This is a genomic window from Psychroserpens luteolus, assembly GCF_021032705.1.
Lineage (GTDB): Bacteria > Bacteroidota > Bacteroidia > Flavobacteriales > Flavobacteriaceae > Psychroserpens > Psychroserpens luteolus.
On record NZ_JAHVXI010000008.1, the window covers coordinates 115,344 to 173,014 of the forward strand.

Annotated in this window: 59 protein-coding genes and 2 tRNA genes (2 of these 61 cut by a window edge); 38 read left to right on the forward strand and 23 right to left on the reverse strand. The window is 32.9% G+C overall.

Annotated elements, in window-relative coordinates; translation table 11 throughout:
• A protein-coding gene (locus KWG70_RS16915; RefSeq protein WP_230937226.1) for a hypothetical protein crosses the window boundary here: on the forward strand, positions 1–336 show its 3' portion. The gene continues 306 nt to the left of window position 1, outside the view; only the last 336 of its 642 coding nucleotides appear in the window; its start codon lies beyond the left edge, outside the window; it ends in the stop codon at positions 334–336.
• Between the two features lie 3 nt (positions 337–339).
• The gene (locus KWG70_RS16920; RefSeq protein WP_230937227.1) at positions 340–549 is read left to right on the forward strand and encodes a hypothetical protein; all 210 of its coding nucleotides are present in this window, start codon (positions 340–342) and stop codon (positions 547–549) included.
• Here the strand turns inward: KWG70_RS16920 and KWG70_RS16925 are convergent, their stop codons facing one another.
• The gene (locus KWG70_RS16925) at positions 550–1,347 is read right to left on the reverse strand and encodes a lysophospholipid acyltransferase family protein (RefSeq protein ID WP_230937228.1); all 798 of its coding nucleotides are present in this window, start codon (positions 1,345–1,347) and stop codon (positions 550–552) included.
• A 48-nt stretch (positions 1,348–1,395) separates the two neighbouring features.
• Positions 1,396–2,034: an NUDIX hydrolase gene (locus tag KWG70_RS16930; protein ID WP_230937229.1), complete on the reverse strand. Its 639-nt coding sequence runs from the start codon at positions 2,032–2,034 to the stop codon at positions 1,396–1,398.
• A 6-nt stretch (positions 2,035–2,040) separates the two neighbouring features.
• On the opposite strand from KWG70_RS16930, the gene KWG70_RS16935 reads away from it, so the two are divergent.
• The 3 genes from KWG70_RS16935 to KWG70_RS16945 all read left to right on the forward strand — a co-directional run bounded on the left by KWG70_RS16935 (position 2,041) and on the right by KWG70_RS16945 (position 5,526).
• A complete protein-coding gene (locus tag KWG70_RS16935) occupies positions 2,041–2,748 on the forward strand; it encodes a peptidylprolyl isomerase (protein WP_230937230.1) in 708 nt (235 codons plus the stop codon).
• A gap of 96 nt (positions 2,749–2,844) precedes the next feature.
• Positions 2,845–4,992, forward strand: coding sequence for a M3 family metallopeptidase (locus tag KWG70_RS16940; RefSeq protein ID WP_230937231.1), 2,148 nt, complete (start codon positions 2,845–2,847; stop codon positions 4,990–4,992).
• 105 nt (positions 4,993–5,097) lie between these two features.
• Entirely contained in the window at positions 5,098–5,526 is a 429-nt protein-coding gene (locus tag KWG70_RS16945) for a hypothetical protein (protein ID WP_230937232.1), read from the forward strand.
• A 6-nt stretch (positions 5,527–5,532) separates the two neighbouring features.
• Here KWG70_RS16945 and KWG70_RS16950 read toward each other — a convergent pair whose 3' ends face one another.
• Entirely contained in the window at positions 5,533–6,147 is a 615-nt protein-coding gene (locus KWG70_RS16950; protein ID WP_230937233.1) for a trimeric intracellular cation channel family protein, read from the reverse strand.
• A complete protein-coding gene (locus KWG70_RS16955; protein ID WP_230937234.1) occupies positions 6,147–6,902 on the reverse strand; it encodes an RDD family protein in 756 nt (251 codons plus the stop codon). The genes KWG70_RS16950 and KWG70_RS16955 overlap by 1 nt, the downstream gene beginning before the upstream one ends.
• A 23-nt stretch (positions 6,903–6,925) precedes the next feature.
• On the opposite strand from KWG70_RS16955, the gene KWG70_RS16960 reads away from it, so the two are divergent.
• The 12 genes from KWG70_RS16960 (at position 6,926) to KWG70_RS17015 (ending at position 18,041) form a co-directional block, all read left to right on the forward strand.
• On the forward strand, positions 6,926–7,903 hold the full coding sequence (locus KWG70_RS16960; RefSeq protein WP_230937235.1) for a stage II sporulation protein M: 978 nt from the start codon (positions 6,926–6,928) through the stop codon (positions 7,901–7,903).
• Positions 7,890–8,828, forward strand: a complete 939-nt coding sequence (locus KWG70_RS16965) for a hypothetical protein (protein WP_230937236.1) — start codon at positions 7,890–7,892, stop codon at positions 8,826–8,828. The genes KWG70_RS16960 and KWG70_RS16965 overlap by 14 nt, the downstream gene beginning before the upstream one ends.
• Positions 8,821–9,579 carry a DUF4129 domain-containing protein gene (locus KWG70_RS16970; RefSeq protein ID WP_230937237.1) on the forward strand — a complete coding sequence of 253 codons (759 nt, stop codon included), beginning with the start codon at positions 8,821–8,823 and terminating at the stop codon, positions 9,577–9,579. The genes KWG70_RS16965 and KWG70_RS16970 overlap by 8 nt, the downstream gene beginning before the upstream one ends.
• Complete coding sequence (locus KWG70_RS16975) at positions 9,576–10,772, forward strand: DUF4350 domain-containing protein (RefSeq protein WP_230937238.1); 1,197 nt, start codon at positions 9,576–9,578, stop codon at positions 10,770–10,772. Before KWG70_RS16970 ends, KWG70_RS16975 begins: the two co-directional genes overlap by 4 nt.
• A gap of 116 nt (positions 10,773–10,888) precedes the next feature.
• Positions 10,889–11,878, forward strand: coding sequence for an AAA family ATPase (locus KWG70_RS16980; protein ID WP_230937286.1), 990 nt, complete (start codon positions 10,889–10,891; stop codon positions 11,876–11,878).
• Between the two features lie 5 nt (positions 11,879–11,883).
• Complete coding sequence (locus KWG70_RS16985; RefSeq protein ID WP_230937239.1) at positions 11,884–12,414, forward strand: hypothetical protein; 531 nt, start codon at positions 11,884–11,886, stop codon at positions 12,412–12,414.
• 17 nt (positions 12,415–12,431) lie between these two features.
• Complete coding sequence (locus KWG70_RS16990; protein ID WP_230937240.1) at positions 12,432–13,763, forward strand: DUF58 domain-containing protein; 1,332 nt, start codon at positions 12,432–12,434, stop codon at positions 13,761–13,763.
• 92 nt (positions 13,764–13,855) lie between these two features.
• Positions 13,856–14,980, forward strand: coding sequence for an aminotransferase class I/II-fold pyridoxal phosphate-dependent enzyme (locus tag KWG70_RS16995; RefSeq protein ID WP_230937241.1), 1,125 nt, complete (start codon positions 13,856–13,858; stop codon positions 14,978–14,980).
• Positions 14,981–14,995: 15 nt separating this feature from the next.
• On the forward strand, positions 14,996–16,015 hold the full coding sequence (locus tag KWG70_RS17000) for a phytanoyl-CoA dioxygenase family protein (protein WP_230937242.1): 1,020 nt from the start codon (positions 14,996–14,998) through the stop codon (positions 16,013–16,015).
• A gap of 67 nt (positions 16,016–16,082) precedes the next feature.
• On the forward strand, positions 16,083–16,643 hold the full coding sequence (locus tag KWG70_RS17005) for a TetR/AcrR family transcriptional regulator (protein ID WP_230937243.1): 561 nt from the start codon (positions 16,083–16,085) through the stop codon (positions 16,641–16,643).
• 65 nt (positions 16,644–16,708) lie between these two features.
• Positions 16,709–17,455, forward strand: coding sequence for an SDR family NAD(P)-dependent oxidoreductase (locus tag KWG70_RS17010; protein WP_230937244.1), 747 nt, complete (start codon positions 16,709–16,711; stop codon positions 17,453–17,455).
• 166 nt (positions 17,456–17,621) lie between these two features.
• Entirely contained in the window at positions 17,622–18,041 is a 420-nt protein-coding gene (locus KWG70_RS17015) for a DUF2141 domain-containing protein (RefSeq protein WP_230937245.1), read from the forward strand.
• 95 nt (positions 18,042–18,136) lie between these two features.
• On the opposite strand, the gene KWG70_RS17020 is transcribed toward KWG70_RS17015, so the two are convergent.
• Genes KWG70_RS17020 through KWG70_RS17030 form a run of 3 tightly spaced genes read right to left on the reverse strand, consistent with a single transcriptional unit; the run spans position 18,137 to position 21,936 of the window.
• Positions 18,137–20,440 carry a TonB-dependent receptor domain-containing protein gene (locus KWG70_RS17020; RefSeq protein WP_230937246.1) on the reverse strand — a complete coding sequence of 768 codons (2,304 nt, stop codon included), beginning with the start codon at positions 20,438–20,440 and terminating at the stop codon, positions 18,137–18,139.
• A complete protein-coding gene (locus tag KWG70_RS17025; RefSeq protein ID WP_230937247.1) occupies positions 20,437–21,363 on the reverse strand; it encodes a FecR family protein in 927 nt (308 codons plus the stop codon). The genes KWG70_RS17020 and KWG70_RS17025 overlap by 4 nt, the downstream gene beginning before the upstream one ends.
• A 60-nt stretch (positions 21,364–21,423) precedes the next feature.
• Positions 21,424–21,936, reverse strand: coding sequence for an RNA polymerase sigma factor (locus KWG70_RS17030; protein ID WP_230937248.1), 513 nt, complete (start codon positions 21,934–21,936; stop codon positions 21,424–21,426).
• A 133-nt stretch (positions 21,937–22,069) separates the two neighbouring features.
• Between KWG70_RS17030 and KWG70_RS17035 the strand changes: the two genes are divergently transcribed.
• Positions 22,070–23,542, forward strand: coding sequence for a hypothetical protein (locus KWG70_RS17035; protein ID WP_230937249.1), 1,473 nt, complete (start codon positions 22,070–22,072; stop codon positions 23,540–23,542).
• Positions 23,543–23,629: 87 nt separating this feature from the next.
• Here the strand turns inward: KWG70_RS17035 and KWG70_RS17040 are convergent, their stop codons facing one another.
• Positions 23,630–24,109 carry a Dps family protein gene (locus tag KWG70_RS17040; protein ID WP_230937250.1) on the reverse strand — a complete coding sequence of 160 codons (480 nt, stop codon included), beginning with the start codon at positions 24,107–24,109 and terminating at the stop codon, positions 23,630–23,632.
• 103 nt (positions 24,110–24,212) lie between these two features.
• On the opposite strand from KWG70_RS17040, the gene KWG70_RS17045 reads away from it, so the two are divergent.
• The gene (locus KWG70_RS17045; protein WP_230937251.1) at positions 24,213–25,151 is read left to right on the forward strand and encodes a LysR substrate-binding domain-containing protein; all 939 of its coding nucleotides are present in this window, start codon (positions 24,213–24,215) and stop codon (positions 25,149–25,151) included.
• A 60-nt stretch (positions 25,152–25,211) separates the two neighbouring features.
• On the opposite strand, the gene KWG70_RS17050 is transcribed toward KWG70_RS17045, so the two are convergent.
• The 3 genes from KWG70_RS17050 to KWG70_RS17060 all read right to left on the reverse strand — a co-directional run bounded on the left by KWG70_RS17050 (position 25,212) and on the right by KWG70_RS17060 (position 26,862).
• Positions 25,212–25,409, reverse strand: a complete 198-nt coding sequence (locus KWG70_RS17050) for a hypothetical protein (protein WP_230937252.1) — start codon at positions 25,407–25,409, stop codon at positions 25,212–25,214.
• A 134-nt stretch (positions 25,410–25,543) separates the two neighbouring features.
• A complete protein-coding gene (locus KWG70_RS17055) occupies positions 25,544–26,341 on the reverse strand; it encodes a TIGR00266 family protein (protein WP_230937253.1) in 798 nt (265 codons plus the stop codon).
• Between the two features lie 65 nt (positions 26,342–26,406).
• Positions 26,407–26,862 (reverse strand): DUF4442 domain-containing protein, encoded by a 456-nt coding sequence (locus KWG70_RS17060; protein WP_230937254.1) that lies wholly within the window; start codon positions 26,860–26,862, stop codon positions 26,407–26,409.
• Positions 26,863–27,006: 144 nt separating this feature from the next.
• On the opposite strand from KWG70_RS17060, the gene KWG70_RS17065 reads away from it, so the two are divergent.
• The 7 genes from KWG70_RS17065 to KWG70_RS17095 all read left to right on the forward strand — a co-directional run bounded on the left by KWG70_RS17065 (position 27,007) and on the right by KWG70_RS17095 (position 33,172).
• Positions 27,007–27,453, forward strand: coding sequence for a DUF4870 domain-containing protein (locus KWG70_RS17065; protein WP_230937255.1), 447 nt, complete (start codon positions 27,007–27,009; stop codon positions 27,451–27,453).
• A gap of 62 nt (positions 27,454–27,515) precedes the next feature.
• Complete coding sequence (locus tag KWG70_RS17070; protein ID WP_230937256.1) at positions 27,516–27,854, forward strand: PadR family transcriptional regulator; 339 nt, start codon at positions 27,516–27,518, stop codon at positions 27,852–27,854.
• A complete protein-coding gene (locus KWG70_RS17075) occupies positions 27,854–29,713 on the forward strand; it encodes a PspC domain-containing protein (protein ID WP_230937257.1) in 1,860 nt (619 codons plus the stop codon). Before KWG70_RS17070 ends, KWG70_RS17075 begins: the two co-directional genes overlap by 1 nt.
• Before the next feature lie 89 nt (positions 29,714–29,802).
• The gene (locus KWG70_RS17080; protein WP_230937258.1) at positions 29,803–30,594 is read left to right on the forward strand and encodes a nuclear transport factor 2 family protein; all 792 of its coding nucleotides are present in this window, start codon (positions 29,803–29,805) and stop codon (positions 30,592–30,594) included.
• A gap of 20 nt (positions 30,595–30,614) precedes the next feature.
• Positions 30,615–31,343: a head GIN domain-containing protein gene (locus KWG70_RS17085; protein WP_230937259.1), complete on the forward strand. Its 729-nt coding sequence runs from the start codon at positions 30,615–30,617 to the stop codon at positions 31,341–31,343.
• 27 nt (positions 31,344–31,370) lie between these two features.
• Complete coding sequence (locus KWG70_RS17090; protein ID WP_230937260.1) at positions 31,371–32,234, forward strand: hypothetical protein; 864 nt, start codon at positions 31,371–31,373, stop codon at positions 32,232–32,234.
• Positions 32,235–32,338: 104 nt separating this feature from the next.
• A complete protein-coding gene (locus tag KWG70_RS17095; protein ID WP_230937261.1) occupies positions 32,339–33,172 on the forward strand; it encodes a GIN domain-containing protein in 834 nt (277 codons plus the stop codon).
• Between the two features lie 61 nt (positions 33,173–33,233).
• Here the strand turns inward: KWG70_RS17095 and KWG70_RS17100 are convergent, their stop codons facing one another.
• Both KWG70_RS17100 and trxB read right to left on the reverse strand, forming a co-directional pair.
• A complete protein-coding gene (locus tag KWG70_RS17100) occupies positions 33,234–33,746 on the reverse strand; it encodes a flavodoxin family protein (protein ID WP_230937262.1) in 513 nt (170 codons plus the stop codon).
• A 63-nt stretch (positions 33,747–33,809) separates the two neighbouring features.
• The gene (gene trxB / locus KWG70_RS17105) at positions 33,810–34,787 is read right to left on the reverse strand and encodes a thioredoxin-disulfide reductase (RefSeq protein WP_230937263.1); all 978 of its coding nucleotides are present in this window, start codon (positions 34,785–34,787) and stop codon (positions 33,810–33,812) included.
• A gap of 212 nt (positions 34,788–34,999) precedes the next feature.
• Here trxB and KWG70_RS17110 point away from each other — a divergent pair, with 212 nt between their 5' ends.
• Entirely contained in the window at positions 35,000–35,479 is a 480-nt protein-coding gene (locus KWG70_RS17110; protein ID WP_230937264.1) for a hypothetical protein, read from the forward strand.
• 44 nt (positions 35,480–35,523) lie between these two features.
• Here KWG70_RS17110 and KWG70_RS17115 read toward each other — a convergent pair whose 3' ends face one another.
• From KWG70_RS17115 to KWG70_RS17130, 4 genes are all read right to left on the reverse strand, one after another.
• Positions 35,524–35,874, reverse strand: a complete 351-nt coding sequence (locus KWG70_RS17115; protein ID WP_230937265.1) for a nuclear transport factor 2 family protein — start codon at positions 35,872–35,874, stop codon at positions 35,524–35,526.
• On the reverse strand, positions 35,871–36,347 hold the full coding sequence (locus KWG70_RS17120; protein ID WP_230937266.1) for an MGMT family protein: 477 nt from the start codon (positions 36,345–36,347) through the stop codon (positions 35,871–35,873). Before KWG70_RS17120 ends, KWG70_RS17115 begins: the two co-directional genes overlap by 4 nt.
• Positions 36,348–36,360: 13 nt before the next feature.
• Complete coding sequence (locus tag KWG70_RS17125) at positions 36,361–36,864, reverse strand: DUF4199 domain-containing protein (RefSeq protein ID WP_230937267.1); 504 nt, start codon at positions 36,862–36,864, stop codon at positions 36,361–36,363.
• A gap of 127 nt (positions 36,865–36,991) precedes the next feature.
• Complete coding sequence (locus KWG70_RS17130) at positions 36,992–37,405, reverse strand: response regulator transcription factor (protein WP_230937268.1); 414 nt, start codon at positions 37,403–37,405, stop codon at positions 36,992–36,994.
• 136 nt (positions 37,406–37,541) lie between these two features.
• Here KWG70_RS17130 and KWG70_RS17135 point away from each other — a divergent pair, with 136 nt between their 5' ends.
• The 7 genes from KWG70_RS17135 to KWG70_RS17165 all read left to right on the forward strand — a co-directional run bounded on the left by KWG70_RS17135 (position 37,542) and on the right by KWG70_RS17165 (position 44,683).
• Positions 37,542–40,325: a response regulator gene (locus KWG70_RS17135; RefSeq protein ID WP_230937269.1), complete on the forward strand. Its 2,784-nt coding sequence runs from the start codon at positions 37,542–37,544 to the stop codon at positions 40,323–40,325.
• Between the two features lie 114 nt (positions 40,326–40,439).
• Positions 40,440–40,592, forward strand: a complete 153-nt coding sequence (locus tag KWG70_RS17140) for a hypothetical protein (RefSeq protein WP_230937270.1) — start codon at positions 40,440–40,442, stop codon at positions 40,590–40,592.
• Positions 40,593–40,601: 9 nt separating this feature from the next.
• Positions 40,602–42,074 carry a tail fiber domain-containing protein gene (locus tag KWG70_RS17145; protein ID WP_230937271.1) on the forward strand — a complete coding sequence of 491 codons (1,473 nt, stop codon included), beginning with the start codon at positions 40,602–40,604 and terminating at the stop codon, positions 42,072–42,074.
• Positions 42,075–42,111: 37 nt separating this feature from the next.
• Positions 42,112–42,582: a hypothetical protein gene (locus KWG70_RS17150; protein ID WP_230937272.1), complete on the forward strand. Its 471-nt coding sequence runs from the start codon at positions 42,112–42,114 to the stop codon at positions 42,580–42,582.
• A gap of 41 nt (positions 42,583–42,623) precedes the next feature.
• Complete coding sequence (locus KWG70_RS17155) at positions 42,624–43,379, forward strand: hypothetical protein (protein ID WP_230937273.1); 756 nt, start codon at positions 42,624–42,626, stop codon at positions 43,377–43,379.
• 23 nt (positions 43,380–43,402) lie between these two features.
• Positions 43,403–44,173: a hypothetical protein gene (locus KWG70_RS17160; protein WP_230937274.1), complete on the forward strand. Its 771-nt coding sequence runs from the start codon at positions 43,403–43,405 to the stop codon at positions 44,171–44,173.
• Positions 44,174–44,176: 3 nt separating this feature from the next.
• Positions 44,177–44,683, forward strand: coding sequence for a T9SS type A sorting domain-containing protein (locus KWG70_RS17165; protein ID WP_230937275.1), 507 nt, complete (start codon positions 44,177–44,179; stop codon positions 44,681–44,683).
• Positions 44,684–45,115: 432 nt separating this feature from the next.
• Here the strand turns inward: KWG70_RS17165 and KWG70_RS17170 are convergent.
• The 3 genes from KWG70_RS17170 to KWG70_RS17180 form a co-directional block, all read right to left on the reverse strand.
• Positions 45,116–45,190: transfer RNA gene (locus tag KWG70_RS17170), tRNA-Pro, on the reverse strand.
• A gap of 39 nt (positions 45,191–45,229) precedes the next feature.
• Positions 45,230–45,318, reverse strand: a tRNA-Ser gene (locus KWG70_RS17175).
• A 93-nt stretch (positions 45,319–45,411) separates the two neighbouring features.
• Positions 45,412–47,457, reverse strand: coding sequence for an HD family phosphohydrolase (locus tag KWG70_RS17180; protein ID WP_230937276.1), 2,046 nt, complete (start codon positions 47,455–47,457; stop codon positions 45,412–45,414).
• A gap of 157 nt (positions 47,458–47,614) precedes the next feature.
• Here KWG70_RS17180 and KWG70_RS17185 point away from each other — a divergent pair, with 157 nt between their 5' ends.
• Positions 47,615–48,793, forward strand: a complete 1,179-nt coding sequence (locus KWG70_RS17185) for an acetyl-CoA C-acyltransferase (RefSeq protein ID WP_230937277.1) — start codon at positions 47,615–47,617, stop codon at positions 48,791–48,793.
• 9 nt (positions 48,794–48,802) lie between these two features.
• On the forward strand, positions 48,803–49,552 hold the full coding sequence (locus KWG70_RS17190; protein WP_230937278.1) for a C40 family peptidase: 750 nt from the start codon (positions 48,803–48,805) through the stop codon (positions 49,550–49,552).
• A gap of 50 nt (positions 49,553–49,602) precedes the next feature.
• On the opposite strand, the gene KWG70_RS17195 is transcribed toward KWG70_RS17190, so the two are convergent.
• Entirely contained in the window at positions 49,603–50,880 is a 1,278-nt protein-coding gene (locus tag KWG70_RS17195) for a tetratricopeptide repeat protein (RefSeq protein WP_230937279.1), read from the reverse strand.
• A gap of 29 nt (positions 50,881–50,909) precedes the next feature.
• Positions 50,910–53,456, reverse strand: coding sequence for a DNA gyrase subunit A (gene gyrA, locus KWG70_RS17200; protein WP_230937280.1), 2,547 nt, complete (start codon positions 53,454–53,456; stop codon positions 50,910–50,912).
• 256 nt (positions 53,457–53,712) lie between these two features.
• Between gyrA and KWG70_RS17205 the strand changes: the two genes are divergently transcribed.
• Both KWG70_RS17205 and KWG70_RS17210 read left to right on the forward strand, forming a co-directional pair.
• A complete protein-coding gene (locus tag KWG70_RS17205) occupies positions 53,713–56,262 on the forward strand; it encodes an ATP-dependent Clp protease ATP-binding subunit (RefSeq protein ID WP_230937287.1) in 2,550 nt (849 codons plus the stop codon).
• A gap of 84 nt (positions 56,263–56,346) precedes the next feature.
• Positions 56,347–56,712, forward strand: a complete 366-nt coding sequence (locus KWG70_RS17210) for a hypothetical protein (RefSeq protein ID WP_230937281.1) — start codon at positions 56,347–56,349, stop codon at positions 56,710–56,712.
• A gap of 195 nt (positions 56,713–56,907) precedes the next feature.
• Here KWG70_RS17210 and KWG70_RS17215 read toward each other — a convergent pair.
• Positions 56,908–57,671, reverse strand: part of the annotated coding region (locus KWG70_RS17215; RefSeq protein WP_230937282.1) for a T9SS type A sorting domain-containing protein (this coding region is incomplete at its 5' end). The annotated region continues 3,765 nt past the right edge of the window; 764 of its 4,529 annotated nt are in view.

Consider the following 57,671-nt stretch of genomic DNA (forward strand, 5'->3'; position numbering starts at 1 on the left):
AATACTACTGATAATGCCAAAACACTCATGGAAAATATTTTAAAGACCAGACGCACTGTAAAACAATATGTTGGTTTTAATTTAGCTGTATTGGTTATAGGTGTAGCGTATATGATGCCCTATGCATTAAATCATGATGAATCTACACGTGCACTTATTGAAACTGCCCAAGCTAATGGTGATATTTTTAAATATTACCTTGGTGTGGCTCTTGTAACACTAATAGCATTAGTTATTGCGATTGGAATACTACTATTATTCTATTGGCTTATTTATGGGCTTCTACTGCGCAGTCTCAATAGAAATTATAGGGAACTCAAAAAACTAGAGGTCTAATTTATGAAAGATAAGAAGCTTAAAGATTCAAAAACTGATGATTCTAATTCGATGTTTGTTATGGGCATCATGTTCATAGTCTTTTCACTCTGCTTTGGCTGGTCTAAATTTTTCTTGTTTATGGGACTGATTTTTCTGTTTAATGCTGTAAGTAAAAGACAAGCAATAATCGACACTTGTAATCAAGAAAAGGATTTCGAAATAAAAGACTAATTACCAGTCTCTAAGTTTATTTAAACGCTCTTGCTCTTCCAACTCTTCTTGTGGAATAACCTTTAAAAATGAAGGATGCTGTTCAATAGCATACTCAATTTTTTCAACAATCTCTGCTATAGACTCATTCTCGTAATCGATTTGCAAAGGCTCTTTAACTTCAAAAGATTGATAGACGTTCTTCTTTTTAACACGCAATCCTTTTTTATCAAATGAGCGTCTAAAACCATCTATTACAATTGGCACAACTACAGGCTTATACTGTTTAATAATATGTGCAGTTCCTTTTCTAATAGGTTTAAAAGGTGTCGTTGTTCCTTGCGGAAATGTAACAACCCAACCATCATCTAGTGCTTTTTTGATACTCGTGATATCACTCATTTTTACTTGACGATTGACATTTTGACCTTTAGAGCGCCATGTACGCTCTATACTTATAGAACCTGTATAAGCGAATATTTTCGGAATTAAACCAGACTTCATCGTTTCCTTTGCGGCTACGTAATACATGTTTAATTTAGGGTTCCAGAGATAACCTACATTTTTTATGTTATCTAATCGACCACTTAGACTAGCATTAAACACATGAAACATAGCAATAACATCTGCAAAATAAGTTTGATGATTAGAGATAAACAGTACGTTTGTGTCTGGCAGACTTTTTATAATATCAGAACCTTCTATTTGCAGTTCGTTAAAACCTCTAAATCGTCGATGTGTGAGAAGACCTAAGATTCTTATCAGCCACTTTTTTATAAAAAGTATATGCCCAAAGGGGTTTCTTTTAAATAATCCCATTAATTGTTAGTTATTAAGCGGAAAGACAAACTTACAAAAATCTAATACTTACAACACCATTTTTAACAAGTCTTTTAATTCACTTAACATCATGGCTGTAGCTCCCCAAACCACATGTCCGTTTAATATAAAAGCAGGAACTTCTAACTCACGTTCATATGAAGTCATGACACTAACATCTTTTGTATGATTATCATTTAAAAAATCGGTAAGTTTCACTTCTATAAGATCCTCAACCTCTTCATCTTGCTTCACAAAATTTGGTGTTACACTTGTTACTCCAAAAAAAGGAGCTACTGTAAAATTACTTGGCGGAATATATAAAGGGGTCATCGCTTTTAAAACATCTACAGTATTTATATCTACACCAACTTCTTCTTGAGTTTCTCTAAGCGCTGTAAATTCTAAGTTAGGATCATCATCTTCATATTTACCTCCTGGAAAGCCAACTTGAGCAGAATGCACACCTCTATAGGTTTTTCTTAAAATGAGTATTAAATATGTCGCTTCACGTCTAGGATAAAACAGAGCCATAACACCTGCTTTTTTGGCATATTTCATTTTCTCCCTGTTTTCCTCAACTAGATGTTCACGAAATGGTGGTGACATTTTAAACTGTGAGGTTTCTCCCGGAAGATTTAGATTTTTTATTTTTGATACCGATTTTATAAACGTTTCAAAATTCATTCCCTTATGAGGTTTTTTCTAATAATCGTATGTTGCTTACTAATTTTCAATTGTGAAGATAAACAATCTGAAAAGAAATCTCCTACACAAATTATAGATTCTACTCAAGTTAAAAAAGAAACTGATATAGAAAAAATCGATACCATTTCCGAAGAAAAAAAAGAAGACTTCCTATTGACCAAAGATAATGCCATGGAGTTTTTTCTTCAATATGAAAAGGAAAATAAAGAAAATAGAGTACGTATTGTTACCGACTTTGGAAACATAGATATCTTGCTGTTTAATGAAACCAAATTCCATCGCGCTAACTTTATCTATCTTACCAAAAAGGGATATTTTGATAATACACAGTTCTATCGTGTAATCGAAAATTATATCATTCAAGGTGGAAGTACAGATGAAAAGGATGTGATGCGTAAAAGACGTTTTATTGGTAAGTACTTATTACCAACAGATACCAAAAGAGGGTTTCGCCATGACAGAGGTGTCATCTCTATGCCAAGCAGTGATATTGACAATCCATATAAATTGGCCTCACCATATGAGTTCTTTATCACGCTGAGAGATGTGTATCAATTAGATGGTGATTATACAATCTTTGGAAGAGTAATAGCTGGACTAGATGTCGCAGACAAAATTGCTAATGTTGATACCGACGATGCCGATTGGCCTCTCAAAAACGTATATATCAAAAGAGTAGAATTATTAAATTAGTATTCGTGTTAATCTTCACTTTTAACAAATTCACAACAATCTAGTTGCTTAATTTTAAGTACCTTCAAGGGCATAAAAACCAATATTAATTTCTAAATGATTTATAAATCCCTAAAAGCTGCAGTTCTATGCAGTGTTATTCTCTTTGCGAGCTGTAAAGATGACACCAAAACAGAAGACAAAATAGCTATGAGTGATAATGTATTACTACAAGAATGGACTGGTGCCTATCAAGGCGTTCCTGCTTTTGACAAAATGAATGTCGATGATATCAAAGAAGCTGTACTAAAAGGTATGGAACTTGGTCTGGAAGACATAGAAGCTATTGCAAATAACACAGAAGACCCAACCTTTGAGAATACAATTGTAGCGCTTGAAGCATCGGCAGACGAGCTTAATCATGTATTTACCTATTATGGTATTTTAAGCAGTAATATGTCATCACCAGAGTTTAGAGATATACAGACCGAATTAGCGCCTCAGCTTTCCGAATATAGTTCTAAGATCTCGCAAAACGAAAAACTATTTCAGCGTATAAAGGCGGTTTATGATGCTTCACAAAATACGCCATTAGCTGCAGATCAACAACGTGTGGTTGATTTAATCTATAAAGGTTTTGAAATGAATGGTGCTAATCTCGATGCTGAAAAGAAAAAACGTTATGCCGAGATCAACAAAGAACTCTCGTCGTTATACACTAAGTTTTCGAATAATGTTCTGCATGATGAAGAAAACTATGTGACCTATCTAAACAAAAATCAGCTGGGAGGACTCTCCGAGTTCTTTATTAATTCTGCAGCAAAAATAGCAACAGATAAAGGTCAAGACGGTAAATATGCCATTACCAATACGCGATCATCTATGGATCCCTTCCTCACCTATTCTACCGAACGTGATTTACGAAAAATTGTATGGACCAATTATTATGCACGTGGTGACAATGGTGATGATTATGATAATAACCAGATTATTGCAGAAATTCTAAAACTGCGTAAAGAACGTGTTGGATTATTAGGTTATGATAACTATGCCGAATGGCGCTTACAAGATCGAATGGCAAAAAACCCGCAAAATGCCATGAATCTTATGGAAGCCGTTTGGCCTGCAGCAATTGCTCGTGTTGGTGAAGAAGTTGCCGACATGCAAGCTGTAGCTGATGCTAATGGCGATAACATTAAAATTGAGCCATGGGATTACCGCTATTATGCTGAAAAAGTACGTCAGAAAAAGTATGATTTAGATAGTGATGAAGTGAAACAATATCTTCAATTAGATAAATTGACTGATGCTTTATTTTATACTGCTGGACGTTTGTTTAACTATAAGTTCACTCCTGTTGAAGAAGGTAAGGTCCCTGTGTTTCATGAAGATGTAAACGTATGGGAAGTGACCGATAAAGATTCTGGAAAGCACATAGGGCTATGGTATTTAGATCCTTTTGCTAGACAAGGGAAGCGTTCTGGTGCTTGGGCAACAACCTATAGAAGCTATACATCATACCAAGGCGAAACAAATGTATTAGCGTCTAACAATTCTAACTTTGTGAAAGCTGCTCCAGGTGAAGCTGTATTAGTATCTTGGGATGATGCCGAAACTTTTTTCCATGAATTTGGGCATGCATTACACTTCTTTTCAAGTAATGTGAGATATCCTACACTTAATGGAGGAGTTAGAGACTATACCGAATTTCAGTCACAGCTATTAGAACGTTGGTTGTCTACAGATGAAGTCATTAATCAGTTTTTAGTACATCACAAAACTGGCGAACCCATTCCTGCAACTCTGGTAGAAAAAATTAAAAAAGCATCCACGTTTAATCAAGGATTTGGAACAACCGAATATCTGGCTTCTGCACTTATGGATATGAAATTACACTTAGCCGATCCTACAAATATTGATATTGATGCCTTTGAGCGTGAGACTTTAAAAGAACTAAACATGCCTGAAGAGCTCCCTATGCGTCATCGTACACCTCATTTTGGACATGTATTTTCTGGTGAAGGTTATGCCACTGCGTACTATGGATATATGTGGGCAGATGTATTAACAAGTGATGCTTCTGAAGCATTTAGAGATGCTCCAGGAGGTTTCTATGACGAAGAAGTTTCTGCTAAATTGGTAAAGTATTTATTTGCACCTAGAAACTCCATAGATCCAGCTGAGGCTTATCGCCTATTTAGAGGACGTGACGCTAAGATAGAAGCCTTGATGCGAGATCGCGGATTTCCAGTAACTACTGAATAAATTAGAAAATTAAAATTGTTTTTGTATTCCTATTATCTTTCCTATGGGTGAGATAATAGGAATTTTTCTTATCTTTAAAAAGACAACTCTTTACCTGTATTTATAATGAAATCAATACAAATATTCATAGCTGTATTGTTTCTTTTAGGATGTAAAAACCCAGAAGAAAAGGCTAACACAATTGTTTCGAAAGACGATTGTGTCAAGGCTGTTTTCGAAAAGGATAGTATTTTAGGTAGCATTAGAAATCACTCGTCAGAAAAAATATCGCTAAGCGAAACAATAACGAACTACTCTAATGATCTAAAAAAATTAGATTTCAGTAATTGTCCAGATGCTTTTAAACTAGCTTTTCATGAACATATAGATGCTTGGATTAAAATGAAAGACATTACCAATAAATATCCGTCACTTAGAGGCGAGCTACATGCTATTTTTGATCAGATAGAACAAAGCAAAGACTCGACAGAATTTAAATTACACTTGAAAGGCATATGGGATACTTGGACACAAATTGAAGAGAGCTATAAATAATTGTCTTTATAATTCTTCTTTTTTATACAAACTTGGTAAACTAATTTTAAGCCTTACTGCAAGTAACCTTATAACAATAACAATAAGTCCTGCAATAACAAATATAAAGTTGGTATCTGCAACAAAATTACGCAGTAAGAAATAAGTGAGTCCACCTAAAATACAAGGTGTTGCGTAAATTTCCTTTCTAAAAATTACTGGAATCTCATTACATAAAATATCTCTTAACACACCTCCAAAACAGGCTGTTACAGTTCCTAAAGCTATGCAAATAATTGGATGTAAACCTGCTACAAGTCCGGCTTCTATTCCAACCACAGTATATAAACCAATGCCTATAGTATCAAATAAAAATAGAGAACGCCTTAGATATCCTATTTGCTTCCGAAGTACAACAGCAAATATTGCTGAGGCAACAATAACATATACATACGTCATATTGGTCATCCATGACACTGGTTGTACTCCAATCATGACATCTCTTAATGTACCACCTCCAACCGAAGTTACAAAAGCAATAATAAGAACACCAAAAGCATCCATGCGTTTATCGAGAGCTACCAAAACTCCAGAAATAGCAAAGGCAATAGTTCCTAAGATATCGATAACTTGAAAAAACATTACATTCCTTGGGTATAGTAATTATAATCTTTTAGTATAGTATCGATAAATTCGATATCACTACTATTGAAGTCTTTTATTTCAACAACTTCCACAATTTTTTTTCTTAACTTAATAAGCGTTTCATAATCTCTAGAGGCTTTTGCCTTTACATAAGTTTCTTTAATAATACGAGCATCATTATCAGAAAGCTTAATAACATTTGGATATGTGGGTTTATAGGTATCATCTAACTCTTCCAATATCGTATGGCTTATATTAACCTTATTCTTTAATGTAATTACAGAAGTTCCAGCGGTCATATCACCTAATCGCTGACTCATTTTACTTGAAACTATTGCAATTAAAGCAACGACTGGTCCAAAAAGTGGTCCTAATAAATTTAAATCTACAATTCTAAAAAACCAACGCACTACATGATCTCCTATTCCAGCTTGATAGCCATCAATCTTAACTACTTTTATTTTCATGATACGCTTCCCAATAGTTTGACCATCAAGTAAGGATTCAAACACTAAAGAATACAATATTACAGGCAATAACAAAAGGATATAAATAGCTGTTTGTGACCATCCATCCATCTTATCGATAGCTTGATCCCATTCCATTACATTAAATACAATTTGAAAAGCAACAACGATATAAGCAACTTTTATAATCAAATCTATAACGTAAGCTAATATGCGCTCACCAACACTTGCTGCGATGAAAGTTATATTAACGTTTTGTGTCGTATTTATTTGTAACTCTACCATTAATTGCTTTAATTTGAATGCGTATGAGAGAAGTTGCATTTATCAAACAAAATAAAGAAAAGTGGCTTAATTTTGAAAAGGCCATTTTTGGAAAAAAACTCAAAAATCCTGATGAATTAGCATCACTTTATATTCAGTTAGTAAATGATCTGTCGTATGCACAAACTTACTATCCCAAAAGTAAAACAATTCTTTATTTAAACAACTTAGCGGCCAAAGCTTTTCAAAAAATTTATAAAACCAAACGAGAAGACACTAATCGTTTTGTGCATTTTTGGAAAGTAGAAGTCCCACTTATTGTTTATGAACACAGACGTTATGTCCTCTATGCTTTTATACTCTTTTTAACCTTTGTTGCTATTGGTGTCCTGTCTGCAGTATATGATGATTCGTTCGTGCGGTTAATTTTAGGAGATGGTTATGTTAATGATACCTTAGAAAACATTGAAGCTGGAGATCCTGTTGCTGTCTATAAAAGCGGTAGTGATTGGGGAAGTTCTATTGGTATCACCTTCAATAACCTTCGTGTAGGTATTACATCCTTCGTTTTGGGAATTTTTGGTGGAATAGGTACAGCCTATATTATGCTTGAAAATGGTATAATGGTTGGCGCTTTTCAATATTTCTTTTACCAAGAAGATGTGCTTTGGGAAAGTGTGAGAGGGATTTGGATTCATGGATCTATGGAAATATTTGCCATAGTCATTGAAGGTGCTGCAGGTTTAATGCTTGGAGCTAGCATTTTGTTCCCTAAAACTTATTCTCGAATGATCTCCTTAAAAATAGGCGTTAAAAATGGTCTCAAAATCTTAATAAGCACCTTTCCGTTTACAATAGCTGCTGGCTTTTTAGAAGGATATGTCACAAGATACTCTAACACAATGCCTAATTGGCTATCTGTTGGTATTATACTATTTACACTAAGTCTCATCACCTTTTACTATTTGGTTTACCCGTTTATAGTCAACAGAAAAATAAAAAAAGCCTATGCAACTCTATAAATCTAGAGGTTTCGGAGAATACTTTCAAGATACCTTTGCGTTTTTAAAACAAAACGGAGGCCATCTATTTAAAAACTTTTTTATTATCAATGGAATTTTCTTGTTGATTCTGATGGTAATGACTTATTTCTTTGGTGAATTCTATACAGATATGCTCTTTAGTGGTATAAATGGAACAACTAATCCCATAGATAACTACTTGAATGATAATGCTGGACTTTTCTTTTTATTCGCATTTGTGTTTATTGTCGTTGCATTGGTCGCAGCAATGATATCCTATTCATTTCTACCTATATATTTAAAACTTTTTGTCAAAGCCAACGGAAAGCATTTTAACGCTACCGACATTTTAAACGTGTACAAAGCTAATATTGGTAAAATTTTCATCTTTTTGCTTTGCGCGGTACTTATTGCCATTCCGCTAGCTATATTTATAGGTTTGCTCTCATTTGTTTTAGCCATTACTTTTGTTGGTTTGTTAGCTTTACCCTTAGTTATTGGTGGTGTAAGTTTATATTATCAAGGTGCGCTAATGGAATACTTTGAAAATAAAAAAGGAATTTGGGAAAGTTTTGGGTATTCATGGAAATTAATGAGTTCTAAATTTTGGGCAGCTATAGGCTGCGCTGGACTTTTCTATCTCATGAGCTATATTATACAAAACGTAGTATCGTTAGTACCCTATATTTTTGGAATGATAAATATGTACACAGATTTTCAACCTGGTGTCAATCCTGATCCAGAGGAAGTAGGTAAAACAGTGACATTTTTAATGATTATGGTTTTCTTGATTACATTTTTTGTGAGTAGTTTACTTAATATTATTGTACAGCTTAATCAAGGCATCATTTTTTATAGTCTAAAAGAAGACAACGAAAATATTGGTGCTAAAAGTGATATTGATTTAATTGGATCTGGTGAGTAGATATTTGTGCTTACATATAATCCTCTTATTCTTCGGAATATCTCTAAACTCCAATGCAACCAGTTTCGATGAATCATATTATGCTCAAAGCATGCAAGATTCGGTATATATTGATGTAGAGCCTATAAACAAACGAGAATACAACGACCTTAGAGAAAAATATGATGGCAGCGAGTTCATTTATGAACGTACACTAGAAAACTCTGGATGGTGGACGCGTTTCAAACAATGGCTTTCCGACTTATTTAAAGATCTCTTTAATATTAATTCTGATGCTAAAGCTGCCGATATTACAGATATTGCACTAAAGATTTTTTATGTTGTTATCTTTCTTCTTGTTGTGTTCTTTATTGTTAAGGCCATTATTAACAGAGAAGGTTATTGGGTATTTGGTAAGTCTTCAGATAAAAGTATCATTCCTGTCACAGATATAGAAAACAATATTTTTGAAACTAACTTTATTACACTTATTAAAAACGCTGAAAACAATGGCAACTATAGGTTGGCCATTAGATATTATTACTTATGGCTGCTTAAAACACTCTCCGAAGCCGAACTCATAGATTATGATGTAGAGAAAACAAATAGTGATTATTATACTGAAATTAAAAACGAAAACACCAGAAAAGAGTTTTCATATACGTCATATCTCTATAATTATATCTGGTATGGAGAATTTGATATAGACAATTCGCAATTCGAGAAAGCCAAGACTGCATTTACTCAATTTTTAAATTCAATTAAAACATGAGTAAGACACTAAAAATATATCTCGGTATCTTGCTATTACTATTTATAGGTATAGCCGCTATAGAGTTTTCTAGACCTATACCTGTTAACTGGAAAAAAACCTATAACGAGACCCATAAAATACCTTATGGAACCTTTGTGTTTTACGAAGAATTGAATAACCTATTTCCAGACAGTAAAGTGCAAGACATTAAAGTAACACCTTATGAGTATTTTGATGACTATTACAGCTGGGAAGATAGTACCTATCTCACTTCTGGGACCTATATGATTATTGATGAATATCCAAATATTGATAACACCTCAGCTCAAGAATTGTTAGATTTTGCGTCTTATGGCAATGATATATTCATGTCTAGTAATTATTTTCCAACCAGACTTTTAGATTCATTAGGTTTTAAAACTCAAAACGATTTTAATTTTGAAGGCAAGGCAGAGTTTTCATTCACAAACCCAATTTTTAAGAATGATTCTATTACTATCGAAAAAGGACTAAGTAATATCTATTTTTCTGAAATAGATACGCTCTACACTACCGTTCTAGGCTATCAAAAATTTGGAGATGCAAAATATGCCAACTATATAAAGACATCTTGGGGAGATGGTTATTTTTACATTCACCTGCAGCCTGTCGCATTTACAAATTATAACTTACTTAAAAAGTCTAATGATAAATATGCATCAAGTGCAGTGTCCTATTTAAAAGATGATACGATCTATTTTGATTCGAGAAATAAATCGAGAAAAACAATGAGTAATTCATCTCTACGCTTTATTCATAGCCAACCACCTTTAAAATGGGCTTGGAGATTAATGCTATTAACAACGGTATTATTTATGATATTTAATGCAAAACGAAAACAACGTATTGTAAATGTGAAAACACCACTAAAAAATACCACAATAGAATTTACAAAAACGATTGGTAATTTGTATTACGAAACCAAAGACCATGACAACTTAATAGAGAAAAAAATCACATACTTCTTAGAATATATACGTCGGGTATACTATTTAGACACTCAAATTTTAGATGATAAGTTTGTAAAGAACTTATCTTTAAAGTCTGGTAAAGATGAAAGTGATGTTAAAAAATTAATTAACCAAATTGTACATTTAAAAGCTAAAACAACCTGTAATGAAGGTGATTTATTGCGATTAAATAAAGCTATTGAAGATTTTTACACGAGATAACTATGGAACATTTAGATGACAAGCAAAACGAAGATTTAACGCCTAAAAATGAGCATTCAGATGTATCACCATCAGAAAACGCAAATGCAGCAGTACCACCCGAAACTAATCAAGCTATGGAAACTTCAGAGAGTGATATTAGTTTTAAAAACCGTATTGATTTAAGCGAACTTCAAGATGGTATAGCACTGATTAAAAATGAAATTGGCAAAGTCATTGTAGGGCAAAAAGGAATGATAGATATGCTTATCGCTTCTATTTTAGCCAATGGACACTCGCTTATAGAAGGTGTTCCTGGTGTTGCAAAAACGATCTCTGCAAAACTTTTAGCTAAATCTCTAGACATTGGTTTTAGTCGAATCCAATTTACACCAGATTTAATGCCAAGTGATATTTTGGGTACCTCTGTATTTAACATGAAAAATTCAGAATTTGAATTTAAACAAGGTCCTATTTTCTCAAATATGATTCTTATTGATGAAATCAACAGAGCTCCAGCCAAAACCCAAGCTGCACTATTTGAAGTAATGGAAGAACGTCAGATCACCATAGATGGAAACAAATTTAAAATGGAATTGCCTTTTATTGTTTTGGCAACACAAAATCCCGTAGAACAAGAAGGTACTTACCGCTTGCCCGAAGCACAATTAGACCGCTTCCTATTCAAAATAGATATTGATTATCCTAATATTGATGAAGAAGTAGAAATCTTAAATAGAGAGCAAAATTTACAAGGAGCTCTTAAAACAGATCAAGTAAAAGCACATTTAAGTAAAGCTCAAATTAATAAATTCCAAGCGTTAGTAGACCAAATCATTATTGAATCACATTTGATCAAATATATTGCCGATATCATCGTAAATACACGTAGTAATCCATTCTTATACCTAGGTGCTTCTCCTAGAGCCTCAATTGCTATATTAAAAGCAAGTAAAGCATTTGCTGCCATGGATGGAAGAGATTTTGTAACACCAGAAGATATTAAACGTGCTGCTATCCCTGTTTTACAACATCGTGTAATTGTTACTCCAGAACGTGAGATGGAAGGTGTGACCACCAAACAGATTATAAAACAAATTATAGAAGCTGTAGAAATACCAAGATAATTCGTATGGAATTAACACAACATTGTAAACTTTGTGATCATAAAGTCATTGATTATATGACAGGTACTCTATGTGGTTTAACCAATAAAAAGCCTGATTTCCAAAATAAATGTGGTGTCATAAAATTAGAATCAGAGTTTGAAGAACATATAAAAAAAATCAACATCGAATACGAAGCTGTATTAAAGACCAAAACAGATACTATTGGACATATCACTATGTATTCTGTCATTGCTGTCGCATTATTTATTGCAGGTTTTCTTTTAGGAAAATTTATTTTCGATAAAGGTGTCATCTCAACGGTTCCATTAATTGTAATGGGATTAGGACTTGGCCCATTAGGTATTGCATTTGGTCCTTTAAATAAATATATGACCAATTTAAAGCTTGCTAAAAAAAAGAAACAAGATCTAGATGTATTGTCTAAAATGTATGGCTATCATTACGATATAAATATCGTTCATCACAAAGACAGTTTAGGAAACAAATCGTACGATACCGATTTAAAAATTAGAAAAACTAGTAACACACATTAAATAAAATATAACACTCTTTGAAACGCATTAAACCTTTTTATCTACAAAACAGATTTTTCTATGTATGCATTGCCATTATGGTGCTGTTTGTATTGAGTTTTTTATTTCCTAGAGGTTTTGCTATTGTTAAACTAATACTGTTGTTGTTAGCGACCTTGACCGTATTAGATACCATCATATTGTTTACTGCTAAAAATGGTGTTGTTGGTAGGCGAATTTTGCCAGAAAAATTTTCTAATGGTGATGAAAATCCGGTTAATCTTATTCTTAATAATTATTATACATTCAATGTTAATGTAACTATTATTGATGAAATTCCTGAGCAATTTCAAGTACGTGATTTTAATATCAAACGAAAATTAGACGCCTCAAGTACATCACAAATAGAATATAGGCTCCGGCCTGTAGAACGTGGTGAATATCACTTCGGAAAATTAAACGTCTATGTTACTTCAGTCTTTGGTTTAATTGCACGTCGTTTCACTTATGACGACGAAGCAATGGTTCCAACATATCCTAGTTTTATCCAATTGAGAAAGTATGACCTACTGGCCATAAGTAATAATTTACACCAATACGGTATTAAAAAAATAAGAAAGATTGGTCATACCATGGAGTTTGAACAAATTAAAGATTATGTTTTAGGTGATGATCTCCGTACCATAAATTGGAAGGCCACAGCTAAGCGAAATCAATTGATGGTAAATCAATTTCAAGATGAAAAGTCACAGCCTGTTTATTCCATCATAGATAAAGGCCGTGTCATGAAAATGCCTTTTGACGGACTTACACTTTTAGATTATGCTATAAATGCTGCCCTTGTAATTTCTAATGTTGCACTTAAGAAACAAGATAAAGCAGGAATTTTAGCCTTTTCAAAAAAAGTAGAAAACATTGTCGTTGCCGAAAAGCGAACATCTCAAATGAATCTTATTTTAGAAACGCTCTATAATGTCAACACCGATTTCTTTGAAAGTGATTATAGCCGACTTTATGCCGATGTAAAACGACACATAACACATCGAAGTCTGATGTTGTTATATACTAATTTTGAAACTTTAGATGGTTTACATAGGCAATTACCATACTTAAAAGGCATCGCTAAAAATCACTTACTGGTTGTGATCTTCTTTAAAAATACAGAGCTCAATCAATTAATCACAGAAAAGGCAGAAACCGTTCAACAAGCATACGATAAGGTAATTGCAGAAAAGTTTGCATTTGAAAAACGACTCATCGTTAATGAACTTCAAAAATATGGGATTCAATCTATTTTGACCTCTCCTCAAGATTTGACGATCGATACCATCAATAAATATCTAGAGATTAAGGCAAGAGGATTGCTTTAATTTGCTCGATTTAATCAATCACATATTTTCTTTTACTAAATTAGTGCTAATAATCATTTCTAATGAGACAATTCATTAAAACTAACTAGTTTATGAATATTAAAGACTTTGCCGTAGAACGTTATTTTGCTAGATACGAATTTACTGCACAATATATGTTATCCAGTTCCGATTGTGATGGTTATCCCATGAACTATGTTTTAGATTTAGCGTCAGATAGTGAAAAGACATCTTGGGATACTCTAAAGCTTGGATATACTGAAACTTTAGGCAGCCCAACACTTAGAAAAGCCATTAAGCAACATTATAAAACCATTGACTTAGATGATATTGTGGTGTCTTCTCCTGGAGAGGCTAATTTCATTTTAATGAACATTCTACTCAATAAAGGAGATCACGCCATCTGTATGTCTCCTATGTATCAATCGCTATATCAAATTGCAAAAGAGTTAGAATGTTCAGTATCATTTTGGAAGCCTACCGAAGAACAAAATAAATGGCATTATAATCCTGCCGATTTAAAAAAATTGATACAAGCAAATACAAAGCTTATCATTATTAACTTTCCTCATAATCCTACTGGATTTAGCCCAGAAATGAATGATTATTTAGAAATCATAGACATCGCTCGCCACTATGGTATACCAATTTTTTCAGATGAAATGTATCGATTTTTAACGCATAATGAACATAGTGGTTTACCACCAATGTGCGATCTATATGAAAATGGCATTAGTCTTTGGGGAACCGCAAAAACCTTTGGATTAGCAGGATTACGACTTGGTTGGCTCACTTCAAAAAATAAAGAATTTCTAAAAAAAGTAGAAAGCTTTAAAGACTATTTATCAATCTGTAATAGTGCAACTAGTGAAATACTAGCAACCATAGCTTTAAACAATATGGATAAGTTTGTACAACCCAACTTACAAAAGATCCAATCCAATATCGTATTGTTTTCAGAGTTCCATAAAAGGAATAACCATCTATTTGATTTTCACAAGCCAAAATCTGGATCAACAGCATTTATTAAATTCAAGAGTAATGAAACCTCCTTTCAGTTTGCTGAAAAATTGGTAAAAGAAACGGGAATTATGCTTCTACCAAGTGAAACATTTGAGTATGGCACATCACATGCAAGGGTTGGTTTTGGACGAGCCAATATGCCTGAAATGCTAGATGTGTTTCAAAAATATATTACTAAACATTATAACTCATAATTTTATATCAAATCTATGATAAAGAAGCATATCTCTATGGCCAAAGAACAAGAACAAGGAAAACTTGGTATAGCTTATCTAAAAACAATATGGACATCTATTATGCTTCAAAAAGAAGGGGTAGTAAATGAAAGCATACAACTTAAGCATAATTATGTAACTGCAGTATTTGATGCTTTAGGCATAGGACTAGAACCAACCTATAAATATGTCTTTGAATCCTCTCCTTCTTTTGAACAATTTGAAGATTGGGTGATACGTAATGGGATAGTGTCTCAAGAAATGATTAATCTGTTCAATCTAGCCATATCGTCTTCAAATCAAAAATCACAAGATCTAACTACTGAAAACAATGTGTTAGATAAAAAGGCTTTAGATCATTGGGATAAAGAAGGCTATATAATTATACCTAATGCCATTACTGAAGACGATATTGAAGCTAGTTTAGATGTTATCTATACGCATTTACAAATAGATCCAAACGATACATCCACTTGGTATGAAGACCACCCATTAAAACAAGGGATCATGGTGCAACTGTTTCGTCATCCACAATTAGACAAGAACAGGTTTTCAAAAAAGATCCAACAAGCCTACCAACAACTTTGGCAAAGAACTGATTTAATTGTAAGCAATGACAGAGTTAGTTTTAATCCTCCTGAAACTGATAATTACAAATTTCCTGGGCCAAATCTACATTGGGATGTTAGTCTCAAGCGCCCCATTCCTTTTGGTCTTCAGGGCTTACTATATTTAACAGACACACCTGAAAACCAAGGTGCATTTACCTTAGTGCCAGGATTTCACAGAAAAATTGATTCATGGCTAGAGAATTTACCACATACAGTAAACCCTAGAACCTATGACTTTCAACTATTAGGAACTAAACCAATTGCGGCAAAGGCTGGAGATTTTATTATTTGGAATCAAATGCTTCCGCATGGAAGTTCGCCAAATACAGGAATGAAACCACGTGTTGTTCAATACATTAATTATCAACCTATCCATCGTGAAATTGAAACGGAATGGATCTAAAATGACTAAATTTTTTATAAAATAGACAGACTTGTCTATTTTTGATAATTTTTTATATATTTGCAATATGAAACACGCTTTAGTTAAAGATCACATTATTCAAACAGCTTCACATTTGTTCTATCAAAATGGGTATAACCTCACTGGTATCAACGAAATTATAAAAGAAGCAGGCATAGCCAAAGCGACACTCTATAATCATTTTAAATCTAAAGAAGACATCTGCATTGCTTATTTACAGCATAAAAACAGCATGTTTATTTCAGAAATTAAAGCTTTTGTTGAAGAACGTAAACATGGCGAAAATCGCATTTTAGCATTATTTGATTATCTGGACCAATTTTTTAATTCCAAAGAATTTAATGGTTGTTGGTGTATAAATACAATTTCTGAAATCCCAAAGGACAATACCAAAATACGAGAAGAGATTTTAAATCAAAAACAAAATTTAATCGTATACATCACTGAATTAATCAAAAATAACTTAGAAGGCCTATCAAAAGACAACAGTAAGTCTATTGCAAAGCAAGTGTACTTACTCTATGAAAGCGCTGTCTCAGAAAGCTATTTACAAAACGATATCTGGCCTATTCATTCGGCGAAAACTATTTGCAAACAACTATTATAATATCAAAAAAATTTATACAAAAACAGACAGACTTTTCTGTCTATAATTAAACACAAATATATATTATGAAAACATTCGAAAACAAAACAGCCCTCATCATTGGAGGCACTAGCGGTATTGGTTATGAAACTGCTCAACACTTGTTAAGTGAAGGCGCAACTGTACATATTGTTGGTAGATCGACAGGAAAAGTTGCAGATCAAGATCATTTAATAAAGCATACGGTAGACATAACCGATGCATCCGAAGTAGATGAACTCATTTCAAAAATTAATAGCTTAGATAATCTAGATTATCTGGTAAATGCTTCAGGTATTTTTGGACCAAAGTCCTTTTTAGATCATACTAAGAGTGATTATGATTCATATTTAGACCTCAATAGAGGCTTTTTCTTTATTACACAATCTGCTGCAAAAAAAATGAAGGATACATCTGGCGGATCTATTGTAAATGTAGGTTCGATGTGGGCAAAACAGGCAGTTAAAGCTACCCCATCTTCTGCTTACTCAATGCAAAAAGCTGGTTTGCATTCGTTAACACAACACTTAGCCATGGAATTAGCCGATTATAATATTAGAGTTAATGCTGTATCTCCTGCTGTAGTTCAAACACCAGTATATCATAGTGTATTTGGAGGAAAAGAAGAAGCAGATAAAGCTTTGGAAGGGTTTAATGCTTTTCATCCCATTGGAAGAAATGGTACACCTAAAGATGTTGCCAATAGCATCACCTTCTTATTATCTGATAAAGCGTCTTGGGTCACTGGAGCTATTTGGGATACAGATGGAGGTGTAATCGCTGGACGTAATTAAACAAACCCATTTACAATCAAAAAAGCATGTCATTAAACAATGATGTGTTTTTTTTTACAATTCAGTCATAAAAATTGACGGTTCGGTCAGTCTCTTTAGGCAAAGTTTTCTTTTGGTTGGATATTTGACTCATCAATAACAAATAAACCATTTAAAACATCATATCATGAAAACTTTATTTTTATCAATCGCCTTAATAGTAGTATCAACTTTAGGATTTGCTCAAGATAGCAAAGGACAAACCATTACAGTAACTATAGAAAATGCTAAAAACGATAATGGCAAACTATTAGTGTCTCTAAACACAAAAGATACCTTTATGAAAGGTGCAGGAGTTCAAAATGCCGAATCTAAGATTAAAGACGGAAAAGCGACCATAACTTTTGAAAATGTAACGCCTGGAGATTATGCTATAATGGTCTTACATGATGAAAATGAAAACGAGAGAATGGATTTTGAAGACAATGGAATGCCAAAAGAATCTTACGGAATGTCTAATAACCCTAGAAGTTACGGACCTCCAATATATGAAGACGCTAAATTCACACTTACAAAAGAAGACATGAAATTATCTATTAGATTATAACACAAACTCATCAATCAATCAATCAATCAATCAAAAAGTTAGTCAATCAAAAAAAAGAACCTTCAATATGAAGGTTCTTTTTCATTTACAATAGTTTACCAATATAATCTGAAAAGGATATTAGGCGCAAAACCTATAGAGAATCTATCTATAAGTTCTATATCACTATTTAAGTCATTATTACCTCTATATTCTCTACTGATAAGGTTTTTATTATCGTAGACGTTTCGTATTGAAAATCCAACTTTTGCTCTTAACTTACTATCTTCGGAAAATTTGAACTTATAGGTAGACGATAGGTCAAGTCGGTGATAGTCTGGTAATCTATTGGTATTTATTCCATCATTAAACTCTAAACCATTAATTCCATTGGTAGATGCAGTATAAGGCTTACCTGTTTGCCATCGCCATCCTAATGCCACTTGAAAATTTGATAATTTATAACTTAATGAAGCAGTAAAAGCATGTCTTACATTAGATCTGGAATCGAAAAATTCAGTATTATTTAAATTTTGATACTTACTCTCCGAATTATTGAATGCATAACTCAGCCAAGAATTGAACCTATTAAATCGTTTCCTTACATAAACATCAACACCGTAAATTCGCTGCTCTCCAATATTAAATGTGCTATTATTTGGATTCAGAAATCCAAAAGACAACGCTGTGATATCATTTAAAGTTTTGTAGTAATTGTCGATATCTATAGTCCATCCATTATTAGTAAAGATAAATCCAGCAGATACTTGTTTGCTATTAATAATTGGAAATTCATTTCCGTTAGCTAATCGCCAAACTCTATTTTCTAAAGACAAATCACTTAGTATGGTTTCATCGATCTCACTAATAATTTGATTTTTAATTTCTCCCGAAATTTGAAGTTTTAGGTTTCTGAGTAACTGCTTATAAAACAACAATCTTGGCTCAAATCTAAAGGTGTCCAATTCATCAAAGTAATTAACTCTTAATCCTAAAGACAATTCAAATAATTTCGGATTTCTATACTCATAGTTTCCATATACACTATGCGTTTTTATTACAGTTTTATCTTCATCTAAAACAAATTGTAAATTCGTCGTATTTAAAAACGCATATGCCACATCCTTTAATACGAATTGATAACCTAACGTGGCAGAATTATTAGTATTTATATGCTGCACAAACTCTGTTGAAATTCCAGAATCAAAAATCACATTTCGCTTTTCAAAATTAGACGCTTGTGTCTCTCCTTCCGAAGTAATAAAATTATAATTGAGTTTATATTCTGAAAAAAACGCTGATGTATGTTGATTCAATTTAGAATTCCATTGGGTTTTCCAACCCAAACCATAACCTGTGTTTTTAATCAACATAAGATCATTAAAACTTTGGTCGTTATCAGTATCAAACACTGTATAATTTAATTGATTATCTATAGAAATCAGGCTTGCATACAAACTATTGTTAACATTAGGTTGGTAGTTTAATTTCACGTTAAAATCTAAAAAACTGAAATCGTTATTGGGATTATCACCATTTGCAATTTTTGTGCTTTCAAAAACTTTATCGGCTAACCTATCGAATGTATAGGATTGGTAGAGGTTGGTATAACTTGATCTAATTGAAGCTTGAACACCCAATTTATCTTTAATAATTGGTGCTTCAATAAAAGCATCTGCACTAATACCGTTAAACCCTATTTGTGCTTTTAATTCATCTTCAATTTCTGAATTCGTCTGCATAGATATGACACTAGAAGCGCGTTCACCATATCTAGGATGAGAACCTTTGTTTATAAAAGTAACATTTTTAGTTGCATTGGGATTAAATGGTGAGATCATTCCGAAGAGATGTCCTTTATGATACATATTAATCCCATCCCAAATTAACCGATTTTGATCCATCTTTCCGCCTCTAACTAAAAAACCAGAAGCTGTTTCGTTTGGACTTACAACTCCTGGTAATAATTGAATACTCTCTAAGACATCTGGCTCGGTGAGGCCAGGCAATATGCCCAGATCTTTCGGACTAATTTGATACGACCCATCTTTCCGCTTGGATATGCCTTTAGTGAGATAGCTATTAATAATTATTTTATCTAGTTCTTCAACATTGACTTCGGGCTCAGATTTATTGACGATGATATACCTACTTGCAACAATTTCAAAACTCAAACCGGTTTGTGTTTCTATAGCTTTAAGCACTTGAGATAAACTACGTTTTTCCTTTTTAAGACTAACCGTTTTTCCTTTTAGAATGTCGTCTTTATATGAAAAACGCACATCATAAACGTCCTCAATAAGATCAAAAGCATTTTCTATTTTTTCAGACTCAAAATTGATATAAAATTTATTAGCCTCTTCTTGCGAAAAGGCTAAAACAGGCAAAATTAGTAAAATGCTGTTAATAATTTTTTTCACTTTATACTCAAATAGATGTTCTGATTGTCTTTTTCAACGTATCGTATTTGTAGAGATTTAAATACCGTTTTTAATGCAGTATCTAAATCGTTGTGGGTAAAACTACCTGTATACACAACTGTTTGATCAATATCTTTTGCTTCAATATTAATATCGTATTGTGATTCTAATGCAGAAATCACATATTTTAAAGGTACACTTTTAAACGTGCTTTCACCATGAATCCAAGTAGGATCAGTCTCAAACGTTTCCCATTTTTCAATAGAATGACCATTTATGCGTCTTACAGAATGTGTTGGCAATAAAATATAGTTTTCATCTTTAGATTTCACGCTCACTTTGCCTTCAAAACAAACCACTTCAAATAGATCGCTTATAGAATTAACATTGAATTGCGTTCCTAAAACTTTAACCTCTCCATTTTCAGTATGCACAGTAAACGTATTTCCTTTTTCTACTTTGAAATAGGCTTCACCAACCAAATGTAAAGACCTATCAGATGTCCATTCGTCTTCATTATATGTCAAGGTAGATTTAGAATTTAAAATCACCTCAGACCCATCTAATAACGTTACTGTTTTATATTCTCCATAATTGGTTTTAATGGTTACAATATCATCAGTTAAGAGCGAGAATAGTCCAAAAAATAAGACTATAGATGCAGCAATACCAATAAACCAGCTATTTGTATGGAGCTTACGAACATTAGCTTTCTTTTTAGAAATATGATTAGTAATCTTTTCAAAAGAGGCTTCTGTTGAGGCTTCTAAAGCTTCGTAGGTTTCAATTCCTCTTTTGATTTTCATATAAGAATTATACTCAGCTTCAGTCACTAAGGCTTTTAAATCTTCATCAGTGATTTTGCCTTCTAACCATTTGGCTAAAAACGTATCTTTTTCGTTATGTAAATCTTGCTCTTTCATTTGAATACTATAATAAAGACAATTACAATTAATAAAACCCTACCTTAAACATCATATTTTTTAAATATTTCCAATTTCCGACCTCATGACAACTAATGCAGCATGCATCCGTTTTTCAACAGCTTTTATCGAAATGTCTAGTTCTAGAGCAATATCTTTGTATTTCTTCTTTTCTATTCTATTTAATAAAAACACTTCCTTCTGTTTTTCGGGTAATCCATTTATTGTACGTTCTAACTTATCCATAAACTCCTTCTCTAGCATTATAAACTCTGGAGACTCATTAGTAGTTTCTTTCACTAAGCTTTGTTGATGCTTCCTTACCACATTGTCATGTTTTACAGAATTTAAGAACGTATTTGAGGCTACTGTATAGAGGTAACTTTTTACTTTGTCATAGTCAACTTTACTACAATTGTCCCAAAGTTTTATAAAAGTTTCCTGCAAAATGTCTTCCGCCTTATCGATGTCCTGAGTTTTAAAAAAAATAAAACGTCTCAAATCTTTGGCATACTCACGATAGATGCTCTCAAAAGTTTCAGACTGACATATTTTATGTGGGTTTTTAGCCATTATTTGCTTTGAAAGTGAATGTGTCAAAACTAAATAAAAAAAAATTAGAGTAAAAAGTAGGGTTTTTTTTTTGACAGTTGTCTTAGTTGTGATTAATCGATAAAACCATATTTTAATCTTAAAAATTGCTATGATGAAAAATTTCAAATTATTTCTTTTAAGCTTCGCCCTTATTGCAAGCGTTTTTACGTCATGTACAAATGACGAACCTGTAATAGAAGATCAAAATATAGACGAAAGTGCGTCTATCACTACATCTCTATCAGAACTTAGATTACAATTTAACAATCAAGGAAACATGATTCCTACAGAGAATCCAACAGGAAATATCGTGTTTGATTTCTGTTTTGATTTCGTATACCCAATTAACCTATCTTATAATAACGGGACTACAGTTGCTGTTGAAAGTCTTGAAGATTTAGTACAAGTTTTAATTAATTCTACAGATGATTTATACATCAATGGGATTGCTTTTCCTTTTGATGTCGAAACGTATAACGATGATTCTGATGCTATAGAAGTAGTTACTATTAACAATGAAGAAGAATTTGAAGATCTTTTAGAAGACTGTGATTTTGATGAATTTGATTGTGAATGTGATGACGAGTACGACCCAGTTTGTGTTGAAATCGAAGCTCCAAACGGAGAAGTATTCTTAATGACTTACCCTAATGAATGTTATGCTGAATGTGACGGATTTACAGAAGATGATTTTTCTGAAAACTGTGAAGAAGATTACAATTGCCCTGGAGGGATTGAGTGCTTTACTTTTAATTTCCCACTATCTATTATTACAGATGATGGCACAACTTTAGAAGTAAACTCACAAGAAGAATTAGATAATGCCTTATACAATTCATACTATTTTGATTTTGTATATCCAATTACCGTCACTCTTGATAATGGCGATGTTGTAACGATAAACAACGAAGAAGAATTTGAAGACATCTTAGAAGATTGTTTCGATGAATATGATGATGACTGTGAAGAATGTGCAAATACGGCTGGTCCAGTTGTATGCGTTGAGTATGAAGAAAACGGTCAGGTGATAATCATTCCATTCCCTAATGCGTGTTATGCTGAATGTGAAGGGTTTACACAAGAAGATTTTGTTGACTGTGGAGATACAGGTTCTGAATGTCTAGAATGTCTTGAAGAAGAAATCAATCCAGTTTGTGTAGAATATGAAGAAAACGGACAGGTATTTGTTACGACTTTCCCTAATGCATGTTATGCGGAATGTGAAGGGTTTAGTGCAGAGGACTTTATCGAATGTGACGTAAATAACCCATCGAACTGCTCTGAAGAAGATGTCGAAGGTCAATTAGTTGAATGTCAATTTTGGACCGTAACTATTGGAGATCAAGAATACACTTATGTGTTTGGTAGTGATGGTACAGTTACTGTAAGTCTGGCTAATGACCCAATAGCTTCGGGTACTTGGGAAGTATCAGCGAGTCCAGTTGGCGAGGTTGGTGTTAGTGTAAATACAGATTCAGGTAACTTTTCAAGTGTTTGGTTATTCTTTGACTGTGATAATCCAGAAGGACCAGAAGTAGTAAGTACGGCATCTTGGATACTAGATATATCTTCTGGATGTGAATAAAATTGATTGGTTTTAAGCTTGATAAAAAACCCTTTGGAATCCTATTGGTTCTAAAGGGTTTTCTTTTAGATATAATATTTCTTAGACTTAAATACTTTCACCTAACCAGGCTTTCATCATCCATACCGTTTTTTCTTGCTCTGTAATAAAATCACTCATCATAGAATTAGTACCTTCATCATTAGCATTTCCAGATTGTTCTAAAATTTGGCGCTCAATGTTTAATAATTCGGTTAAAGAGGCAACTATGAGTTTTACGGCCTTTTCATCTTCGGAAATATCTTTACCAACAGGGACTTTTGCCGCTTTTGTATAGTCTTCAAAAGTATGTAAAGGAGTTACACCTAAAGTTAAAATACGTTCTGCTATTTGATCGACTTTTATATTGGCATCAGTATATAATTCTTCAAACTTTACATGTAAGTCAAAAAAACGTTTTCCTCTAATATTCCAGTGAATGCCTCTTAAATTCTGATAATAAATCTGAAAATTTGCTAAAAGATGATTTAAATCTTCTGCAATTATTTGTGTTTTGTGGGTGTCAAGCCCTATACTATTTAGTGTCATAATCTCTATTGTTTTTATTAATGCAAATTTATTTTATAATTAATTCAATTTATTATAGTTTTTATAAATAGTTTTTATATTTTTATAGTCTAAATGAATAACAATGACAATTACACAACTACATTACGTATTAGCGATAGCAGAACATAAGAATTTCACAAAAGCTGCCGAAAAGTGTTTTGTAACGCAACCAACTCTAAGTACTCAAATACAAAAATTAGAAGAAGAGCTCGATATACTCATTTTCGATAGAAGTAAAAAGCCTATAGAACTTACTGATGTTGGTAGAAAAATTGTGCAGCAAGCCAAAAACATAGTTGATGAATCTGATCGTATACAGGATATTGTAGATCAACAAAAAGGATTTATTGGTGGTGAATTTAAGATTGGGATTATTCCAACCATAATGCCAACGCTATTGCCTATGTTTCTCAAAACTTTTATTAAGAAATACCCAAAGGTTAAACTCAAAATTGAAGAGTTAACCACTGAAGAAATCATCACTAGAATTGTAGACGGACATTTGGATGCCGCGATTGCTGCAACGCCCTTAGAGCATGAGGTAATAAAAGAACGTGTGTTGTATTACGAACCTTTTGTAGGTTATGTTCCAGATGATCACAGGTTAAAAGATAAGAAAAGAATTGAGGTATCTGATTTAGACATTAACGATATGTTACTTTTAGAAGATGGTCATTGCTTTAGGGATGGTGTAATCAATCTTTGTAAGGCATTTAAAACCCATGAAGATGATCAATTTCAATTAGAAAGTGGTAGTATAGAAACCTTAGTCAAACTATCTAATGAAGGTTTAGGAATGACACTTCTTCCCTATCTAAATACACTAGATCTTAACGAAAAGATGTCAACTAAATTACATCACTTTAATGATCCTTCACCAGCTAGAGAAGTAAGTATTATTTATCACAAAAGTGAACTAAAAATGCAAATCATTGATGCATTACACAATGTGATCTCCGGTATTATAAGAGGTGCTATAGCATTTCAAAATGTTGAGATTATTAGTCCAAGAGCTAAATAGACTCTAGTTATTCATTCTAGAAAAAGTGTATAAAAAAAGCGACTCGTAAGTCGCTTTTTTTTATTCATTTAATAAGATTAAACATTGATCTAATTCTGGGTTCTGTAAGATTAAAGATTTAATATAAATCTTAAGCTCTTCAATTTCGTAAGGTAATAATCTTTGAAGTGCTTTTTGTAATTCTTTACAGAACAATGTAGCGTCGAAACTCACTTTATTAAGTACAGTTTTTGTGTACTCAAACATTGCTCTTGCCATTCTTTAATTGGGTTTAGGGTTTAAAAAAAGTAGATTTGCTTTATATGCTTTTATTTTAATTATTACATTCTAAATGTAGTAAAAAAAATGATTCCCTTGACGAACAGCCAAAAAATTTAACAGCCAATTATATGTTAAAACCTATTATCACCATCCAATAAATCGCCTAAACCACCAAGTATACTGCCCTCTCCTTTACTATTACCACCTCTCGGTATAGAAGACACAATACGACCTGCAAGTCTGCTAAATGGTAGGGATTGTACATAGACTACTCCAGGTCCTCGAAGTTTAGCAAAAAATAAGCCTTCACCTCCAAAAACGGTATTCTTAATACCTCCAACAAATTCAATATCATAATCGATGTCTTGAGTAAAGCCAACAATACAACCTGTATCTACTCGTAATGTTTCACCAGCTTGTAATTCTTTTCTTGCCATGGTTCCACCTGCATGTACAAAGGCCATTCCATCACCTTCTAACTTTTGCATAATAAACCCTTCGCCACCAAAGAGTCCGCGACCAAGCTTTTTAGAAAACTCTATACCTACACTTACTCCTTTAGCTGCACATAGAAATGCATCTTTCTGACAAACAAATTTGCCATTATATTCTGTAAGGTCTATAGGAACAATTTTTCCAGGATAAGGTGAAGCAAATGATACATTGCGCTTTCCTGAAAGGTCATTATAAAAGGCTGTCATAAATAAACTTTCGCCTGTTAGAATACGTTTTCCTGCACCTAATATTTTTCCGAAGAATCCTGTATCCTTTTGTGAACCGTCACCAAAAATAGTTTCCATTTTGATACCGTCGTCCATCATCATAAAGCTTCCAGATTCTGCAATAACACCTTCTTGAGGGTCGAGTTCTATCTCAACATATTGCATTTCTTCTCCGTAAATTCTGTAATCGATTTCGTGTGATGTCATGGTTTTGTGTTTTTTAATTGATTACCTATATGTTTTAAGACGCTTGCATTTGTTACAACTCATCATTAACTTTTAACCTTTAGCGTCCATTCAAAGTTAAAATCTGATACTTGCACGCCATCTTTATTTATTCCCTTCGAATTTAACCAAACGGTCTGCCCTTCTCCTGTTTCTATGGCTTTCTTAATGGCATCATCAATGTCTTCTCCTTGATTACAGGTGAATGTAATTCTTCCCGTAGCCTTTTTAGTAAACGATCCATTATTACTGGCGACTAGCATAGATATGTTCTTTCCGCTTGACTTGATCTTAGACATGACCAAAGCACCTGTAGTTAACTCTGCTGCCATACCTTGTACCGCCCAAAACATAGACTTAAATGGGTTCTGATTAAACCATCTATGCTTGACCGAAACCACACAAGTGGTATCACTTAAAGCTGTAGTACGTACACCACAAAAATATGCAGATGGTAATTTGAATAATAAAAAAGTATTGAGTTTTCTTGGTGAAACTATCATGTTTACTGGAAGTTTCAGCTAATTTATTGAAAATATTTGACACTACCATTTGTTAATATTATGTTAAATTTAAGTACTATGCGTAACATAATACCTGTTTTTAGACATATATTTGTATAAGAAATTACTATATGTTTTAAAATCATGCTAGACAATCATCAAAAAAACATCGCTACATTCATCCATTTATCAACCTTTAGCAGGTTTATAATTCCTTTAGGAAATTACATTGGGCCAATTGTATTATGGATGGTGAACAAAGACAAATCAGAGTTTATAGATAATCATGGAAAGCAAGCCATTAATTTTCAAATAAGTATTTTACTTTATACATTAATTCTTGGTACAATATCAATTCCATTTTTCATTTTTAAAGTTTTCAACGGTATGGACTTTGTCGATTTTAATGGGTTTCATGATTTTCATATCAATATTGGACAACCCTCTCCTCTATTATATATAACTGGAGGTTTAGCTTTTTTAGCAATTATTGGGTTTATTCTAGAAATGGTATTTATAGTTATTGCGAGCTTAAAGGCTAGAGATGGCGAATTATATCATTATCCATTAACCATCAACTTTTTAAAATAAAATTTCATCAATTAACCATCAATCAATCAAAAAATGAACAGTTTCACTTTAAAATCTCATTTATGAAGATAGAAAACACAAAAGCACAAATGCGAAAAGGCGTATTAGAATACTGCATTTTGTCGGTATTAAAAGATGACGATGCTTACGTGGCAGAAATCTTAGGCACGCTTAAAGACGCAAAATTACTTGTGGTAGAAGGGACAATTTATCCACTTCTCACAAGGCTTAAAAATGCTGGACTACTCAATTATCGTTGGGAAGAATCCACATCTGGACCACCAAGAAAATATTATGGTCTTACAGAAACAGGTCAGTTATTTCTAAAAGAATTAACTATTACCTGGAACGAATTACAAAATGCAGTTAATATAGTAACAAGAGAAAAAACTAAAAAATAATGAATAAAACAGTCAACATAAATTTAGCAGGTATATTCTTCCACATAGATGAAGATGCATACTTAAAATTACAGCGCTATCTTGAGGCTATAAAACGTTCATTTACAGACTCTCAAGGTCGATCAGAAATCATATCAGATATTGAAGCTCGTATAGCCGAACTATTTAGTGAGCGTGTACAAAACGAAAGACAAGTTATAGGACATAAAGAAGTCGATGAAGTCATCACTATCATGGGACAACCAGAAGATTATCTAGTTGATGATGAAATCTTTGAAGATGAGCCTAAACGTTCATACTCAAAACGTAGTACGTCTACATCTAAAAAATTATATAGAGATACAGACAACTCTTATGTTGGAGGTGTTTCATCAGGATTAGGGCACTATTTTGGTATCGATCCGTTATGGATTCGTTTAATCTGGTTCTTATTAATTTTTGGAGCTGGTACAGGAGTTTTATTATACATCCTACTTTGGATCTTTGTTCCTGAGGCTACGACGACTTCAGAAAAATTAATGATGAAGGGCGAACAAGTCAATATTAGTAACATCGAAAAAAAAATTAGAGACGGTTTCGACAGTGTGTCCAATGCTGTTCAAAATGTAGATTTAAAAAAGCAAGGCGATAAAATAAAAGAAGGTTTCGAGCACGTTTCAGATTCTATTTCCGAAGGTGTAAAAAAAGCCGATTTACCTCGTCAAGGTGAACGTATAAAATCAACATCTAGTACGTTTTTCGAGACTATAGGAGATATCATTATGTTCTTTTTAAAGCTTTTTGCTAAATTCTTTGGTATTATTTTAATGATTGTTGGTGCTGTCACTATCATTTCATTAGTAATTAGTCTATTTAGTCTTAGTATACTTGATAACGTAAACATTCCTGGAACTAATTTCTTCCATATTGCAGATGCTACTAATGTACCTGTTTGGGTCATGTCGCTACTTGTATTTTTCTTTGTTGGTATTATAGCATTTTTTATATTCTACCTTGGATTGAAAATATTAATTACCAACCTGAAATCTATTGGTAATCCTGCGAAATATACCTTATTGGGCTTATGGTTAATTTCATTTATCTCATTAATCATATTGTCTGCAAAATTCGGACTTAGTTTTAAAGAAGAAGGTTCTACAATTAAGACTGAAAAATTAGCATCAATTACAGCTAACGACACGATTAGTTTACGAATGGATGACAATGATTTGTTCTCAAGAAATAGATACTATAGAAGCTATGGCTTTGACACAGCTTATGATGATAACGACAATAAAGTATTATACTCTAGAGGTGTGAGACTTATTGTAAGATCAACTAAAGATAGTATTGGTAAAATTAGAGTAGAACGCAGTGCAAGAGGATCAGATTACAACAATGCTAAAAATAGAGCAGAACGTATCAGCTATAAATATGACTTACAGAATAACGAATTATCATTAGATAGCTACTTAACCATTCCTTTAGATGAGGCACGCAAAGGTCAGTCGGTTACTGTAACCGTTTATTTACCTGAAGGCGCTGTACTTTATGCAGATAAAAACACATACAACTATCATAGTAATGATTACTATTATAACGACATTCTTGATCATAACATGGAAGAGCGTCATCTTAAAATCATTACCAATGGTGTGAAGTGTTTGGATTGTCCGGAAGATGATGAGTTTAGAACCGAAGTTGATATAGATGATGACGAGAACGGACTCGAAATTAACGAAGATGGACTAAAAGCAAAATCTGATAACAGCAGCCTAGAAATTGATGATGACGGAGTTAAAGCAAAAATAAACGATGTCAATGTCAATATTAACGACGAAGACGGTGTAAAAATAACAACCGACAATAACGAGAATTAACAATTCATCCTAATCAATCAACGGTTCAGATATTTAAAATTTAACTAACCAACCATTTTTTAAATATTTGAACCTTAATCAATCAAAAAATGATACAGTTACTATATAAACTCATAATGTTCACCGTAGCTTTTTACGGAATGAATATGTCACTTAAGACTCAAGTAGATGAACACAAAGAGATTTTCAATACGTTAAAAGCTAATGACAGTTTAATCTTTGAGCGCTCTTTTAATAAATGTGAAACACACTATTTAGAGCAATTAATTGCTGAAGATTTTGAATTCTACCATGATATTGGTGGACTTGAAACATCAAAAGAAGCCTTTATTGAAAGCATGAAAAATGGTATTTGCAATCCTAATAACGAAACCAGATCTAGACGAGAATTAGTGGAAGGCAGCCTTGAAGTATTTTTACTAAAAGATAAAGGCAATGTTTATGGTGCTTTACAGAAAGGAGTTCATAAATTCTTCGAAACTACCAACGGAAAAGAAGTTGCTGGTAGTATTGCTAAATTTTCACATTTATGGGTTTTAAAAAACGAAAAATGGGTTTTAAAACGTGTGATAAGTTATGACCATAAAATGCAAGAACAACCTATTGTAGATGGTGTGGAGATTTCAAATGAATTATTAGACACTTACATAGGTCAATATCAAGCTAAAGAAACTGGTTTGGTTGTGATATCTAGAACAGAAAAAGGATTGCATATAAACGCTGGACAAATGAGTGCAGATATTTATGCAAAGTCTCCAACACTTTTTGCTCATAAGCAAGCACCTTTAACCTTTGAATTTGTATCTGACTCTCAGGGAAAGATTACCAAATTCATCGTAAGAGAAAACGACAATATAGTTGAAGAAGCTATAAAACAATAAATCATCAAAAAACAAAAATCATGACAACATTAACAAAATTTACAATTGCAGTAATATTTAGCTTACTGCTAACATCATGCAACTTCGATATCAATTTTGATACTGGAGTTAGAGGAAATGGAAACGTATCAACAGTAGAGCGTACACTTGATGGAGATTTCGACCAAATTGCTGTAAGTAGAGGTTTAGATGTTTATTTAACTCAAAGTGACACGCCAATGTTAAAAGTACAAGCCGATGAAAACCTTCATGACATTATAATTACAGAAATAGAAGAAGGTGTTTTAAAAATTTATGCAGATGAAAATATTAGCCGTTCCGAAGCTAAAAAAGTAATGGTAAATGTAAAAGACATTAATCTTATTACGTCAACTAGTGGTAGCGATGTATATTCTACAAATACGATCATTGCAGACAACTTGAAACTAGTAACGACTAGTGGAGCCGATTTAGAAATTGATATCGATGCCGAATCAACAACCTTAAGAGCTACAAGTGGAAGTGACCTAAAAGTGTCTGGGACTACAAACGATTTAAATGCTGAAGCGACTAGTGGAAGTGACATAAAAGCTAGAGAATTAAAAGCTCAAAACTGTACTGCCTCTGTAACAAGTGGTGCAGACATTATAGTAAATGCTGAGCAAAAACTTAAAGCTAATGCAAGCAGTGGTGGCGATATCAAGTACTATGGAAATCCAACAAATGTAGATACCAATGATGGCGTCTCTGGAAGTATTAGAAAACAATAGAATAACTTCAGTTCAAAGTAATTTGAGATGAAAAAAGTTATAAAAATCATACTTGTTTTTTTCGCGCTAATTTTACTCTTGTTCCTTACTGATGTTTTATGGAAATCGCCATCATTTTACAAGACAACTAAGCAACACACCTTGGAAACTCCTGTAATGGACATGGTAGAGTACAAAAGCATTATCAATGAGCACCGCAGACCATATATTTATGAAGTAGCTTCTAAAAACAAAGGTAAGGTCATTGTCGTTGGTGTAGAACATATCAACGACCCATCAAATGCTCAATTTGATTCCATAAGACATTACTGGGATATGTATAAACCTGATATTGCTCTTGTAGAAGGTAGAATGGGGTTTTTATTTAAATGGTTACAAGATCCAATAAAACACTATGGTGAAAGTGGTTTAACATCTGATTTGGCTAAAAGAGATAATGTCAACTTATATACATGGGAACCAGCTAGAGCAGATGAAATAGAACTCATGATAAAAAAGTATCCAGCTGAACAACTAGCAATGTTTTATGCACTTCGTCCATTTTATGGCACGCCAAAAGAGGAACGCCTTAACAATCCAGAAGAAGTACTACAACAATTAATTGAGGAGCGGACAGACTATGAGCATTTGAGACATTCAATTACGTCTTGGAAAGATGTAGATAGCATTTGGAAACAAGATTTTCCTGGTGACGATTGGCGAGATCATAGTTCAGCTTATGGGTGGCCTGGCTATTTTCAAGACATTTGGAATAGTTCTAACCTCTCAAGAGATGAACATATGATCCATATTATTTTGGAGCAAATAGACCAAGGTAATACTGTATTTGTCACTATGGGTTCAAGTCATGCACCAAGAATCGAGAACACCTTAAAAACAGCCATAAAGTAAACGTTTAACAACCAACTAATCAACCACTTTGAAACCATTTCAAGCTTAATTTTAAGTTTGGGATGGTTTTTGTTTATATTTGTTATAACACTTAATTTATAACAATGAAAAATGTTACCTTATTTCTATTACTCGTTTTGAGTTGTACTGTAACAAGTTTTGCTCAAGATACCGAAAAGGTAAAAGGTGATAGAAATTTAACCATTAAACAAACCTACATTGATGGTTTCAAGAAAATTGTAGTTGGTGAAGATTTTAAAGTAGAGTTATTTTATAATAAAAAACCATCGGTAGAAATTGAAACCGACGACAACCTTCATGAGTATATTAGTATAGAAGTAATTGATAGTGTTCTCACACTTACTACTACACGAGATATTAGAGCTAAAAAGCTCAATGTAAAAGTAAATTATGGAGATGCTTTCTCTGATATTGAAGTTAAAGACGATGGAGAAGTAAGATCACTAACGTCTTTAGAGCTAAATAATGCGACATTAAAGACCAGTGGTTCGTCTAGAGCATATCTCAATATTAAAGCAAATGATTTTAATTTTGTTAGTACCGATAAGACTAAAGTCAAATTAAACATTACTGCTACAAATGTCACTGCTGAAATAAGCGATAATACTAAAATGGATGCATTGATAAATGCTACAGATGTAAAAATCGACTTATATCAACGTGCTAATTCTGACGTTGAAGGAAATATAGAAAACTTAACACTTAGAGCAGATAACAATTCTCAATTTAATGGTAAAAACTTTACCACTAAAACATGTAGTGTTATTGCTGAAATAGCTAGTGATGTCTATTTAGAAGTGATTGAAGATATTGTTATTGAAGCTACAGGTTCTAGTGAAGTTTATCTCTACGGAAATCCTAAAATAACAATCAATAAATTTACTGATACTGTAAAACTTCAAAAGAAAGTAAAATAACGGTTTAATAAGCCTTAACAGATATATAAAAGCCCGAAGCATTAAAACTTCGGGTTTTTTCTTATAGTTTCTTTATTAAAGATTCTAGACGTGGCAATACCTCTTTAGGAATAGTCTCGGCATTACTAAGCCAAGTATGTGTATGTCCAATGTAAGTCATACCTAAATAATTTGCACTTTGAGTAAAGGGCATTTCAAAGCCTTCAAAAATTTCTTGATCAGACCCACAACTTAATGAACCCATGACTTTGCCTCTCAACTGTCTACCTATAGCTTTCTTTTCGCCAATCAAGACATCCGAAATCCTATCAAAAAAAGTTTTCATTTGAGCACTCATGGCATACCAATACACAGGCGTTGCAAACAAAATCGTATCATAACCAAGTATCGACGTTAGTAAAGGGTGAAAATCGTCGTCTTCATTCTTTAATTCATAATCAAAATAACCAATATTGTAATCGGACAATACGACTAAGTCGATCTCATTTCCATGAGAAATAAGATAATCAACAATTGTTCTGGTATGTCCAAAAGGGCGCGAACTTCCTAATATAATAATGGTTTTATGTTTCATATAAACAATAAATCCGAAGCTTGGTATATTAAACTTCGGATTTTTTTACTTAGAAATTAACACCTAGTATACAGGAGTAGATACTTCAAAATCAGACTCTTTTGCCGCTAAATAGCGTTCTGCATCTAATGCAGCCATACAACCAGTACCAGCAGCCGTTACAGCCTGACGATATACATGATCTGCAGCATCTCCAGAAACAAAGACACCTTCAACATTAGTTTTGGCAGTTCCAGGTACATTAATAATGTATCCTGTTTCATCTAATTCTAGATAATCTTTAAAAATATCAGTATTTGGTTTGTGTCCAATAGCTACAAAAAATCCAGTAGCAGGAATATCAAACTTCTCTCCTGTTTTATTATTAAAAGCTCTAACACCAGTCACAACTTGACCATCACCTAAAACTTCTTCGGTTTCAGTATTGTAAAGAATTTCGATGTTAGATGTATTGATCACTCGATTAGCCATAATCTTAGAGGCTCTAAATTCATCTCTACGCACAAGCATCGTTACTTTAGTACAAAGTTTAGATAGGTAATGTGCTTCTTCTGCTGCACTATCACCAGCGCCTACAATCACAACTTCTTGATTTCTGTAGAAAAATCCGTCACATACAGCACATGCAGAAACACCACCTCCAAGTTTTAAATATTTCTGTTCAGATTCTAAGCCTAAGTATTTAGCCGAAGCTCCTGTCGAAATAATAACGGTTTGACAATGAATCTCCTTAGTATCATTTACCCATACTTTGTGAACATCTCCAGAAAAATCAACCTTTGTAATCCATCCATCACGAACATCTGTTCCAAAACGAGTTGCTTGGTTTTGTAATTCTATCATCATTTCCGGACCGGTAATTCCTTCAGGATATCCTGGGAAGTTTTCTACATCATTTGTCGTTGTTAATTGACCTCCTGGTTGTGTTCCTTGGTAAAGTACTGGCGCCATATTTGCTCTAGACGCATATATTGCTGCAGTATATCCCGCAGGTCCTGAACCTATAATTAGGCATTTTACTTTTTCTATTGTATCAGACATATTTTTGTTTCAATTTATTATAAGCAAAAGTAGGTTTTTTGATTAAAAACTTACATCAAAGTTATTAACAGTTATTATAGTATTATTTGATTTTTCAATGTCTTTAATTACAAATGTGATTGTTTATTATTTTGATTATGAGTCTTTAATTTTAGATATAGTGTAAGTTTTTTTGTAAATTTAAAGTAATCACATCTTAAAATCATCATATTATGAAAGCTACTATTTCATCACTCCTAATTGTACTGTTGATTTTTTCTTGCAAGGATAAACCTGCTAATGATACTGAAGACACAACGATAGATATTTCACAAATCAATACAAATCCCAATCCGCTTGAAGGTGCTTGGGAACTTGTTGGTTATTATAATTATGTAGATAATGAAGTGATAGATTCCTTTCGTACCAGTGAAGGTTACAGGCAAGTAAAAATGTACACAGATTCTAAAGTCATGTGGAGTAAATATATCCCAACAGACTCTTCAGAATGGTTTGGATACGGTAGCTATACGGTTAATGGCAGTGAGCTTGTAGAAATTTTAGAATATGGCTCAGAAATGATGAGTAAAATTATTCAGGAAAAGAAAGAATTTAAACATGAATTGATTATTAATGGTGATTCATTTAGTCAGATAGAAATCGATGAAGATGGTAATAGGATTTATGCTGAAAATTATAAGCGAATAGAATAGGTGTCATAAGGCTCCTATTTCAAAAACATATATTAGCTAATTAATTAACCTTTAATTTCAGCATTACCTATGTTATAAAAGGAACGAATACTCTTAATTAAACCATCTTTAATGTTATACCATTCGCATACTGTCATTTCTAAGCCTGTATTTTTATTCTTTTGCTCAAATTGAACACAGACATTTTCATCTTCCTGAATTTGTTTGATTATTGTAAGTGTATTACCAAGAAAGTCATTTTTGTTCTTTAAAACGATATCCATATATTCAGACTTTGGAGTAATTGTACCAAATGGACTTGTATGACTAAAGTCGTCTGCAATTGGCAAATCCTCAATAACTCCATTGTTCCAGCAATCAAACCATTTTTTTACAATAGGGTGAATTGTTTTCATTTATCTATATCTCTTTTTAATTGAAATTGATAATTCATAACTTTCGGAGGCTTCTTTCCAATTCCTTGTTCTATGCGATGCCCTTCTATTTCTAATAACTTTGACTGAAACTCTGCTCCACCAGGAAACTTAATATTTATTGATCCATCAGGTTTAAGAACGCGCCAGTATGGTACTATCACTTTTTTTGTTTCTCTTTCTTCTTCAGCGGCAAGAGCAACATATTTTAAATACACACCTGTAGGAATAGCTGCTGTTACCTGTACTCCCTTTTCTTTAGCTAGAGTCTCTCTAATAGTATTGTTAGTAAGAAGTTCTCCTTTTTTAGTCCTATTAATTATTCTTTCAATATCTAGGGCATTTGGTATAAGTATTTTTCCTTTACCTAACCTTTCTTCCCATTCTGGTGTAATCGTATGTATTTTTTCTTCTACATCATTAACCTTTTCTCTCCAAGATTTCTTTTTAGCCATGACCAAGGTATTATTAATTACGTACTTGTTTAGTGTTACTTTTTAAAACCAAAACACTTGTTAAATTAATAGCAGTTCCTATTAAGAAGACCATAATAAACATAATCAGGCCTTGAAAAATTGGTGACTGCATATACTCTGGTATTGTAGCCATATGCATTTGAGCTTTTTCAAGTTCTGCTTCGGTAAACCATTGCTGCTGCCATTGTTTAAAATGGTCACCTTCTATAGCAAAGAACAACATTCCATATATTCCCATAATTATAGAAGCTATAAACGTAATACCTATACCAATTTTAAATCCTTCACTAAACGAAACAAACCCGTTGTTTAATTTATCTCTAAAATACTTTATTCCTAGAGGAATAGTAAGTAAAGAAGCAATAATAGATAGGTAACCAATTGTTTCAGAAATATTAGGACCATATCTTGGAGCAATAAAAAACCAATTCAATAAACCAAATACTATTGAAATGCTCGCTCCAATAATACCATAGTGTATTACAAATTTTCTCATAATATAAATTTATTAATTCAAGCTAAAATTAGAGATTTAGGGCAAATCCAAACTCACTCGAAAGTATGATTTTGAGTGATTTTAAGAAATTCACTCGAAAGTATGATTGATTAAATCATTAGTAGATTTAAATAATATTTAAATCACGACCAATTTTTACGGCTTCAGTTCTGCGCTTGGCATTAAGCTTAGATAAGATTTTTGAAACATGAGATTTTACTGTATTTTCAGTTATAAACAGGGTTTCTGCAATTTCATTATTGGAAAGTCCGTCAGACATTAATCCTAAAACCTTGAGTTCTTGCTTGCTTATGTTTAGTTCTTTTATGCGTTTTATATCAATTTCTTGTATAGAATTGGTATGCTTTCGGGCGTAAAAAAGTTTTGTGATAAAATATCCCAAAGCAATGAACAATATACCAGATATAATAAGAAATACATCGCTAAAACCTTGAGTATTCATTAATGAAAACTTGCTTACCTGAAAAAGAAGTATAATGACTATACTAATGGTTCCAAATATTACAATTGTACGCTTCATAAAAACAGTAAAGGTTATGTTTTGATACTATAACTTTAAAATTAAAAAAAGAAATTAATACCGTACATAGATTACACTTACTAAATTCAAAATCTCTTATATATTTAGTATATTTAGTTCTACTAACTTATTTGTAATGAGAGCTATATTAGTAATCACATATGTATTATGCATAAATTTTGGCTTTTCTCAAACTGAAGAAATTGCAATTACCACTATACAATCAAATATAAATAAGGCCGATCAATTTTATGAATCAAAACAAAAAGATAGTGCATTATATTATATAAATCAAGCTTTAATATTAGCTAAAAAATTTGATGTAGACAGTTTACAAATAAATGCACTTCTCTCCTTAAGCAATATTGAAAGTAACAAACAAAATGCATTAAGCCATCTTATCAATGCAAAGCAAATAGCTAGAAAAAATAAATATTTCAACCTTCTTGCAAAAACCTATTTTAGAATAGGCGAATTCCATTATAAAAATGATACAAATAAATTAGCCTTTAACAATTATATTAAGCTAGACTCACTATCCAATAAGCATCATGTTAACCCTTTTCTTTTAGCTATGTCCAAAACCAGACTAGCTGGCTTATTATTTAGAGCCAGTAATTGGACCGATGCTGGCCAATTTCCTCAAATAGAAATGCATATAAATCAAGGTTTAAAAATATGTGATTCATTTAATCTAAAGATCCCTGCGGCCAAATTAAATTTACAAAAAGGTGTGTTGAATAAATTTAGAAAAAACTATTCTGATGCCATTACTTATTATAACAAGGCATTAGAACTCTCTAAAAAAAATCAAGATTATGTAACTCTAGCGGTTATTTATAACGATATCGGAAGTCTCTATCACATTATGAAACAAATAGACTCTGCAGAAACTAACTATTTAAGGGCTATTGAAGTAAATAAAATGCATACAGATACCTTGAACCTTGCTCTCATGAATCTTCAAATAGCAAATTTTTATAATATGATATCAAGGCCCGAAAAAGGGTTAATTCGTCTAAGTATAGCCGAAAACTTATATAAAAAAAGAACTGATATACGTAGAGAAAATCTTTTTAAGCTTAATGACGTAGCCACTAACATCTACTTTTCATTAGGTAAACTTGATAGTGCCTTTTCTAAGTCTAAAGAAGCCAACAGGTTATTCGTAGAAATGACAAAGGTTAAGAATGAAGAAAATATAACCGAGTTAGAAGCTAAATACGATAATGCTAATAAACGTAATGAAATTAAACTTTTAAAAGCTCAAAACAAACTCGTTGAGGAGCAAAAACAAAATCAGCGCAACCTTCTAATGGCTGCACTTTGTATATCTCTTCTAGTTGCTGGTTTTTTATTTTTTCTCTATAGGAATCGACAACAAACAAATAATAAATTAAAAGAGCTTGATATATTCAAAACAAATTTATTTACAAACATTTCACATGAATTGCGAACACCTTTAACCTTAATTTCTGGACCTATTGAAAAACAACTACAAAACCCCGAAACACCAAGTAATATTAAAGAGAATTTATCTTTGGTTCAACACAATTCGGATAGGCTTGTAAATCTGGTTGATCAAATGACTGAATTGGCTAAGATTGATTCAGGGCAATCTCAACTAAAGGTTTCATACGGACATTTAAGAACTATATTACAACAACAACTAGCTGTATTTCAATTTCAAGCTGAGCAAAAACAAATCATATTAAATCATAATTTAGATGTCCCAAAAGAAGCCTGGTTTGATTCGGATATGCTTCAAAAAATAACAGCAAACTTATTGACCAATAGTATAAAACATGCAGCAAAAGACTCAATCATATCTATTAAATCTTATGTTAATACTAACATGCTTGAATTCTCAATTGGTAATAAGGTAGATAATCTTAATGAGATTAATCTAAATAAATTGTTTGAACGTTTTTACCAAGTAAATAATAGTTCTAAAGGTATGGGTATAGGACTAGCTTTGGTAAGAGAATTAGTGAACTTACACAAAGGACAAATTAGTATAGAAAAAGCTAATGTGTCAACTATTGTATTTAAAGTACGATTGCCTATTTCTAAGGATGCGTATAACCAAGATGAAATAGTTGAAATGCTATCACCCAAGGCACTTGAAAGTTTATCATCAAATTCAGAAGACACCATCAAGGAAGATGCTTCTGTTTTATTAATAGTTGAAGACGATCCAGATGTTAGAACATTCATAGCCTCTATTTTTAAGGTTAATTATCAGGTTATTGAAGCAGTAAACGGTACAGAAGGAATTAGTAAAGCTTTAGAATTAATACCAGATCTAATTATAAGTGATATTATGATGCCAGAAACAGATGGCATAGCACTAACCAAATCTTTAAAGGCAGATGAACGTACTAGTCATATACCAATAATACTACTTACGGCCAAGGTTAGTGATTCCAATAAGCTACAAGGTATTAATGTAGGTGCAGATGATTACATTACTAAACCTTTTAAAAATGAACTCTTAACTGCCAAGGTTGATAAACTTATAGCTTTACGCAAACAACTGCAATTAAGATTTAGCCAAGAGATTATTTTGCGTCCGTCAGATATTGCTGTGACCTCTACCGAAGAACAATTTTTAGAAAAATTACAATCTGTTATAGATAACGAACTGATAGATTCTACTTTTACTACTGAAGTCTTTAGCCAATCATTAGGCATGAGTCGTATGCAGTTACACAGAAAATTAAAAGCACTAACTGGACAATCTACTTCAGAGTTTATAAGAACTCAACGCTTAAAATTAGCTGCAGATATGCTTAAAAATTCTGGTACAATAGTTTCACAAGTTGGTTACGCTGTTGGTTTTAACGATCATTCATACTTCACTAAGTGTTTTAAAAAACAATTTGGATGTACTCCCACCGAATTTTCTAACTCTAAATAATCCCAATAACCTCTTTTTTCTGCTGAGTAAGTATGTTGTTACATATTTACCAACTAATGTTACATATCTCACAAACGCTTGTTATACAAGTCTTTACATTTGAATAGTGAATACATGGCAAAGTATAATAAAGTATATAAAGGAGATCTTAAACGGTTTACCGACAATAAGATTTATATCAATGTAAACTACCTTAAAAAAGGGGTTTATGACTTGCACATCGTTTACAAAAACAAAGTAGTAAAACAAGTAACATTTAAAACATAAGTATGTATCATGAAAAAACTATTAACTTTTTTATTAATGTTTTGTACTGTATTAACAATCGTAGGCCAAAATGGTATTAACTACAAAGCGGTTGTTAAAGATAGTAATGGAGATGTATTGGCCAATCAAAACATAAGTATACAATTCACTATTTATGAAGGAGCTGCATTAACTAATAATGTTTATCAAGAAGATCATACATCAGTCGCAACTAACGCAAACGGACTTATAATTTTAAATATAGGAGAAGGTAATTCTAATAATAATTTAGAAGATGTTGATTGGAAAAAAGACGAACACTTTTTGAATGTACAAATTGATACAGGTTCTGGTTTGATAGATATGGGAACTACAGCATTTAAAGCTGTTCCTTATGCACACCACGCATTTAATGTTAATGGTTTAGGGGCACTAGACGAAGGTAATGGTATAGGTTGGCGATTATTGGGCATTAATCCTGATAATTATGGCAATATAGGGCAAAATTCTATAGACTTAAGCATCAATAATACGTTCAATAATAATAATGGCGCTGTGGGTCAAGATGCTTTTACATCTGGTCGCTTTACAACCGCTAATGGTGGTAGCACTACAGCTATGGGTCGAGGAACTCAAGCAGAATCTTTTAATTCAACCGCAATTGGTAGCTATAATATTGGCGGAGGAAACCCAAATAATTGGGTGCCTACAGATCCTTTATTTGAAATTGGCAATCATGCAACTGGTATTTTAGGAAGATCAAATGCCTTAACCGTTTTTAAAAACGGACAACATTTAATACAAACTTATTCAAGCAATATAGAATATGGTCTAAAAATAATCTCTTTTGGCGATGGAGCTGTTATTGAAGCTTCCGATACAGGTCTTGTTGTTGAAGGCAATCAAGCTGGGATTACAGCAAGTGCAATAGCAACAAATAGTGAGGGTATTGATATAAACCCAGACATTATACTTGGTGGAAAATTTGGGAGAATTTATTCGGACCCTGGAGATAATGATTCTGGCATTAGAATAAAATCAAATAGTGATATAATTTTTGACTTAGATGACGACGCTGCTGGTCCAGGGTTCAATTATTTTAGAATAAATAGTCCCTTTAATCCTGATTTTTCTATTTTTTCTGTTCATACTAGTGGAGAAGTACAAATTAATAATAGTGTGGTTCATTCATCAGATAAACGCCTAAAAGAAGATATAGAGGAACTTGTATATGGGTTAAATGAAGTACTACAACTAAACCCTAAGCAGTATTTTTGGAAGGGTAAGGATCATAAAAGGAAATCCTTAGGTCTTATTGCTCAAGACATTCAAACCATTATTTCAGAAATAGTCGTTGAAGGAAACGATGAGCAAAAAATGCTAAGTGTAAACTATATAGAACTTATTCCTGTTCTTATTAATGCTATCAAAGAACAGCAAGGAACAATAGATAACTTAAACAATCGTCTTTTAGCCCTTGAAGCTCTAGCTACAAACAATTAGACTTCTGAAAATAAATCAAAACTTAAAACATGTTAATATGAAATCGACTAAGTATGTAATTTTATTTTTATGTATCACATTGGTGTGGTCATGCTCCAGTGATGATGATGCTAATAACCAAAATCCACCAACAGCGGCTCAACTTCTTGTGAGCCATGGCTCATGGTCTTTAGAAAGTTTTACTGTACTAGAAATAAGAGATGCCGGGCCTTCCACTGCAACTTCTCAAGAAATAGAAGACGGAATAATGGATGATTTGTCAGGCACTACCATAGTATTTAATTCAGATTTTACGGGGACACTTACCAACCCTCAAGCACAATCACCATTTACCTGGTTAATAAATACTGATGATAGTTTGATTCTAACACAAACAAGTGGAGATGTAATAAACTTTGACACAGTTAGTGTAACAGATACCCAATTGATGTTAAATACTGAAGCTACTTTCTATGATAGTGTAGTAGATTATGACGTAGAGGTTTATGGAACTTTTGCTTTTGAGTAGATAAAACGCTAAAGTAGAATTGGTAATAAAAAATGAAAACTATGAAAACTCTAAGACTAATAATTTTATGTGGTGTAATAATTACATCCGTTAACTGTAGTAGCGATGATGACGGAAATACGGCTCCAGTACAACCAGTAGAAATATATCTACCAACTAATGTTACCGTTACAGATAGTGATGGAAATCTGGGAGGGATGGAGGTATCTTATAATGATGATAACCAAATAAACAGTTTGCAATTAGACTATAACGGAAGCTCATTCAGTATAGGATTAATTTATTCTGATGGCAGGCTATATCAAGTCTTGAATAATACAATGCCTATTATTACTTTTCACTATACCAGTGGTATATTAAGTAGTATCGTAGATGAGGTTGGTGGTGGTACTCTTAGTGTAGCCTACGAGCCCATGAATAATAAATATACGATAGATGGTGTAGCTGAGTATTATTTTAATACATCTCATAACCTAATCACAGCAAATAATGGTCTCTTTTTAACACAAATTAGTTATAGTAATAATTCAGATCATAAAGGCATGTATAGTCCAGATGCATCCTTGCCCTTACCAATGCATTTTTTGGCTAGTGCTAATGAATTAAAACTGTTTTATTATTTGGCTAATCAGCGTATAAATAATGTTCAATTTAATTTTAGCGGAGCAGGAACAATAGAAAATTATTCAGATTACCAGCTAGATGAAAATGGAAATATTTCTTCTTATAAAGTAAACCTTGAAAGTGGTGTTATAGAAGATATTGTTATAGGTTATGAATTAAGAACTATTAATTAAATGCCAATAAACCATTTTAAACTATGAAAACAACAATAGCAAAAATAAGTTTGAGTATTATCCTTTTATTATTTAGCTGTAGCAGTGATGATGATTATACCAATTCTGCCTCTCCACCAACAGAACTTTATGTACCTAAACAAATAGATGTGATTTACGGCAATAATAACCAAAGAACATGTTTAATTGAATATAACGATGCAAACCAAATTAGTAACTTAAATTTTCAATACAACAATATAGATGATGGAAGTTATAACATTACATACAGCAATGGCAAAATAAATCAAGTAACAAAAGGAGAGTCTTTGCAATATACGTTCCTCTATACAAATAATATCTTAAGCAGTATACAATTAGTAAACTCTAGTAATTCCAATAGTTTTGACATAACCTACGATTCAGACAATAACATTTATACATTGGGATCCTCTTCAGTATTTTATTTTGATAGCTCAGATAACCTAACTAGAATTGTGAGCGGTGATATTGAACGTTCGTTAAGTTTTACTAATCCAAATGCTTCAGAAGGTATTTTTAGTACTAGTCATGTACCTTTACATCTTATTTTTATTTTATCATCAATAGAGTTTGAAACACTATATTATTTATCGTCAAAACAAATTAGCGAAGCATCTGTAACCTATGATGGAGGTTTTCAAAATTCATCATTTTACGATTATGAGTTAGATAATAATGATAAAATAATTGGCTTTAAAATAGATAATGACTGGGGAACTGTGATGCGAACAGATCAGGTTTCAATTGTTTATCAACTACTTACAACCGAATAGTACATGATTAAAAGAAGAGATAAATTTTTAAAAGAAAATAGTATTATGAGAACGTTTGCATTTATTATAGTGATATGCTTTTCTGTTTTTTCTCAAGCGCAAATCATAGAAAAGTTTAGTTTAGATAGCGGTGGTGCATCTATAATTTCTGGAAATATTCAAGTTATATACACCATTGGCGAGGTTAATGTACAAGAATTAAGTGCAGGTAATGTACATATATCTGAAGGTTTTATAAATTCTGACGGTTTTAGTACTACATTAGGAATAGATGATATTGAAGAAAATGGTATTTTAATTTTTCCAAATCCTACTACATCAGAAATAAATATTAAAACATTTTTTTTAATTGATTCAATTGAAATGTATAATAGCTTAGGTAAAAAGGTAGTTAATATTAAAAATACTAATAACGTTAAAATTGGATACCTATCTTCAGGGATTTACTTTCTAAGACTTAAGACAGGAAATTTCGTTATAAATAAAAAGATTATTGTTAGCACTTATTAAAGCTCATTTAAAAAGAGTGCTCATAGAGCGAAGAGCTGTAAAGTATAAGTTTTAACCAAAAAGAATGCTAAATAAATTTGAAGTTTTCATACACTTTTGCTTTAAGAACTATATATTGAAAAACAAAAGTCAAATCAGATGATCTTGGCTAGCTTTTTAAGGCATTTTAAAACAAGGTAACTGCAGAGGTAACTTATTATTTTTAAATCAAATCAAACTAAATGATTACCCTAAAATGACAAAGACTTGATAATTATACGATTACCAAGTTTTTCCTACTAATTGATTTTATAAAAAGTCGGGGTGGCAGGATTAACTACGTTCATCCTGAAAAAATTGTTGCAAATTAAATCGATGATTTAATTTTATTTAAAACAAAAAGGCTCTCTTAAGAAAATAAATTTTCTACGAGAGCCTCTCTGCTTTAACTTGTCGGGGTGGCAGGATTCGAACCTGCGACCTCCGCGTCCCAAACGCGGCGCGATAACCGGGCTACGCTACACCCCGAAATGGTTATCTTTACTATTAAATAACTAGGAAAATTAGCGGAGAGACAGGGATTCGAACCCTGGGTACCTATTTCTAGGTACGACGATTTAGCAAACCGCTCCTTTCGGCCACTCAGGCACCTCTCCAATTGTATATGAACTTTGCAATAAATTGCGGATGCAAAGGTAACTTATCATTACAAAGAACGCAACTATTTTTTAGATTTTTTTCTGTAAAATTTATTCAGGGTATTCAATTCTGAGATGGAATATGTTAGCTAACTTCGTTTTAAGGACTTTCTTTATAGATTGAATCTCCTTAAAGGTAATATTAGCATTTAAAAACTGTCCATCTTCCATTTGTTTACTTATAATACTTTCAACAAACTTATCAATTTTAGTTGTTGTAGGTTCTTTTAAACTCTTAGAAGCTGCTTCAACACTATCACACATCATTAATATTGCAGTTTCTTTACTGAATGGTTGTGGACCTAGATACCTAAAATCAATTTCCTTAGTATCTTCATTAAGCTCTTTTTCCTTTCGATAAAAATAATACACCATACTCGTCCCATGGTGTGTTCTTATAAAATCGATAACTCTATCTGGTAAATTATTTTTTTTAGCAATCTCAATACCATCAAGTACATGATCTATAATGATATGAGTGCTTTCACGTGATGACAATTCATCATGAGGATTAATTCCTGTTGCCTGATTCTCTGTGAAATAAGTAGGGTTTTTCATTTTACCAATATCGTGATACAATGCTCCTACTCTAATAAGCATCGCATTAGCTCCTATTTCATTAGCGGAAGCTTCAGCCAAATTCGCAACATTTAGTGAATGATGAAATGTACCAGGTGCCTTATTCGCTAATTCTTTTAAGAGTTTCGTATTTGTATCTGAAAGTTCTAATAAAGACACATCTGAGACTAATCCAAATAATTTTTCATAGATATATATTAATGGCTGTACAAACAAAGTGGCTAATCCACCAAGAACGAAGAGACCAAAAGTAGAAGGATCTAAATTAGTAATATCACCTTCATGAATCACGAAAAAGGCAAAATACGCAATAATGTATATAAGTGTAATCTGTCCAACAGAAATAAATAAATTTGCACGTTTATATAATTCTGAAACCGTTAAAATGGTAACAATACCAGCTATGATTTGCAAAAACATATACTCATAACTATTTGGTACTATAAAACCTAGAAGTAATACAGTTAACACATGTGCAAATAGACCTAGTCGAGCATCAAAAAAAGCTTTTAATACTAACGGCAGGATACAAAGAGGCACCACATAAACATATTGAGAATTATAGTTAATCACCAAAGTGGTCAATAAAATCATTAATAGAATATTAAAGAAAATAAAAGTCACTTTAGTATTATCTAAAAAGACATCTATTCTATATTTCCGAAGAAATAATAAAAGCATTAACAGTGCAAGAGCAACCAAGAGTGCATATGCAAAAACAATCAAATTATAGTTAGATTCATTCCATACTTGAGACTCGTATTCGGTTTCCAAAGACTTTAATACGTCATACTTATTACCTTCAACTAATTCACCTTTAGATATGATTAAAGTTCCTTTTTCAATACTACCTCTTACTGTCGAAATCTCCTCTATCTTCTCATCAAGTGCATTTTGAGTAAATGAGGTATTTAAGCTCAAATTAGGCTTAATAATGTTAAAAAAGAGCGAGACAAAAGTCGCATCAAACTTTGACAAATCATTGGCTTCTAACTTCTTCTCGATAACACTTCTAAATCCATCAAATTTGGTAAGGTTAGAAAATTGAGTAACATTATACTGTGTTTGTTGATCTAATAAAATTACATTTTTTGCTCCTGAGTAATCATAAGCTTCATCCAATACTCCAACCTTATAAATATCTTTTATTGCAGACTCACCTACTCTAAATAAGTTTCTATGCTTTCTAATGATGCTATCTGCAAATGAGGTTTTAAATTTTTCAGAATAATCTCTAAGTACAGCAGCTTTAACTGATGTATTGATATCAAAATAAATAGGGCTATTTTCTGATGCTTCAATGCGTTCTTGCTGAATCTCATCTGAAGATTTCTTAATCGCAAAGTCAAAAGGCGCCAAAAGGCTTTCAGATTGCCATGGTTTACCTTTATCAAAATCATATTTAAATTTCCCGCTCTTTGGAAACAAATAAACAATTAAAAATGTGGTACTTAAAAACAAAAGCACTTTATATAAAAGCGCATGATTTTTATACCATTTATTAATTAAGTCATTCATGATTACAACGATTAAAGCACTATTTAGTTACCACATTTAATTAGTGCTTATACTTTCAAAAGTAAGAAAATATAATAGAACTCATGTTATCGCTCTGAAGCTGTCTTTTTATTAAAAAATGATTAATTTTGCAGCTAGAAAACAAAATAGATTTAAAATGAGTAGAGACGTCGTAATTGTATCAACCGCAAGAACTCCTATAGGAAGTTTTTTAGGAGCTTTATCAACAATTCCAGCACCAAGATTAGGTGCAATAGCTATCAAAGGTGCTTTAAATAAAATTAATTTAAAGCCTGAAATGGTAGAAGAAGTTTTAATGGGAAATGTTGTACAAGCTGGAACTGGTCAAGCGCCAGCAAGGCAAGCAGCTATTTATGCTGGTATTCCCGATACAGTGCCATGTACTACAATAAATAAGGTTTGTGCTTCTGGTATGAAGACCGTTATGCAAGCTGCACAATCTATTGCACTTGGTGACACAGATATAGTTGTTGCCGGTGGTATGGAAAACATGAGTTTGATTCCACATTATTACCATGCACGTACTGCAACAAAATTTGGTCCTGCCAAAATGGAAGACGGTATGCAAAAAGATGGTTTGGTAGATGTCTACGACCAAAATGCTATGGGTGTTTGTGCAGATGCTTGCGCTGCTGAGTATGAGTTTTCTAGAGAAGATCAAGATGCGTATGCTATACAATCTTATAATAGATCTGCTGCTGCTTGGGATGCTGGCAAATTTGACAATGAAGTTGTACCTGTTGAAGTTCCTCAACGTCGTGGCGAACCTATAGTCGTAAATAAGGACGAAGAGTATACTAATGTGAAAATGGAAAAAATTCCTGCATTAAGACCTGCCTTTACTAAAGATGGAACCGTTACTGCGGCTAATGCTTCAACTATTAATGATGGTGCAGGTGCTATGGTACTAATGAGTAGTGAAAAAGCCAAAGAATTAGGATTACAGCCTTTAGCAACCATTAAAAGTTATGCCGATGCTGCTCAAGAACCTAAATGGTTTACAACTGCTCCTGCAAAGGCATTGCCAAAAGCCTTAGATAAAGCTGGTATTTCTCTAAATGATGTGGATTATTTCGAATTCAATGAAGCCTTTTCAGTTGTTGGACTAGCTAATATGAAGATACTTGGCTTAAATGATAGCAACGTTAATGTAAATGGTGGTGCAGTTTCATTAGGTCATCCATTAGGATGTTCAGGTGTTAGAATTATTATTACATTATTGAGTGTCCTGCAACAAAACGATGCTAAAATTGGAGCTGCTGCAATTTGCAATGGTGGTGGTGGCGCTTCGGCAATAGTAATTGAACGTAATTAATATAGTTTAATGCAATACGGAATTTGTAATCTGAGCATTGTTCCTCTTAGAATTGAACCAAGTGACCCAAGTGAGTTAGTATCTCAGGTACTCTATGGTGAAATTTTTAAAGTACTAGAGCAACGAAAATCTTGGAGCAGAATTCGACTTGCATATGACAAATATGAAGGTTGGATAGATAATAAGCAATATCTTGAGATTGATGAAGATACTTATAAGTCTATCAAACAACAAGATCATATACTATCGACGGATTTAATTGAGTTTATACAAGACAAGAATCAGCAATTATATACTATCCCTTTAGGGTCTTCATTAAATGGTTTAGACATATTAAAACATAAATTTGATGGAAACTCTGTATCTTCTAAACAGGAAAAACCTGAGCTATTAAAAACCGCATTCACCTACCTTAATGCTCCTTATCTTTGGGGAGGAAAAACACCCTTTGGAATCGATTGTTCAGGATTTACACAAATGGTTTATAAGATTAACGGCTATCAACTACTTAGAGACGCTTCCCAACAAGCTACTCAAGGCCAAGCTTTAAGCTTTATTGAAGAAAGTGAGCCTGGGGATTTAGCATTTTTTGATAATGCCGAAGGTTCAATTACGCATGTGGGAATTATAATGGAAGATAATTACATTATACACGCTCATGGAAAGGTAAGAATAGACCGCTTGGATCACTCGGGAATTTATAATGTAGACAAGCGAATTCATACCCATAAATTGAGGGTCATTAAAAAAATTATATAAAAAAAGCGATTAGTATGACTAATCGCTTTTTTTAATGTATTTTGAATGAATTAGTTTCCCGCTTCTAATTCTTCAACTCTTGCCTTCATTGCTTTAAACTTGTCTGTTTGAGCTGTAGCACTGTAAATATTCATCAGTGTTTGAGCTGCTTGAATATTCTTAGGCTTTAATTTTAAAGTTGTTTCCAAGAACGGAATCGCCGACTCGTATAATTTTTGACGTTCAGCTCTTAATTCGTCATAACGCTTGTTATCTGCACTCGACGTTCCTAGAGAATTCATCTCTTCAACAATAGATTTTTCACCACTTAAAATTAAAACGGCCATATTGTTGTAAGCATCAGTATAAGAAGGATCTAAAGCAATTGCTTTTTCATAATACTTCCTAGCCGAATCATTTTCTCCTGCTTCGGCAGCAATAACTCCTAAGTTATACTGCAATTCTGCATTGTTAGGATCTTTTTGCGTCGCTTCTTGCATCAATTCTTTAAAACGATCTCTATTCCCCATTTTTAACTGAACATTTGCTTCAGAAATTAAAAGTCCTAAATCATCTGGGTTTTGATCTCTAGCTTCTTTCATAGCCGCTAACGCTTTTTCATTGTCACCATTTGTAATATGAATAAGTGCAATATTTTTTACAATTTCAGCAGATTTAGAAGGTGTTGGCTTATCCTTAGGTGCAATATGAGTCCCTGCTTTTAAAGAAGCATCTCTCAATACTTTATTATCAAATAATTCTTCTTCACCCGTTTCTTTATTTAAAGCATAATATTGAAATCCTCTACCTTCATAACCTAGGTCTCTCAATTCTTCATAGTACTTTAAAGATGTTACATAATCTTGAGCCGTCACAGCAGTAGATGCAGCGTAGTATAAGTATAAGGTATCGCTAGGTGACATCTTATAAGCTTTTTCAAAATTGGCAGAAGATTTCATATACTCCTTATTTTGAAGATCGGTTTGAGCCGTTGTTAATACACTATTTAACATCTCTCCTTTAATGGTATTGATATCTTGGGTGTATTTTAGCTTGCCTGCTTGAGCTTCTATTTCTCTAGCCTTATCAAAACTTTGGATTGCTGTTTCGATATCTTCATTAGAAACTGTTCCTGTTGCATAAAAAGCTTTTCCTTTCAAAAAATAAAATTTAGCTTTCATTTTTGCATCTGCACTTCCTATTAAAGATTCGGCAGATTGTATAGCCGATTTAGCATCGGCATAATTACCAGATTTAATTGCTTTTTCTGCAGCTTTAAGTTCACTCTTTTGAGCAAAAGAAATTGTGCTTACTAAAAGTGCTAAAGCAACTACAATTTGTTTTTTCATTATTAAGTTATTTTAAGTGTTAATGTAATTTATTCTTCTTCGTTTGAATCAAGAGTTGTGCCATTATCGTTAACATCCTGAATATCAGAATTTTCAATATCACTCTCTTCATCATCTTCTTTCATTACTTTTGCTACTGCTGCAATAGAATCACTTCCCTTTAAATTGATAAGTTTTACACCTTGAGTTGCTCTTCCCATAACTCTTAGATCTTTAACTTCCATCCTAATAGCAATACCAGATCTATTGATAATCATTAAATCATCTTCATCTGTAACAGACTTGATAGCAACCAAATGACCTGTTTTTTCAGTAACAGAGATCGTTTTCACACCCTTTCCTCCACGATTGGTAATTCTATAAATTGCTTCTCCATCTTCTGGATCATCAATATAACTTCGCTTTCCATAGCCCTTTTCAGAAACTACAAGAACAGATTCCTCTTGCGGATTCTCAATAGCAATCATACCAATCACTTCATCCTTATCATTTGCCAATCGAATTCCTCTTACACCAGAAGCATTTCTACCCATCGGTCTAGTCTTTTCTTCTTCAAATCGAATAGCTTTACCTGATTTCAAAGCAAGCATTACTTGACTATTACCTGTAGTAAGTTTTGCTTCTAGTAACTCATCATCTTCCTTAATTGTAATAGCATTAATACCATTTGTTCTAGGTCTTGAATACTGTTCTAGAGATGTTTTCTTGACTTGACCTTTCTTAGTGGCCATGATCACATAATGACTATTGATGTAATCTTCATCTTTTAAATCTTGAGTACAAATGAAAGCCATAACTTTATCATCTTGCTCAATATTTATAAGATTTTGAATGGCGCGACCTTTTGATGTTTTACTACCTTCTGGGATTTCATAAACACGCATCCAGAAACATTTTCCTTTTTGAGTGAAGAACAACATATATTGGTGGTTAGTACCAACAAATAAATGCTCTAAGAAATCTTCATTACGTGTAGTTGAAGCCTTTTGGCCAACACCACCTCTATTTTGAGTTTTGTATTCGGTAAGTGATGTTCGTTTGATATATCCAGCATGAGAAATCGTAATTACTACCTGCTCATCAGGAATCATGTCCTCAATACTTAAATCACCTCCGGCATATTCAATTTGAGAACGACGCTCATCACCATACTTATCTTTGATAACTAGAAGTTCATCTTTAATGATCCCATAACGACGCTCTTTCTTATCAAGAATATCTTTAAGGTCTTCAATTGTTTTCATCAATTCGTCATACTCAGTACGCAATTTGTCTTGCTCTAATCCTGTAAGCTGACGTAATCGCATCTCAACAATTGCCTTAGCTTGTATTTCGGAAAGCTTAAATCTTTCAATTAATTTTGAACGCGCTTCATCGGCATTAGATGAGGCACGAATGAGTGCTATAACTTCGTCAATATTATCTGAAGCTATAATTAGACCTTCTAATATATGTGCACGTTCCTCAGCTTTACGTAATTCATATTTTGTACGCCTTACAACAACTTCATGTCTATGCTCAACAAAATGATGAATCATTTCTTTAAGATTCAATAGTTGTGGACGACCATTGACCAATGCAATATTATTTACACTGAAAGAGGACTGTAATGCTGTATACTTATACAACATGTTTAAGACAATATTTGGGATGGCATCTCGCTTTAATACGTAAACGATACGCATACCATTTCTATCAGATTCATCTCTAATAAGAGAGATTCCGTCAATTTTCTTATCATTTACCAAATCAGCAGTCTTTTTAATCATATCTGCCTTATTGACTTGGTAAGGTATTTCAGTAACTATAATACATTCTCTACCTTGTACTTCTTCTATCCTAGCTTTACCACGAATAACGATACGTCCACGCCCTGTTTTAAAAGCTTCACGTACACCATCATAGCCATAGATAGTTCCACCAGTAGGAAAATCTGGAGCTTTCACATGCTGAATAAGTTCATCAATTTCGATATCATTATTATCGATATAAGCCACAGTCCCATCTATTACTTCTGATAAATTGTGAGGTGGCATATTGGTAGCCATACCTACAGCAATACCTGAGGCCCCATTTACAAGAAGGCCTGGGATTCTTGTAGGAAGTACTGTTGGTTCTTGAAGTGTATCATCAAAATTTAATTTGTGATCTACAGTTTCTTTATCAATATCTGCAAGCATTTCTTCAGATATTTTCTTCATTCTGGCCTCGGTATAACGCATTGCTGCCGGACTATCGCCATCGATAGAACCAAAGTTACCTTGACCATCAACTAACATATAACGCAAACTCCAATCTTGAGCCATACGTACCATAGCATCATAAACCGACGTATCACCATGTGGATGATACTTACCTAGTACCTCTCCTACGATTCTTGCCGATTTCTTATGAGCAGTATTTGATCTAACACCAAGTTCATGCATGCCGTAAAGTACACGTCTGTGTACAGGTTTTAAACCATCTCTGACATCTGGTAATGCACGTGACACAATGACCGACATTGAATAATCAATGTAGGCAGATTTCATTTCATCCTCAATGTTTATAGGGATCAATTTCTCTCCTTCTTCCATATATTATATAAATTAGATTTTTGTAGGTTTTCAAATCGTGCTAAGATAACGATTTTCATAGTGTTTAAGCGTCTTATCATCCAAAAAATAAAACAATTTATTAACAAATTTTAGTCTGATTTTTAATAAGTATCTTGTTAAATACTTTGAATTTGTAAAGTTTTTTCACTCTATTAGTAGTAAGTCTATATTTAAGGTATAGTTTTTGCCCTATAATAGGTAGATTTTATTATTTTTAATGCAGAAAGAGTTTACTATGGATGATAATTTTTCCCCAAGAGTTAAAGATGTAATTGCATACAGTAAAGAAGAAGCGTTGCGATTAGGTCACGATTTTATAGGCACCGAACATTTAATGTTGGGACTACTTCGTGATGGCAATGGCAAAGCTATAGATATATTAAATGCGCTTGATATTGACCTTAATCATTTAAGAAGAAAGGTTGAGATTTTAAGTCCTGCAAATCCAAATATAACTGTAGCTTCAAATGAAAAGAAAAATTTACACTTAACTAGACAAGCAGAGCGTGCACTAAAAACCACCTTTTTAGAAGCAAAGTTATTTCAAAGCACCTCAATAAATACTGCACATTTATTATTGTGTATTTTAAGAAACGAAAACGATCCTACCACAAAACTTTTAAATAAGTTAAAGGTAGATTATGATAATGTAAAAGAACAATTCAAATTTATGATAACAAATGATGACGATTATATAGACCTTCCAAAATCTGAGTCATTCTCTGATGACGAGCCTAATGAAGAAGAGGCTGCTAAAGAGAATCCTTTTGGACAGTCTTCAGCCAAATCAACTAAAAAATCAAAAACTCCAGTGTTAGATAACTTCGGAAGAGATCTTACTGTTCTTGCCGAAGAAGGAAAACTTGACCCTGTAGTTGGACGAGAAAAAGAAATTCAACGTGTCTCTCAAATTTTGAGTAGACGTAAAAAGAACAACCCTTTATTAATAGGTGAACCTGGTGTTGGTAAATCGGCAATTGCCGAAGGACTAGCGCTTAGAATTGTGAAACGAAAAGTATCAAGAATCCTGTTTAATAAACGTGTTGTGACTTTAGATCTAGCGAGTTTAGTTGCTGGAACCAAATATCGTGGGCAATTTGAAGAACGCATGAAAGCCGTGATGAACGAGCTTGAGAAGAATGATGATATCATCTTATTCATTGATGAAATTCATACTATTGTTGGAGCTGGTGGTGCTACTGGAAGTTTAGATGCCTCTAATATGTTCAAACCTGCTTTAGCAAGAGGAGAAATCCAATGCATTGGAGCGACTACACTTGACGAGTACAGACAATACATAGAAAAAGATGGTGCGTTAGAACGTCGTTTTCAAAAAGTTATAGTAGAACCTACAACTGTTGAAGAGACCATAGAAATTCTTAATAATATAAAAGGCAAGTACGAAGAACATCACAATGTAGATTACACTCAAGAAGCAGTTGAAGCTTGTGTTAAGTTAACCAATAGATATATGACCGAACGATTTCTACCAGACAAGGCAATTGATGCTCTTGACGAAGCTGGATCTCGTGTACATATTACTAATATTGATGTTCCAAAACAAATTCTAGAATTAGAAAAGAAACTAGAAGAAGTTAAGGAAACTAAAAATAAGGTTGTTAAAAAACAAAAATATGAGGAAGCTGCTAAACTAAGAGATGATGAAAAACGTCTAGAAAAAGAATTGGCGATTGCTCAAGAAAAATGGGAAGAAGAAACTAAGCAACATAGAGAAGTTGTTACCGAAGATAATGTAGCTGATGTAGTGTCTATGATGACAGGAATCCCTGTAAATAGAATTGCTCAAACAGAAAGTAACAAGCTAGCGCAATTACCTGAACTCATAAAAGGGAAAGTAATTGGGCAAGATGAGGCAGTTGCCAAAGTTGTAAAAGCCATTCAGCGTAATCGTGCTGGCCTTAAAGACCCAAATAAGCCAATTGGTTCGTTTATCTTTTTAGGACAAACAGGAGTAGGTAAAACGCAGTTAGCCAAAGTATTGGCTCGTGAGCTTTTTGATAGTGAAGAAGCGCTTGTTAGAATTGATATGAGCGAATACATGGAAAAATTCGCAATTTCAAGATTGATTGGTGCACCTCCCGGCTATGTAGGCTATGAAGAAGGTGGACAATTAACTGAGAAAGTTCGCAGAAAACCCTATGCTGTGATTCTATTAGATGAAATTGAAAAAGCACATCCTGATGTTTTTAATATGCTTTTACAAGTTTTAGATGATGGTTACTTAACAGACAGTCTAGGACGAAAAATCGATTTTAGAAATACAATAATAATCATGACCTCCAACATTGGAGCAAGAAAATTAAAAGATTTTGGTCAAGGCGTAGGTTTTGGAACTTCTGCTAAAGCAGCGCAGGCAAATGATAATTCAAGAAGTATTATTGAAAATGCACTTAAAAAAGCATTTGCTCCTGAATTTTTAAATAGAATTGATGACGTCATGGTTTTTAATGCTCTTGAAAGAGAAGACATTAATAAAATTATTGATATTGAATTAGCTCATCTTATCAAGCGAATAAAAGATTTAGGTTATAAATTAAAGTTAAGCAAAAAAGCTAAGGACTATATTGCTGAAAAAGGATTTGATAAAGATTATGGTGCAAGACCTTTAAAGAGAGCTATTCAAAAATATATTGAGGACGCTCTAGCCGAAGAGATTATTAATTCTCAATTACTTGAAGGTGATACTATAACGATGGATTTAGACACTAAATCTGATGAGTTGACTATTAAAATTGAGAAATCTGAAAAGCAAACAGAATCTTAAATTTTAATCACTTTATACAAAAAGCCTCTTTAAATAAAGAGGCTTTTTTTTGTTTCAAATTTTTAGAATGACTAACTTTAAGATATGACAGATCAAATAAAACTTGATTTTTGCGATGTTTATCTTTACGAAAACTATATGGTTGTAACTGTAAACACAGGCGTTAATATCACTGTTAAACACAATGTTATACTAAGAGATATTGCAGATAGTCATTTCAAAAACAAACCTTTTGTCTACATCACACACAGAATAAATTCATACTCTGTTGACCCTTCTGTTTATAAGGAAACTTCAAAAATCACCAACCTTGTTGGTTTTTGTGTTGTCTCAAAAAATTTCATGGCTAAGAGTACAGCTCAGATAGAAAAATTGTTTTTAAATAAGCCTTTTGAAATATTTGACACGTTACCCGAAGCTTTTAATTGGGCTCAAACATTAACTGTATAGTATTTATAGGTTTAGCCATTATTTACATTACTACAACCTTTATTATTATACTTCAATTAAAGATTAAAGTCATTTTCATTATAGGCTAGACATCCTAAAATTCTAATCATAAAAATAATTCAATAAAAAAAGGCAGCTATTTTATAGCTGCCTTTCATATTTACCCTTAGGGAATTTCCCTAATTATTTATCAATTTACTTCTTACCAGAAGATACAATCTTCTTAGTAACCGAACCTTGACTCGTAGTTAACTTCACATAGAACATTTGGTTTGAGATTCTTGACAAGTCAAAAGTAGTCTTGTCTTCAGAACCTGTAACATATCTATCGTTAGTTTCACTTAAGATCAATAGACCTTTAGTATCAAACAACTCTATAGTTACGTTTGTATCAAACTCGAATGAGTATGCGATATTAACTTCTTTATCAAATGGTACTGGATATGCTTTGAAGTCAATATCTATTGCTGCTTCTCTAGCAACATTAGAATCTTCTCCACATCCTACAGTAATATCTGAAGATGGTGTGAATATACCATTTTCATCATCAGAAACAACAGAGTCACAAGTTGTACCACATACTGTTGCGTGAGCAATTACTGTGATAGAACCTTCTGCTGCGATAGGACCAACTGTGTAATTTCTAACACCTCCACTAAAGTTTGGTAAGAAATTATACTGTCCTGGAGCAACCGTTGGTTGACCACCATTAGTAGGATATGTATTACAACCAATGTATACTTGCGCTTCACTCATTTCGAAGCCGTCAAATATCTCATAAGTTACAGTTACAAATCCATCTGTATAATCTACAACTACCTCACCTACTGGTGTTAAGTTTTGATAATTACAGTGTGCAGCTCCTGCATAAAGATCTAGAGTGTATACTCCTTCTCCTTCATACTCATTAGACCAACCCCATCTGTTAAATGTAGGGATGAAACATTCACTGATATCAT

What these genes read in the sequence shown, in the direction of transcription:
- KWG70_RS16920 (WP_230937227.1), top strand. Translation starts at nt 340, where the DNA reads ATGAAAGATAAGAAGCTTAAAGATTCAAAAACTGATGATTCTAATTCG.
- KWG70_RS16925 (WP_230937228.1), bottom strand. Translation starts at nt 1,347, where the DNA reads ATGGGATTATTTAAAAGAAACCCCTTTGGGCATATACTTTTTATAAAA.
- KWG70_RS16930 (WP_230937229.1), bottom strand. Translation starts at nt 2,034, where the DNA reads ATGAATTTTGAAACGTTTATAAAATCGGTATCAAAAATAAAAAATCTA.
- KWG70_RS16935 (WP_230937230.1), top strand. Translation starts at nt 2,041, where the DNA reads ATGAGGTTTTTTCTAATAATCGTATGTTGCTTACTAATTTTCAATTGT.
- KWG70_RS16940 (WP_230937231.1), top strand. Translation starts at nt 2,845, where the DNA reads ATGATTTATAAATCCCTAAAAGCTGCAGTTCTATGCAGTGTTATTCTC.
- KWG70_RS16945 (WP_230937232.1), top strand. Translation starts at nt 5,098, where the DNA reads ATGAAATCAATACAAATATTCATAGCTGTATTGTTTCTTTTAGGATGT.
- KWG70_RS16950 (WP_230937233.1), bottom strand. Translation starts at nt 6,147, where the DNA reads ATGTTTTTTCAAGTTATCGATATCTTAGGAACTATTGCCTTTGCTATT.
- KWG70_RS16955 (WP_230937234.1), bottom strand. Translation starts at nt 6,902, where the DNA reads ATGGTAGAGTTACAAATAAATACGACACAAAACGTTAATATAACTTTC.
- KWG70_RS16960 (WP_230937235.1), top strand. Translation starts at nt 6,926, where the DNA reads ATGAGAGAAGTTGCATTTATCAAACAAAATAAAGAAAAGTGGCTTAAT.
- KWG70_RS16965 (WP_230937236.1), top strand. Translation starts at nt 7,890, where the DNA reads ATGCAACTCTATAAATCTAGAGGTTTCGGAGAATACTTTCAAGATACC.
- KWG70_RS16975 (WP_230937238.1), top strand. Translation starts at nt 9,576, where the DNA reads ATGAGTAAGACACTAAAAATATATCTCGGTATCTTGCTATTACTATTT.
- KWG70_RS16980 (WP_230937286.1), top strand. Translation starts at nt 10,889, where the DNA reads ATGGAAACTTCAGAGAGTGATATTAGTTTTAAAAACCGTATTGATTTA.
- KWG70_RS16985 (WP_230937239.1), top strand. Translation starts at nt 11,884, where the DNA reads ATGGAATTAACACAACATTGTAAACTTTGTGATCATAAAGTCATTGAT.
- KWG70_RS16995 (WP_230937241.1), top strand. Translation starts at nt 13,856, where the DNA reads ATGAATATTAAAGACTTTGCCGTAGAACGTTATTTTGCTAGATACGAA.
- KWG70_RS17000 (WP_230937242.1), top strand. Translation starts at nt 14,996, where the DNA reads ATGATAAAGAAGCATATCTCTATGGCCAAAGAACAAGAACAAGGAAAA.
- KWG70_RS17005 (WP_230937243.1), top strand. Translation starts at nt 16,083, where the DNA reads ATGAAACACGCTTTAGTTAAAGATCACATTATTCAAACAGCTTCACAT.
- KWG70_RS17010 (WP_230937244.1), top strand. Translation starts at nt 16,709, where the DNA reads ATGAAAACATTCGAAAACAAAACAGCCCTCATCATTGGAGGCACTAGC.
- KWG70_RS17015 (WP_230937245.1), top strand. Translation starts at nt 17,622, where the DNA reads ATGAAAACTTTATTTTTATCAATCGCCTTAATAGTAGTATCAACTTTA.
- KWG70_RS17025 (WP_230937247.1), bottom strand. Translation starts at nt 21,363, where the DNA reads ATGAAAGAGCAAGATTTACATAACGAAAAAGATACGTTTTTAGCCAAA.
- KWG70_RS17030 (WP_230937248.1), bottom strand. Translation starts at nt 21,936, where the DNA reads ATGGCTAAAAACCCACATAAAATATGTCAGTCTGAAACTTTTGAGAGC.
- KWG70_RS17035 (WP_230937249.1), top strand. Translation starts at nt 22,070, where the DNA reads ATGAAAAATTTCAAATTATTTCTTTTAAGCTTCGCCCTTATTGCAAGC.
- KWG70_RS17040 (WP_230937250.1), bottom strand. Translation starts at nt 24,109, where the DNA reads ATGACACTAAATAGTATAGGGCTTGACACCCACAAAACACAAATAATT.
- KWG70_RS17045 (WP_230937251.1), top strand. Translation starts at nt 24,213, where the DNA reads ATGACAATTACACAACTACATTACGTATTAGCGATAGCAGAACATAAG.
- KWG70_RS17050 (WP_230937252.1), bottom strand. Translation starts at nt 25,409, where the DNA reads ATGGCAAGAGCAATGTTTGAGTACACAAAAACTGTACTTAATAAAGTG.
- KWG70_RS17055 (WP_230937253.1), bottom strand. Translation starts at nt 26,341, where the DNA reads ATGACATCACACGAAATCGATTACAGAATTTACGGAGAAGAAATGCAA.
- KWG70_RS17060 (WP_230937254.1), bottom strand. Translation starts at nt 26,862, where the DNA reads ATGATAGTTTCACCAAGAAAACTCAATACTTTTTTATTATTCAAATTA.
- KWG70_RS17065 (WP_230937255.1), top strand. Translation starts at nt 27,007, where the DNA reads ATGCTAGACAATCATCAAAAAAACATCGCTACATTCATCCATTTATCA.
- KWG70_RS17070 (WP_230937256.1), top strand. Translation starts at nt 27,516, where the DNA reads ATGAAGATAGAAAACACAAAAGCACAAATGCGAAAAGGCGTATTAGAA.
- KWG70_RS17075 (WP_230937257.1), top strand. Translation starts at nt 27,854, where the DNA reads ATGAATAAAACAGTCAACATAAATTTAGCAGGTATATTCTTCCACATA.
- KWG70_RS17080 (WP_230937258.1), top strand. Translation starts at nt 29,803, where the DNA reads ATGATACAGTTACTATATAAACTCATAATGTTCACCGTAGCTTTTTAC.
- KWG70_RS17085 (WP_230937259.1), top strand. Translation starts at nt 30,615, where the DNA reads ATGACAACATTAACAAAATTTACAATTGCAGTAATATTTAGCTTACTG.
- KWG70_RS17090 (WP_230937260.1), top strand. Translation starts at nt 31,371, where the DNA reads ATGAAAAAAGTTATAAAAATCATACTTGTTTTTTTCGCGCTAATTTTA.
- KWG70_RS17095 (WP_230937261.1), top strand. Translation starts at nt 32,339, where the DNA reads ATGAAAAATGTTACCTTATTTCTATTACTCGTTTTGAGTTGTACTGTA.
- KWG70_RS17100 (WP_230937262.1), bottom strand. Translation starts at nt 33,746, where the DNA reads ATGAAACATAAAACCATTATTATATTAGGAAGTTCGCGCCCTTTTGGA.
- trxB (WP_230937263.1), bottom strand. Translation starts at nt 34,787, where the DNA reads ATGTCTGATACAATAGAAAAAGTAAAATGCCTAATTATAGGTTCAGGA.
- KWG70_RS17110 (WP_230937264.1), top strand. Translation starts at nt 35,000, where the DNA reads ATGAAAGCTACTATTTCATCACTCCTAATTGTACTGTTGATTTTTTCT.
- KWG70_RS17115 (WP_230937265.1), bottom strand. Translation starts at nt 35,874, where the DNA reads ATGAAAACAATTCACCCTATTGTAAAAAAATGGTTTGATTGCTGGAAC.
- KWG70_RS17120 (WP_230937266.1), bottom strand. Translation starts at nt 36,347, where the DNA reads ATGGCTAAAAAGAAATCTTGGAGAGAAAAGGTTAATGATGTAGAAGAA.
- KWG70_RS17125 (WP_230937267.1), bottom strand. Translation starts at nt 36,864, where the DNA reads ATGAGAAAATTTGTAATACACTATGGTATTATTGGAGCGAGCATTTCA.
- KWG70_RS17130 (WP_230937268.1), bottom strand. Translation starts at nt 37,405, where the DNA reads ATGAAGCGTACAATTGTAATATTTGGAACCATTAGTATAGTCATTATA.
- KWG70_RS17135 (WP_230937269.1), top strand. Translation starts at nt 37,542, where the DNA reads ATGAGAGCTATATTAGTAATCACATATGTATTATGCATAAATTTTGGC.
- KWG70_RS17140 (WP_230937270.1), top strand. Translation starts at nt 40,440, where the DNA reads ATGGCAAAGTATAATAAAGTATATAAAGGAGATCTTAAACGGTTTACC.
- KWG70_RS17145 (WP_230937271.1), top strand. Translation starts at nt 40,602, where the DNA reads ATGAAAAAACTATTAACTTTTTTATTAATGTTTTGTACTGTATTAACA.
- KWG70_RS17150 (WP_230937272.1), top strand. Translation starts at nt 42,112, where the DNA reads ATGAAATCGACTAAGTATGTAATTTTATTTTTATGTATCACATTGGTG.
- KWG70_RS17155 (WP_230937273.1), top strand. Translation starts at nt 42,624, where the DNA reads ATGAAAACTCTAAGACTAATAATTTTATGTGGTGTAATAATTACATCC.
- KWG70_RS17160 (WP_230937274.1), top strand. Translation starts at nt 43,403, where the DNA reads ATGAAAACAACAATAGCAAAAATAAGTTTGAGTATTATCCTTTTATTA.
- KWG70_RS17165 (WP_230937275.1), top strand. Translation starts at nt 44,177, where the DNA reads ATGATTAAAAGAAGAGATAAATTTTTAAAAGAAAATAGTATTATGAGA.
- KWG70_RS17180 (WP_230937276.1), bottom strand. Translation starts at nt 47,457, where the DNA reads ATGAATGACTTAATTAATAAATGGTATAAAAATCATGCGCTTTTATAT.
- KWG70_RS17185 (WP_230937277.1), top strand. Translation starts at nt 47,615, where the DNA reads ATGAGTAGAGACGTCGTAATTGTATCAACCGCAAGAACTCCTATAGGA.
- KWG70_RS17190 (WP_230937278.1), top strand. Translation starts at nt 48,803, where the DNA reads ATGCAATACGGAATTTGTAATCTGAGCATTGTTCCTCTTAGAATTGAA.
- KWG70_RS17195 (WP_230937279.1), bottom strand. Translation starts at nt 50,880, where the DNA reads ATGAAAAAACAAATTGTAGTTGCTTTAGCACTTTTAGTAAGCACAATT.
- gyrA (WP_230937280.1), bottom strand. Translation starts at nt 53,456, where the DNA reads ATGGAAGAAGGAGAGAAATTGATCCCTATAAACATTGAGGATGAAATG.
- KWG70_RS17205 (WP_230937287.1), top strand. Translation starts at nt 53,713, where the DNA reads ATGGATGATAATTTTTCCCCAAGAGTTAAAGATGTAATTGCATACAGT.
- KWG70_RS17210 (WP_230937281.1), top strand. Translation starts at nt 56,347, where the DNA reads ATGACAGATCAAATAAAACTTGATTTTTGCGATGTTTATCTTTACGAA.